55 protein-coding genes (2 of these 55 running past the window's edge) are annotated in these 55,941 nt (G+C 60.8%); 31 read left to right on the top strand and 24 right to left on the bottom strand.

Features of this window, described 5'->3' with window-relative positions; all coding sequences use genetic code 11:
• The 17 genes from JTY93_RS00545 to JTY93_RS00465 form a co-directional block, all read left to right on the top strand.
• Window positions 1-230, top strand: partial view of an NAD(P) transhydrogenase subunit alpha part 2 gene (locus tag JTY93_RS00545; protein WP_003233786.1) — the 3' portion only. 91 nt of this gene lie to the left of the window's left edge; the window shows 230 of its 321 coding nt (coding positions 92-321); the start codon falls outside the window, past its left edge; its stop codon occupies window positions 228-230.
• Window positions 230-1,666 (top strand): NAD(P)(+) transhydrogenase (Re/Si-specific) subunit beta, encoded by a 1,437-nt coding sequence (locus JTY93_RS00540; protein WP_205476089.1) that lies wholly within the window; start codon window positions 230-232, stop codon window positions 1,664-1,666. Before JTY93_RS00545 ends, JTY93_RS00540 begins: the two co-directional genes overlap by 1 nt.
• Before the next feature lie 180 nt (window positions 1,667-1,846).
• Complete coding sequence (gene scpC, locus JTY93_RS00535; protein ID WP_205476090.1) at window positions 1,847-3,340, top strand: succinyl-CoA:acetate CoA-transferase ScpC; 1,494 nt, start codon at window positions 1,847-1,849, stop codon at window positions 3,338-3,340.
• 318 nt (window positions 3,341-3,658) lie between these two features.
• On the top strand, window positions 3,659-3,874 hold the full coding sequence (locus JTY93_RS00530; protein WP_007911656.1) for a DUF1127 domain-containing protein: 216 nt from the start codon (window positions 3,659-3,661) through the stop codon (window positions 3,872-3,874).
• A 315-nt stretch (window positions 3,875-4,189) separates the two neighbouring features.
• Window positions 4,190-4,510 carry a DUF2388 domain-containing protein gene (locus JTY93_RS00525; protein ID WP_057442142.1) on the top strand — a complete coding sequence of 107 codons (321 nt, stop codon included), beginning with the start codon at window positions 4,190-4,192 and terminating at the stop codon, window positions 4,508-4,510.
• Between the two features lie 186 nt (window positions 4,511-4,696).
• Complete coding sequence (locus JTY93_RS00520; RefSeq protein WP_169991564.1) at window positions 4,697-5,005, top strand: DUF2388 domain-containing protein; 309 nt, start codon at window positions 4,697-4,699, stop codon at window positions 5,003-5,005.
• A gap of 26 nt (window positions 5,006-5,031) precedes the next feature.
• Entirely contained in the window at window positions 5,032-5,352 is a 321-nt protein-coding gene (locus tag JTY93_RS00515) for a DUF2388 domain-containing protein (RefSeq protein WP_029290409.1), read from the top strand.
• Window positions 5,349-7,310: a DUF7844 domain-containing protein gene (locus JTY93_RS00510; protein ID WP_205476092.1), complete on the top strand. Its 1,962-nt coding sequence runs from the start codon at window positions 5,349-5,351 to the stop codon at window positions 7,308-7,310. Before JTY93_RS00515 ends, JTY93_RS00510 begins: the two co-directional genes overlap by 4 nt.
• Before the next feature lie 376 nt (window positions 7,311-7,686).
• Complete coding sequence (locus JTY93_RS00505) at window positions 7,687-8,994, top strand: CitMHS family transporter (protein WP_205476093.1); 1,308 nt, start codon at window positions 7,687-7,689, stop codon at window positions 8,992-8,994.
• A 65-nt stretch (window positions 8,995-9,059) separates the two neighbouring features.
• Entirely contained in the window at window positions 9,060-9,827 is a 768-nt protein-coding gene (locus JTY93_RS00500; protein WP_205476094.1) for a TerC family protein, read from the top strand.
• 292 nt (window positions 9,828-10,119) lie between these two features.
• The gene (locus JTY93_RS00495) at window positions 10,120-11,778 is read left to right on the top strand and encodes a Na/Pi cotransporter family protein (protein ID WP_205476095.1); all 1,659 of its coding nucleotides are present in this window, start codon (window positions 10,120-10,122) and stop codon (window positions 11,776-11,778) included.
• Between the two features lie 177 nt (window positions 11,779-11,955).
• Entirely contained in the window at window positions 11,956-13,341 is a 1,386-nt protein-coding gene (locus JTY93_RS00490; protein WP_205476096.1) for a M16 family metallopeptidase, read from the top strand.
• Between the two features lie 69 nt (window positions 13,342-13,410).
• Window positions 13,411-14,442, top strand: coding sequence for a DUF5924 family protein (locus tag JTY93_RS00485; RefSeq protein WP_205476097.1), 1,032 nt, complete (start codon window positions 13,411-13,413; stop codon window positions 14,440-14,442).
• 55 nt (window positions 14,443-14,497) lie between these two features.
• On the top strand, window positions 14,498-15,646 hold the full coding sequence (locus tag JTY93_RS00480) for an ABC transporter permease (protein WP_205476098.1): 1,149 nt from the start codon (window positions 14,498-14,500) through the stop codon (window positions 15,644-15,646).
• Complete coding sequence (locus JTY93_RS00475; RefSeq protein ID WP_205476099.1) at window positions 15,643-16,446, top strand: ABC transporter ATP-binding protein; 804 nt, start codon at window positions 15,643-15,645, stop codon at window positions 16,444-16,446. The genes JTY93_RS00480 and JTY93_RS00475 overlap by 4 nt, the downstream gene beginning before the upstream one ends.
• A 1-nt stretch (window position 16,447) precedes the next feature.
• A complete protein-coding gene (locus tag JTY93_RS00470; RefSeq protein WP_205476100.1) occupies window positions 16,448-17,386 on the top strand; it encodes an MlaD family protein in 939 nt (312 codons plus the stop codon).
• Window positions 17,383-17,994 carry an ABC-type transport auxiliary lipoprotein family protein gene (locus JTY93_RS00465; protein WP_205476101.1) on the top strand — a complete coding sequence of 204 codons (612 nt, stop codon included), beginning with the start codon at window positions 17,383-17,385 and terminating at the stop codon, window positions 17,992-17,994. The genes JTY93_RS00470 and JTY93_RS00465 overlap by 4 nt, the downstream gene beginning before the upstream one ends.
• 92 nt (window positions 17,995-18,086) lie before the next feature.
• Here JTY93_RS00465 and JTY93_RS00460 read toward each other — a convergent pair whose 3' ends face one another.
• From JTY93_RS00460 to JTY93_RS00440, 5 genes are all read right to left on the bottom strand, one after another.
• Window positions 18,087-19,316 (bottom strand): spore maturation protein, encoded by a 1,230-nt coding sequence (locus tag JTY93_RS00460; protein ID WP_029290384.1) that lies wholly within the window; start codon window positions 19,314-19,316, stop codon window positions 18,087-18,089.
• Between the two features lie 95 nt (window positions 19,317-19,411).
• On the bottom strand, window positions 19,412-20,743 hold the full coding sequence (gene gltP, locus JTY93_RS00455) for a glutamate/aspartate:proton symporter GltP (protein WP_029290382.1): 1,332 nt from the start codon (window positions 20,741-20,743) through the stop codon (window positions 19,412-19,414).
• Window positions 20,744-21,451: 708 nt separating this feature from the next.
• Window positions 21,452-21,919 (bottom strand): inhibitor of vertebrate lysozyme family protein, encoded by a 468-nt coding sequence (locus JTY93_RS00450; RefSeq protein ID WP_205476102.1) that lies wholly within the window; start codon window positions 21,917-21,919, stop codon window positions 21,452-21,454.
• Between the two features lie 2 nt (window positions 21,920-21,921).
• On the bottom strand, window positions 21,922-22,086 hold the full coding sequence (locus JTY93_RS00445; RefSeq protein WP_003170804.1) for a DUF1328 domain-containing protein: 165 nt from the start codon (window positions 22,084-22,086) through the stop codon (window positions 21,922-21,924).
• A gap of 79 nt (window positions 22,087-22,165) precedes the next feature.
• The gene (locus tag JTY93_RS00440; protein WP_205476103.1) at window positions 22,166-22,450 is read right to left on the bottom strand and encodes a hypothetical protein; all 285 of its coding nucleotides are present in this window, start codon (window positions 22,448-22,450) and stop codon (window positions 22,166-22,168) included.
• 394 nt (window positions 22,451-22,844) lie between these two features.
• On the opposite strand from JTY93_RS00440, the gene algB reads away from it, so the two are divergent.
• Both algB and JTY93_RS00430 read left to right on the top strand, forming a co-directional pair.
• Complete coding sequence (algB, locus tag JTY93_RS00435; RefSeq protein ID WP_032862658.1) at window positions 22,845-24,191, top strand: sigma-54-dependent response regulator transcription factor AlgB; 1,347 nt, start codon at window positions 22,845-22,847, stop codon at window positions 24,189-24,191.
• Window positions 24,192-24,201: 10 nt separating this feature from the next.
• Window positions 24,202-25,989, top strand: coding sequence for a KinB sensor domain-containing domain (locus tag JTY93_RS00430; protein WP_205476104.1), 1,788 nt, complete (start codon window positions 24,202-24,204; stop codon window positions 25,987-25,989).
• A 183-nt stretch (window positions 25,990-26,172) separates the two neighbouring features.
• On the opposite strand, the gene JTY93_RS00425 is transcribed toward JTY93_RS00430, so the two are convergent.
• The 6 genes from JTY93_RS00425 to JTY93_RS00400 all read right to left on the bottom strand — a co-directional run bounded on the left by JTY93_RS00425 (window position 26,173) and on the right by JTY93_RS00400 (window position 31,780).
• Window positions 26,173-26,949, bottom strand: a complete 777-nt coding sequence (locus tag JTY93_RS00425) for an N-acetylmuramoyl-L-alanine amidase (RefSeq protein WP_205476105.1) — start codon at window positions 26,947-26,949, stop codon at window positions 26,173-26,175.
• A gap of 89 nt (window positions 26,950-27,038) precedes the next feature.
• The gene (locus JTY93_RS00420) at window positions 27,039-29,120 is read right to left on the bottom strand and encodes a GGDEF domain-containing protein (RefSeq protein WP_205476106.1); all 2,082 of its coding nucleotides are present in this window, start codon (window positions 29,118-29,120) and stop codon (window positions 27,039-27,041) included.
• Complete coding sequence (locus JTY93_RS00415; RefSeq protein WP_205476107.1) at window positions 29,117-29,995, bottom strand: endonuclease/exonuclease/phosphatase family protein; 879 nt, start codon at window positions 29,993-29,995, stop codon at window positions 29,117-29,119. Before JTY93_RS00415 ends, JTY93_RS00420 begins: the two co-directional genes overlap by 4 nt.
• A gap of 10 nt (window positions 29,996-30,005) precedes the next feature.
• A complete protein-coding gene (locus JTY93_RS00410) occupies window positions 30,006-30,641 on the bottom strand; it encodes a thiol:disulfide interchange protein DsbA/DsbL (protein WP_205476108.1) in 636 nt (211 codons plus the stop codon).
• Window positions 30,642-30,828: 187 nt separating this feature from the next.
• Window positions 30,829-31,443, bottom strand: a complete 615-nt coding sequence (locus tag JTY93_RS00405; RefSeq protein ID WP_205476109.1) for a c-type cytochrome — start codon at window positions 31,441-31,443, stop codon at window positions 30,829-30,831.
• A gap of 46 nt (window positions 31,444-31,489) precedes the next feature.
• Window positions 31,490-31,780, bottom strand: a complete 291-nt coding sequence (locus JTY93_RS00400; protein WP_205476110.1) for a c-type cytochrome — start codon at window positions 31,778-31,780, stop codon at window positions 31,490-31,492.
• 192 nt (window positions 31,781-31,972) lie between these two features.
• Between JTY93_RS00400 and yihA the strand changes: the two genes are divergently transcribed.
• Entirely contained in the window at window positions 31,973-32,614 is a 642-nt protein-coding gene (yihA, locus tag JTY93_RS00395; RefSeq protein ID WP_032862650.1) for a ribosome biogenesis GTP-binding protein YihA/YsxC, read from the top strand.
• Between the two features lie 269 nt (window positions 32,615-32,883).
• Here yihA and polA read toward each other — a convergent pair whose 3' ends face one another.
• Window positions 32,884-35,685 carry a DNA polymerase I gene (gene polA, locus JTY93_RS00390; protein WP_205476111.1) on the bottom strand — a complete coding sequence of 934 codons (2,802 nt, stop codon included), beginning with the start codon at window positions 35,683-35,685 and terminating at the stop codon, window positions 32,884-32,886.
• Between the two features lie 74 nt (window positions 35,686-35,759).
• On the opposite strand from polA, the gene JTY93_RS00385 reads away from it, so the two are divergent.
• Both JTY93_RS00385 and JTY93_RS00380 read left to right on the top strand, forming a co-directional pair.
• The gene (locus tag JTY93_RS00385; protein ID WP_205476112.1) at window positions 35,760-36,050 is read left to right on the top strand and encodes a DUF2782 domain-containing protein; all 291 of its coding nucleotides are present in this window, start codon (window positions 35,760-35,762) and stop codon (window positions 36,048-36,050) included.
• 56 nt (window positions 36,051-36,106) lie between these two features.
• Window positions 36,107-37,060, top strand: coding sequence for a homoserine kinase (locus JTY93_RS00380; RefSeq protein WP_205476113.1), 954 nt, complete (start codon window positions 36,107-36,109; stop codon window positions 37,058-37,060).
• A gap of 104 nt (window positions 37,061-37,164) precedes the next feature.
• On the opposite strand, the gene znuA is transcribed toward JTY93_RS00380, so the two are convergent.
• Window positions 37,165-38,094, bottom strand: coding sequence for a zinc ABC transporter substrate-binding protein ZnuA (gene znuA, locus JTY93_RS00375; protein ID WP_205476114.1), 930 nt, complete (start codon window positions 38,092-38,094; stop codon window positions 37,165-37,167).
• A 58-nt stretch (window positions 38,095-38,152) separates the two neighbouring features.
• On the opposite strand from znuA, the gene zur reads away from it, so the two are divergent.
• From zur to JTY93_RS00355, 4 genes are read left to right on the top strand one after another with little or no spacing between them, the layout of a single operon-like run.
• Window positions 38,153-38,635 carry a zinc uptake transcriptional repressor Zur gene (zur, locus tag JTY93_RS00370; protein WP_029290345.1) on the top strand — a complete coding sequence of 161 codons (483 nt, stop codon included), beginning with the start codon at window positions 38,153-38,155 and terminating at the stop codon, window positions 38,633-38,635.
• Window positions 38,635-39,417 carry a zinc ABC transporter ATP-binding protein ZnuC gene (gene znuC, locus JTY93_RS00365; RefSeq protein ID WP_205476115.1) on the top strand — a complete coding sequence of 261 codons (783 nt, stop codon included), beginning with the start codon at window positions 38,635-38,637 and terminating at the stop codon, window positions 39,415-39,417. Before zur ends, znuC begins: the two co-directional genes overlap by 1 nt.
• A complete protein-coding gene (znuB, locus tag JTY93_RS00360) occupies window positions 39,410-40,198 on the top strand; it encodes a zinc ABC transporter permease subunit ZnuB (protein ID WP_029290341.1) in 789 nt (262 codons plus the stop codon). The genes znuC and znuB overlap by 8 nt, the downstream gene beginning before the upstream one ends.
• Window positions 40,199-40,235: 37 nt before the next feature.
• A complete protein-coding gene (locus tag JTY93_RS00355; protein WP_205476116.1) occupies window positions 40,236-40,955 on the top strand; it encodes a PA5502 family lipoprotein in 720 nt (239 codons plus the stop codon).
• A 95-nt stretch (window positions 40,956-41,050) separates the two neighbouring features.
• On the opposite strand, the gene katE is transcribed toward JTY93_RS00355, so the two are convergent.
• Window positions 41,051-43,192, bottom strand: a complete 2,142-nt coding sequence (gene katE / locus JTY93_RS00350; RefSeq protein WP_205476117.1) for a catalase HPII — start codon at window positions 43,190-43,192, stop codon at window positions 41,051-41,053.
• Window positions 43,193-43,457: 265 nt separating this feature from the next.
• Here katE and JTY93_RS00345 point away from each other — a divergent pair, with 265 nt between their 5' ends.
• From JTY93_RS00345 to JTY93_RS00335, 3 genes are read left to right on the top strand one after another with little or no spacing between them, the layout of a single operon-like run.
• Window positions 43,458-44,465, top strand: a complete 1,008-nt coding sequence (locus tag JTY93_RS00345) for a methionine ABC transporter ATP-binding protein (protein WP_205476118.1) — start codon at window positions 43,458-43,460, stop codon at window positions 44,463-44,465.
• Window positions 44,465-45,139, top strand: coding sequence for a methionine ABC transporter permease (locus JTY93_RS00340; RefSeq protein WP_029290333.1), 675 nt, complete (start codon window positions 44,465-44,467; stop codon window positions 45,137-45,139). The genes JTY93_RS00345 and JTY93_RS00340 overlap by 1 nt, the downstream gene beginning before the upstream one ends.
• 49 nt (window positions 45,140-45,188) lie before the next feature.
• Window positions 45,189-45,962, top strand: a complete 774-nt coding sequence (locus JTY93_RS00335; protein ID WP_205476119.1) for a MetQ/NlpA family ABC transporter substrate-binding protein — start codon at window positions 45,189-45,191, stop codon at window positions 45,960-45,962.
• Window positions 45,963-46,119: 157 nt separating this feature from the next.
• Here JTY93_RS00335 and JTY93_RS00330 read toward each other — a convergent pair whose 3' ends face one another.
• Genes JTY93_RS00330 through JTY93_RS00310 form a run of 5 tightly spaced genes read right to left on the bottom strand, consistent with a single transcriptional unit; the run spans window position 46,120 to window position 50,028 of the window.
• Window positions 46,120-46,755: an SCO family protein gene (locus JTY93_RS00330; RefSeq protein WP_205476120.1), complete on the bottom strand. Its 636-nt coding sequence runs from the start codon at window positions 46,753-46,755 to the stop codon at window positions 46,120-46,122.
• Window positions 46,752-47,651: a heme o synthase gene (cyoE, locus tag JTY93_RS00325; RefSeq protein ID WP_205476121.1), complete on the bottom strand. Its 900-nt coding sequence runs from the start codon at window positions 47,649-47,651 to the stop codon at window positions 46,752-46,754. Before cyoE ends, JTY93_RS00330 begins: the two co-directional genes overlap by 4 nt.
• A complete protein-coding gene (locus tag JTY93_RS00320) occupies window positions 47,639-48,718 on the bottom strand; it encodes a COX15/CtaA family protein (RefSeq protein WP_169390081.1) in 1,080 nt (359 codons plus the stop codon). Before JTY93_RS00320 ends, cyoE begins: the two co-directional genes overlap by 13 nt.
• Window positions 48,719-48,728: 10 nt before the next feature.
• Window positions 48,729-49,322 (bottom strand): PA_0111/PP_0108 family redox-active disulfide protein, encoded by a 594-nt coding sequence (locus JTY93_RS00315; protein ID WP_205476122.1) that lies wholly within the window; start codon window positions 49,320-49,322, stop codon window positions 48,729-48,731.
• Entirely contained in the window at window positions 49,288-50,028 is a 741-nt protein-coding gene (locus tag JTY93_RS00310; protein WP_169990772.1) for an SURF1 family protein, read from the bottom strand. The genes JTY93_RS00315 and JTY93_RS00310 overlap by 35 nt, the downstream gene beginning before the upstream one ends.
• Before the next feature lie 84 nt (window positions 50,029-50,112).
• On the opposite strand from JTY93_RS00310, the gene JTY93_RS00305 reads away from it, so the two are divergent.
• Complete coding sequence (locus JTY93_RS00305) at window positions 50,113-50,316, top strand: twin transmembrane helix small protein (protein WP_017528731.1); 204 nt, start codon at window positions 50,113-50,115, stop codon at window positions 50,314-50,316.
• A gap of 4 nt (window positions 50,317-50,320) precedes the next feature.
• On the opposite strand, the gene JTY93_RS00300 is transcribed toward JTY93_RS00305, so the two are convergent.
• The 4 genes from JTY93_RS00300 to coxB form a co-directional block, all read right to left on the bottom strand.
• Window positions 50,321-51,208 carry a cytochrome c oxidase subunit 3 gene (locus JTY93_RS00300; RefSeq protein WP_169954106.1) on the bottom strand — a complete coding sequence of 296 codons (888 nt, stop codon included), beginning with the start codon at window positions 51,206-51,208 and terminating at the stop codon, window positions 50,321-50,323.
• 34 nt (window positions 51,209-51,242) lie between these two features.
• Window positions 51,243-51,794, bottom strand: coding sequence for a cytochrome c oxidase assembly protein (locus JTY93_RS00295; RefSeq protein WP_029290315.1), 552 nt, complete (start codon window positions 51,792-51,794; stop codon window positions 51,243-51,245).
• Window positions 51,795-51,929: 135 nt separating this feature from the next.
• A complete protein-coding gene (gene ctaD / locus JTY93_RS00290) occupies window positions 51,930-53,519 on the bottom strand; it encodes a cytochrome c oxidase subunit I (RefSeq protein ID WP_038444815.1) in 1,590 nt (529 codons plus the stop codon).
• 58 nt (window positions 53,520-53,577) lie between these two features.
• Window positions 53,578-54,705, bottom strand: a complete 1,128-nt coding sequence (coxB, locus tag JTY93_RS00285) for a cytochrome c oxidase subunit II (protein ID WP_205476123.1) — start codon at window positions 54,703-54,705, stop codon at window positions 53,578-53,580.
• Between the two features lie 366 nt (window positions 54,706-55,071).
• Between coxB and JTY93_RS00280 the strand changes: the two genes are divergently transcribed.
• Window positions 55,072-55,719 (top strand): hypothetical protein, encoded by a 648-nt coding sequence (locus JTY93_RS00280; protein WP_169888187.1) that lies wholly within the window; start codon window positions 55,072-55,074, stop codon window positions 55,717-55,719.
• Window positions 55,720-55,859: 140 nt separating this feature from the next.
• Here the strand turns inward: JTY93_RS00280 and JTY93_RS00275 are convergent, their stop codons facing one another.
• On the bottom strand, window positions 55,860-55,941 hold the final stretch of the coding sequence (locus JTY93_RS00275; RefSeq protein WP_205476124.1) for a SulP family inorganic anion transporter. 1,454 nt of this gene lie beyond the right edge of the window; only the last 82 of its 1,536 coding nucleotides appear in the window; its start codon lies beyond the right edge, outside the window; the stop codon is at window positions 55,860-55,862.

Raw genomic sequence — 55,941 nt, 5'->3', positions numbered from 1 at the left:
CCGCGCTGCATACGCCACTGATGGCAGTGACCAACGCGATCTCGGCGATTGTGATCGTCGGCGCCATGCTCGCGGCTGCACTCACCGTCACACCGCTGGGCAAGACCATGGGCACCCTGGCTGTGGCCCTGGCTGCCGTTAACGTGTTCGGCGGTTTCCTGGTTACCCGTAGGATGCTTGAGATGTTCAAGAAGAAAGCGCCCAAGGCTAAAGAAGAGGTGCAGAAGTAATGAGCATGAACCTCGTGACGACGCTCTACCTGATCGCGTCGATCTGCTTTATCCAGGCCCTTAAAGGCCTGTCGCACCCAACCACATCCCGACGCGGCAACCTGTTCGGCATGCTCGGCATGGCCCTGGCAGTGCTCACCACCGTTGGCCTGATCTATAAGCTCGGTGCAGAGCTTGCCACTGCCGGCATTGGCTATGTGATTGTCGGCCTGCTGATCGGCGGCACTGCCGGCTCGATCATGGCCAAGCGCGTAGAAATGACCAAGATGCCGGAACTGGTCGCCTTCATGCACAGCATGATCGGTCTGGCCGCGGTGTTCATTGCCATTGCCGCAGTGGTCGAGCCGCAATCGCTGGGCATCGTCAAGCAACTGGGCGACGCGATTCCTGCGGGCAACCGCCTGGAACTGTTCCTCGGCGCAGCCATCGGTGCCATTACCTTCTCCGGCTCGGTGATTGCCTTCGGCAAGCTGTCGGGCAAGTACAAGTTCCGTCTGTTCCAGGGCGCACCGGTACAGTTCAGTGGCCAGCACAAATTGAACCTGGTGTTGGGCCTGGCGACCCTGGGCCTTGGCCTGGTGTTTATGTTCACCGGCAACCTCAGCGCCTTCGCCCTGATGCTGGCCCTGGCCTTCGTGCTGGGCGTGCTGATCATCATCCCGATTGGCGGCGCAGACATGCCAGTGGTCGTCTCGATGCTCAACAGCTATTCCGGCTGGGCTGCAGCGGGGATCGGCTTCTCGCTGAACAACTCGATGCTGATCATCGCCGGCTCCCTGGTGGGCTCAAGCGGCGCGATCCTCTCGTACATCATGTGCAAGGCGATGAACCGTTCCTTCTTCAACGTACTGCTCGGCGGTTTCGGCAACGCGCCGGATGCGGCAGGGCCAGCGGGCTCGAAAGAAGCGCGCCCGGTGAAGTCCGGTTCGGCCGACGACGCCACCTTCCTGCTGACCAACGCCGACACCGTGATCATCGTGCCGGGCTATGGCTTGGCGGTAGCGCGGGCGCAACACGCCCTTAAAGAGCTGACCGAGAAGCTGACCCATCGCGGCGTCACCGTGAAGTACGCGATCCACCCGGTTGCCGGCCGCATGCCTGGTCACATGAACGTGCTGCTGGCCGAGGCAGAAGTGCCTTACGACCAAGTGTTCGAGATGGAAGACATCAACTCCGAGTTCGGCCAGGCCGACGTGGTGCTGGTGCTCGGCGCCAACGACGTGGTCAACCCGGCCGCCAAGAACGATCCGAAATCACCGATCGCCGGTATGCCGATTCTCGAAGCCTTCAAGGCCAAGACGATCATCGTCAACAAGCGCTCGATGGCCAGCGGTTACGCCGGCCTGGATAACGAATTGTTCTACCTGGACAAGACCATGATGGTCTTCGGCGATGCCAAGAAGGTCATCGAAGACATGGTCAAGGCCGTCGAATAAACACTGCTCCAGCGCAATACCCAAAACCCCGGCCTCCCGTAGGCTGGGGTTTTTTATTAACGGGAAAAACCCGACCAAAGGCTCTAAATCGCCACCTGGCATTCGACCATGGTAGCGGGACGAAAACCTTTGAAATCACTAGACTGCCCACCTTGCCTCCGTTGCCCGAGATAACAATCCATGTACCGTGATCGTATCCGCTTGCCTTCGCTGTTGAACAAGGTCATGAGCGCCGCCGATGCTGCCGCCCTGATCGAGGACGGCATGACCGTCGGCATGAGCGGCTTTACCCGCGCCGGTGAAGCCAAGGCTGTGCCCCACGCCCTGGCCGAACGCGCCAAGACCTCGCCCCTGAAAATCACCCTGATGACCGGCGCCAGCCTGGGCAACGACCTGGACAAACAACTGACCGAAGCAGGCGTGCTGTCGCGCCGCATGCCATTCCAGGTCGATAGCACCCTGCGCAAGGCCATCAATGCCGGCGAAGTCATGTTTATCGACCAGCATCTGTCGGAAACCGTCGAACAGTTGCGCAACAACCAGCTCAAGCTGCCGGACATCGCGGTGATTGAAGCCGTGGCCATCACCGAGCAAGGCCATATCGTGCCGACCACCTCTGTGGGCAACTCGGCCAGCTTCGCGATTTTTGCCAAGCAGGTGATCATCGAGATCAATCTGGCGCACAACCCGAACCTGGAAGGTCTGCACGACATCTATATCCCGACCTACCGCCCAACCCGCACGCCGATCCCGCTGGTCAAGGTAGATGATCGTATCGGCAGCACTGCGATCCCGATCCCGCCAGAGAAGATCGTCGCCATCGTCATCACCAACCAGGCTGATTCCGCCTCCACGGTGACGCCGCCTGACAGCGACACCCAGTCGATCGCCAATCACCTGATCAACTTCCTCAAGCAGGAAGTGGACGCCGGGCGCATGACCAACAAGCTCGGCCCGCTGCAGGCCGGTATTGGCAATATCGCCAACGCGGTGATGTGCGGCCTGATCGAGTCGCCCTTCGAAGACCTGACCATGTACTCCGAAGTGCTGCAGGATTCGACCTTCGACCTGATCGACGCCGGCAAGCTGAGCTTTGCCTCCGGCAGTTCGATCACCTTATCGCAGCGGCGCAATGCCGACGTGTTCGGCAACCTGGAGCGCTACAAGGACAAACTGGTGCTGCGCCCGCAGGAAATCTCCAATCACCCGGAAGTGGTGCGCCGCCTGGGCATCATTGGTATCAACACCGCGCTGGAATTCGACATCTACGGCAACGTCAACTCCACCCACGTCTGCGGTACGCGGATGATGAACGGCATCGGCGGCTCAGGGGACTTCGCCCGCAACGCGCACCTGGCGATCTTTGTCACCAAGTCCATTGCCAAAGGCGGGGCGATTTCCAGCGTGGTGCCGATGGTCAGCCATGTGGACCATACCGAGCATGACGTCGACATCCTTGTGACCGAGATCGGCCTGGCCGACCTGCGCGGCCTGGCGCCACGGGAACGGGCGCGGGTGATCATCGATAATTGCGTACACCCTGACTACCGTGACGCCCTCAACAACTACTACACCGCCGCCTGCGCCATCGGTGGGCACACTCCGCATATTCTGCGCGAAGCCCTGAGCTGGCACATCAACCTGGAAGAAACCGGGCATATGCTCAAAGGTTGATCAACACAGACCCGGGCGGATGCAAACACCGTTGCATTCGCCCGGATCTGCTTGTGGCTCTTATGAAAAAAACTGTACTGCTGTACCGGTCGCTTCCTACCGTAAAACCCTACAAATCCCTTCGACAACACCTAAAACGCACCAAATAAGTGCCGACAGGTACAGTTGCCCCATTTCCGTACAGTACAGCCCCTATAAACAGTTAACTGGCCCCTCACAATACAGGTGAACTGTATCTAGAGAGTCTTGCGCCGGAGGAGGATCATTGGCATCAGTTAAACCACTACCTAATCCCGCCACAAGCGGAAGGATGTCATCATGGAACGTACACTCAGTTCCGAACTGTTCTTCGAAGATAAAGCTGTCAACACCCAGGCTTCCCTGCCTCTGCGCGTTATCGCCAACCTGATGTTGTGGCAGCGCCGCATCTCCAGCCGCCATCAACTGGCTCGTCTGGACTCGCGTCTGCTGGCCGATGCCGGGATCAGCGAAGCTCAACGCTACGAAGAGCTGAGCAAGCCGTTCTGGCGCTGATTTAGCGCCCGCTGGCCCTGACCTACCGGGTCCACCGCCAGCACCCCGAATTGTTGTAGCAGAACCCGCCCCGGGTAACCGGAGGCGGGTTTTGTTGTTTCTGGGAGGACGAAAAAGTAGCGTGACCGTCTTCTTCATCACGCAAACCAGTACAGTTTAAATAGCATTAAAAGTAACCAGTACAATTAAGTGGCGATTGATTTTTACCGGTTGATTGAGTCTTTCCGGGCACCGACTTCCCACTGCGTACTACCCGAACAGATAGGCGCCAGCTACTATCGCGTCATCAGCTCGTCTCATTCACAGGAGTCACCCATGTCCCGTCTTCGTTTGCTAAGCGCTGCAGCCCTGCTTGCCGTTGCTGCCAATGCCAGCGCCACCAGCCTGATCGTGACCACCGACTCGATTGTGGGCGCGCTCAAAGCCACTTCCGACGCCAGCTCCGATGCCACATCCTCCCTGCGCGACAATAAAGTCGTGCGCGCTGCACGTGACGATGCCGCCAGCTTCGTCGCCAGCGAAGGCGCCATCCGTGGCGTGAAGCTGGAAAGCGCCTTGGCACAGATCCGCCAACAGGCGCCACAACTCAATGCCGCCACTGACGTTCAGTTGGCCCAGGCGATCCTCGCCATCTGACCTTGACTCACTGTAGAAGCGAGCTTGCTCGCGAAGATCGCGAACGATAACGCGGGGCTCACGGCTAAAACACTGCGCTCTCAGGTTGTTCGCGAGCAAGCTCGCTCCTACAGTAGCCTGCCTGTTCGCTGGCTCTCGCCCGGGCATTGCGCTAGCCTTGGCGCTCGTTTTCAGTTGTCGAGTCCCATGGCTTTTTCATACCGTTTATTGATTGCTCCTACAGTGCTTGCCATCTGCGGCGCCGCTCCGGCCCAGGCCTTTGATCTGTCCACCCAAGGCGTCGTCGCCAGCGCCTATGCCACCAGTAAAGTGACCTCGGCGCCGTTCGATCGTAAATTGATACTCGCAGCCCAGGATGACGCTGCTGTGTTTATTGCCACTGACGGCCAATGGCGGGGCGCCCGGCTGGAGAGCGCGCTGGATTACCTGCGTCGCACCGAGCCAAAACTTAAGTCCAGTGACCTTGAACTGGCCCAGGCAATTCTCGTCCAATAATCATCTTTACCTTTTGGAGTCATTCCATGCGTCGCCCGTTGATCGCAGCTGCTCTCGGCCTGTTCCTGCTGGCAGATATCGCCCAGGCACAAACCCTCGTGGCCACCAGTAACATCATTGTTCGTGCTTTCGGCCGCACCATTGATTTCACCTCGGACACCACCACCTCCATCCGTGACTCCAAAGTCGTGCGCGCCGCCCACGATGACGCGGCCAGCTTTGTCGCCAGCAATGGCGATATCCGCGGCGCGCAACTGGAAGCCGCCTTCGACACCCTGCGAACCCGCGTGCCAGAAGCCCGCGACGCCAGCGACCAGGTCCTCGCCGAAGCCATCCTCGCATTGTGAGGCGCGTCACCGCCTGGCTATTGGCGGCGACGGTACTGCTGGCTGCCAGCGCCGCCCAGGCCAGCCTGCAACTGCGGCTCAAGACCGACGGCTTGAGCCCGGCCCAACAGCAGGCCAGCCAGGCATTGCTGGATGAAGCGATGCAGGCACTGCCGCCACGCTTCGTCGAGCAACTGGACCGGCGCATCGACGTCGGCTGGACCGATGACATGCCCGCCAACGCCTATGGCCAAGCGTCGCTGGTCTCTGAACTGGACCTCAACCGCAAACTGCTGGCCAGTCTGACTGACGGCACCGCCGCCACCCAACAGACCCAGCGCCCCCACGGCACCGTGCGCCGAGAACTGCTCGCGACCGTTCTGCATGAACTGACCCATATCTATGATCGCGCGCGCCTGTGGCCCAAGGACCAGCGCTCGTTGATCCAGCGCTGCAGCCGCCAGAACAACATCACCGGCCTGGTTGGCCTGCCCGATCAATGCCGTGGCCAGAATGACCGGCGCTTCACCCTCAGCGACGATCCACGCTTGCTTGACCTGGCCGGCTGGCCGCAATACGTCGGCCGCCGTGGCGAGCGCGAGCAGCACAATCGGCAAGTGGCCCGCAGCCCGGACCTGTACGAAATCACCAACCCCAAGGAATTCGTCGCGGTCAACATGGAGTACTTCCTCCTTGACCCGAGCTACGCCTGCCGCCGTCCCGCGCTGTACCGTTACTACCAGCAACACTTCGGCTGGGCCCCGCCAGGCAAAGACGCTTGCGCCAACACCTTCGCCTTTCTCAATGCCGGTAACGATTTTGCCAAGACGCCCCTGGGCCAGGTCGACCCCGAGCGCGTATACGCCATCGACTACCTGCTGGCCGAAGCCAACCAGAACCTGGTGAGCCGCTGGGGCCACAGCATGCTGCGCCTGGTGATCTGTGCCCCAGGCCGCCCCCGCGGCCCTGATTGCCGCCTGGACCTGGACCAGCACCTGGTGTTGTCCTATCGCGCGTTCGTCGGCGACGTGCAGCTTTCAAGTTGGGACGGCCTGGTAGGCAAATACCCATCACGCCTGTTCGTACTGCCCCTGGCCCAGGTGATTGACGAATACACCAAGACCGAACTGCGCGGCCTGGCTTCAGTCCCCCTGATCCTCACGCGCCAAGAGATCAACGACACCGTCGAACACGCCGCCGAGATGCATTGGAGCTACGACGGCAATTACTATTTCCTCTCCAACAACTGCGCCGTCGAAGGCCTGAAACTGCTGCGCAGCGGCAGCGCCAACCCGCGGCTGACAGCCCTGGACAACATCACCCCCAACGGTTTGCTGGAAGTGCTCAAGGCCCGCGGGCTGGCCGACACCAGCGTGCTGGACGACCGCCGCGAAGCCTTGCGCCTGGGCTATCACTTCGACTCCTTCCGCGAGCGCTACCAGGCGATGTTCGAGGTGTTGAAGAAACATCTGCCGATCCCGCAGACCCAGGTCGAAGACTGGCTGACCTTGAGCGCCGAGCAACGCCGGGCGTGGTTCGACAAGGCCGACCTGCGTACCAGCGCCGCCTTGCTGCTCCTGGAACAGGCCAGCTTTCGCAAGCAACTGATGCTCGCCCAGGACGAGGTCAAGCAACGTTACCTCGGTGCCCGCGAACTGAAGAACGGCGGCATGGCCAAGGCCGATGCCACGTTGCAGCAGATCCTCGCCAACAGCGGCTTCCTCAGCCGTCCGGCGGAACTGCTCGGCAGCAGCGGTTATGGATTGCCCCAACCCAAGGAATGGCAGCGCCTGGAATCAGAAAGCGCCTTGCGCCAGAAGCAGCTGCAATCGTTGACCGGCGATCTGGATAAAGAGGTGAGGGCGCTGCTGGAGCCTTCGCGGGCTGCGGAAATTGCCGCCTGCGAGGCCAATCTCAAACAGGTCGGCGAACACCTGCGCGCCTTGCACAAGGCGGCCGGTGGGCTGCAATTGCCTTAAAACTGTAGGAGCGAGCTTGCTCGCGAAAAACCCGAGAGTGCCGCGCTTACCCCGCAAACGCGCCTTATCGCTCACGACCTTCGCGAGCAAGCTCGCTCCTACAGTGAACCTCATCCACCTGAGACCTGTTTTTGCAGCGAAAGCTGGCTGAAAGCTTTCGCGATTAGGATCGCCCTCACTACCGGCAATAGACCGGTTGGCTAACCTGAGCGTCTTTATGCCCAGGGGCCCAATTAACAACAACAATGGTGATGCTGATGTCCGCTCGTACCCGCCTGTTTTTCCCGACTCCTCCCGTACGCCTCGCGCTTTTCGTTCTGCGCTGACCCCAATCCGGTTCGCCATTCCCTAGCCGCGCTACGCCTGGAGTATTCCTATGCTGACTTTCCTTGGCTTTGCCATGGTCATCACGTTCATGTTCCTGATCATGACCAAGCGCCTGTCGGCGCTGATCGCCCTGATCATCGTGCCTATCCTGTTCGCGCTGTTCGGTGGCTTTGCGCCGAAGATCGGCCCGATGATGCTCGAAGGCATCACCAAGCTGGCGCCTACCGGCGTGATGCTGATGTTTGCCATCCTCTACTTTGCCTTGATGATCGATTCCGGCCTGTTTGACCCGACCGTGCGCAAGATCCTCAAGCTGGTCAAGGGCGACCCGCTGAAAGTGGCGGTCGGTACTGCCGTGCTGGCGCTGGTGGTGTCACTGGACGGTGACGGCGCCACCACCTACATGATCTGCGTGGCCGCCATGCTGCCGCTGTACAAGCGCATCGGCATGAGCCCGCGAATCATGGCCGGCCTGATCATCCTCGCCGGTGGCGTGATGAACATGACCCCCTGGGGCGGCCCGACCGCCCGCGCCGCCAGCGCCCTGCACGTGGACCCATCGGACATCTTCGTACCGATGATTCCCGCCATGGCCGCCGGCGTAGTGGCCATCCTGGTGATTGCCTATATGTACGGCCTGCGCGAGCGCGCCCGTCTTGGCGTACTGCACCTGCAAGGCGATGAAATCGACCATAGCGAAATCAGCGTCTCGCAGTTCCCGGATGCCCGCCGTCCGAAACTGATCTGGTTCAACGGTGCACTGACCCTGGCCCTGATGTGCACCCTGATCGCCGGCCTGTTGCCGCTGCCGGTGTTGTTCATGGTGGCCTTCAGTATCGCGATGATAGTCAACTACCCGTGCCTGCAGCAGCAGAAAGACCGCGTTGCCGCCCACTCGGGCAGCGTGCTGGCGGTGGTCGGCCTGATCTTCGCCGCCGGCATCTTCACCGGCATTCTGTCGGGCACCGGCATGGTCGACGCCATGTCCAAGAGCCTGCTGGCAGTCATCCCTGAAGCCCTTGGCCCGTACCTGGCGGTAATCACCGCGCTGGTGAGCATGCCGTTCACCTTCTTCATGTCCAACGATGCGTTCTACTACGGCGTGCTGCCGGTACTGGCCGAAGCCGCCAGCCACTACGGCATCACCGCCGCAGAAATGGGCCGTGCCTCGATTGTTGGCCAGCCGGTTCACCTGCTCAGCCCGCTGGTGCCGTCGACTTACCTGCTGGTAGCCCTGGCCGGTATCGAATTTGGCGATCACCAGCGCTTCACCCTGAAGTGGGCAGTGCTGGTGTGCCTGTGCATAATGGTCGCCGCATTGCTGCTGGGCACATTCCCACTGTTCAGCACTCTATAATCGTAACAACCCACTGCGCCGGCCCTCCTGCCGGCGCGGTCTAACACTCGCGCAAAGGAACACATATGGAATGGCTGACCAATCCGGAGATCTGGATTGCCTTCTTCACCTTGACGGCTCTCGAGATCGTCCTGGGTATCGATAACATCATCATGATTTCGATCCTGGTCAGCCGCATGCCCAAGCATATGCAGGCACGCACCCGGATCTTCGGCCTGGCCCTGGCCATGGTCACCCGGATCCTGTTGCTGCTGTCGATCACCTGGGTCATGCAACTGACCGCCGACCTGTTCGTGGTATTCGACCAGGGTATTTCCGGTCGCGACCTGATCCTGTTCTTCGGTGGCCTGTTCCTGCTATGGAAAAGCTCCCAGGAGATGTACCACGCCCTGGAAGGTGAAGACGAAACCCACGACGAGCCGACAGGCAAGGGTGGCAAGTTCATCTACACCATCATCCAGATCGCGATCATCGATATCGTGTTCTCCCTGGACTCGGTGATTACCGCCGTGGGCATGGTTTCCCACGTACCGGTCATGGTCGCCGCGATCGTCGTTGCGGTACTGGTGATGATGCTGGCTGCCGGCACCATCAGCGAATTCATCGACAAGCACCCGTCGCTGAAAATGCTCGCGCTGTCGTTCCTGCTGGTGGTGGGTACGGTGCTCATCGCCGAATCCTTCGGCGTGCATGTGCCAAAAGGCTACGTGTACTTCGCCATGGCATTCTCCCTGGCGGTAGAAGCGGTCAACATCAAGATGCGTACCTCCATCGCGAAGAAGAAAAAACAGCAGGATCCAGTGAAACTGCGCAAGGACATTCCGGGCCAATAACCCGCGGGCAATACCTGTAGGAGCGAGCTTGCTCGCGAAAAACGTCAACGGTAACGCGTGCTGCCTGATTTCACGCGCTGTCCTTGAGGTCTTCGCGAGCAAGCTCGCTCCTACAGTCGTTTCAGGCGCCCGCAAAAAGCTGATTTCATGACAGTTTTGTTTCAAAGCCGACTTTAGCTATGCGATGCTGGCGCACAGGCCGTTCGCCAACTACAGCTTAAGTACACAACACAAAACGGCACGCGGCACTTTTTGCTCCACTTGGAGCACGACTCAATACAGGGGGCCGAGCATGCTGACCCTGCTCAATCTACTTTCCGCCGTGACCCTGCTGATCTGGGGCACGCACATTGTCCGTACCGGCATCCTGCGGGTCTACGGCTCCAACCTGCGCCAGGTCATCGGGCAGAACATGGCCAGGCGCTGGCTGGCGTTCATTGCCGGGATCCTGGTCACCGCCATGGTGCAAAGCAGCAACGCCACGGCGATGCTGGTGACCTCGTTTGTCGGCCAGGGCCTGATGGGCCTGACGCCCGCCCTGGCGACCATGCTCGGCGCCGATGTCGGTACCGCACTGATGGCGCGGGTGCTGACCCTGGATCTGTCGTGGCTGTCGCCGCTGCTGATCTTTCTCGGGGTGATCTTCTTCCTGTCGCGCAAACAAACGCGCGCCGGGCAGATGGGCCGGGTCGGTATCGGCCTGGGCCTGATCATTCTCGCCCTGCAACTGATAGTCGAAGCCGCCGGGCCGATTACCCATGCCCAGGGCGTCAAAGTGCTGTTCGCCTCGCTGACCGGTGACATCCTGCTCGATGCCCTGGTCGGCGCGCTGTTTGCGATGATTTCCTACTCCAGCCTGGCCGCCGTACTGCTGACCGCGACCCTAGCCGGTGCCGGGGTGATTGGCCTGCATGTGGCCATCGGCCTGGTGATCGGGGCCAATATCGGCAGCGGCGTCCTGGCATTCCTCAGTACCAGCATGCAAAACGCCGCCGGCCGCCAAGTGGCCCTCGGCAGCCTGCTGTACAAGCTGATCGGCCTGCTGCTGATCATTCCCGTCCTTGACCCGCTGGTGCTGTGGATGGACACCCTGGACTACAGCGCCCAAGGCATGGTCATCACCTTTCACCTGCTCTACAACGTCACCCGCTGCCTGATCCTGCTGCCCACCATCGGCCCGATGGCGCGCCTGTGTGCCTGGCTGCTGCCGGAACGCCCGGAGGCCAACGGCCTGGCCAAGCCCCGTCATCTCGACCCGACGGCGCTGACCACCCCGAGCCTGGCCCTGGCCAACGCCGCGCGGGAAACCCTGCGCCTGGGGGACTTGATCGACAACATGCTGACCGCCATGCTGGAAGTGCTGCGCGGCAAACAAACCGCCATCAACCAGGAAATGCGCAGCCTCAGTGACGATGTTGAAGCGCTCTACAGCGCGATCAAGCTGTACCTGGCGCAAATGCCCCGTGAAGATCTCAGCGAACACGACAGCCGGCGCTGGGCCGAGATCATCGAGCTGTCGATCAACCTGAAGCTGGCCGGCGATTTGATCGAGCGTATGTTGCGTAAGGTTCAGCAGCAGAAAACCTCCCAGCGTCGCTCGTTTTCCGAAGTAGGGCTCGAAGAACTGGCTGGCCTGCATAGCCAGTTGATCGCCAACCTGCGCCTGGGCCTGTCGGTATTCCTCAGCGCCGACCCGGAAAGCGCCCGCCAATTGCTGCGCGAGAAGCGCCGCTTCCGCGCCCAGGAGCGGCGCCTGGCCCACGCCCATGTCAGCCGCCTGCAACGCAAGATCGTGCAAAGCATCGAGACCAGCTCCCTGCACCTGGAGCTGATTGCCGACATGAAACGCTTGAACTCGTTGTTTTGCAGCAGTGCTTATGTAGTGTTGGAAACCTCCGAGACCGGTGCGTTGGCGGTGGACAATATTGCCGACATCACCCATTCGCCCTGAACGACCACACGCCTGGGGAGTCAGTTAAAAATACCGCCGACCCAATGTAGGAGCGGGCTTGCCCGCGATTGCGGTGGGTCAGTTGATAAAAAAGTTGACTGACACTCCGCCATCGCGGGCAAGCCCGCTCCCACAAAAAGCCAGTTTCAGCCGTTATTACTCGCCAGGAACCCCGTTATGCGTCGCCTGTTATTCGCCTGCCTGCTCATAGGCTCGGCCCACGCCTTTGCCTTTGATCGCTTGCAGGTCGAAGGCTATATGTTGCCCAACGGCCTGCAATTGCTGCTCAAGCCGGGCACCGAGCGCGGGCACGTGGCGATCCGCCTGGTGGTCGGCGTAGGCCTGGATGACTTCAGTTGCGAAGACAAAGAACTGCCGCACCTGCTGGAACACCTGCTGTTCAGCGGCATCGATGGCGGCGGCGAAGGCGAGCTGGAAGAACAGATGCAGGCTCTGGGCGGGGAGTGGAACGCCTACACCAGCAATGCCGACACCACGTTCGTCATCGAGGCCCCGGCGCGCAACCAGCGCAAGGTGCTGGACCTGCTGAAGGCGATCCTGACCCGGACCGAACTGAGCGATGCAGCAATCAACGCCGCCAAGCAGGTGGTTGAGCGCGAAGATGGCGGTCACTATTCACACCTGCAACGCCTGCTGGATCGCCAGGACCTGGGCCATAACGCCAGCAACCAACTGGCGGTGGAACTGGGCCTCAAATGCGCCGAGCGCGCCGAAGTCGAGCACCTGACCCACGCCCAGCTGGAGAGCGTGCGCCAGGCCTGGTACGCCCCCAACAACATGACCCTGATCATCGTCGGCGACCTCGACAAACTGCTGCCGGCCTATCTGGAGCGCACCTATGGCCAACTCGAGCCGGTAGATCCCAGCGAACACCGAGCCTTGCCACAAACCCTTGGCGCCGCAGCGATCCATCGTGACCTGATCCGTGGCTGGGTCGGCGATGGCGCCAAGCTGCACTGGTTGTTCCCCGAGCCCATGCTGGACGAGCAGCACGATGCCACCTACGACCTGCTCAAGGACTACCTCGATTGGGCGTTGTATCGTCAGTTGCGCCTGCAGCATGGCCTGTCCTACGGCCCACGGAGCGAGCGCGAAGTGCTGGGCGGCGTGGGCTTCATGAGCCTCAACGCCGACCTCGACCGCGATAACCTGCCCGCGGCCGAACACGTCCTCGAAAGCCTCAAGACCAGGCTGCTTGAGGAGGGCCTCGACCCGGCGACCTTCAGCCGCCTGCAACAAGCCGCCATCGACCGCCAGGCCTGGGCCGTGCAGGGCAATAGCGCGCTGGCCGACTACTACTGGGGCGCCTTGGCCGACTACGCCGACGGGCGCCTCAGCGACCCGGCCAAGCGCATCAAGGCGGTGAGCCTGGCACAAGCCAACCAGGCCATGCGCCAGTTGCTCAACCAAACCAGCTACTGGCGCATCGAAAAACCGCTGCTCAGTTACGACGCCCTGGGTTGGATCGCCGTAGGCGCGCTGGGGCTGATCACCATTGTGCTGATTGGGCTGCGCCGTTATCGCAAAGCAATTGTGCAATGACACGCCTATCAACGGGCTAAGACGTTATTCTGTCTGGGATTTTTTCCTACAAAGACTGCGAACTGCCGAATGCCAAACCTGACCCATCTCATCCAGCGCGTCCTCGAACTGATGAAGCGCTACCCAGGGGTGATCGCACTCGGCGGTTTTATCTCGGGGGTGGGCAGTTTTATCCTGGTGGACCGCCAACAAGGCATGGCCAGTTGGATCGCGATCATCATGCTGGTGAGCTGGCTGTGGCTGATGCTGGAAAACAGCTTCACCCAGTTGTTCAGCAAGGTTTTCAAGCGGGAGATCCCCGAACCGCTGCTGCGCTACGCCACACAGATGATCCACCAGGAAAGCCTGTTTTTTGTCCTGCCGTTCTTTTTCGTCACCACCACCTGGAACAGCAGCCAGGCAGTCTTCACCGGCTTGCTGGGCGCCGCCGCACTGGTTTCGATCACCGACCCGCTGTACTACAAATGGCTGGCACCCAAGCGCTCGCTGTTTCTGGCACTGCACACCCTGACCCTATTTGCCGCCTTACTCACCGCGCTGCCGATCATCCTGCACCTGACCACCGCCGAGAGTTACAAGCTCGCGCTGGGGGTGGCGATGGCCTTGTCGATCCCCAGCCTGGCCGTGAGCCTGCCGCTGCGCAGCGTCAAGGGTTGGCTGATGCTGCTGGGCGTGACGGCGGCGATTGGCTGCGCGGGTTGGTTCCTGCGCAGCTGGGTGCCGCCGGCCACCCTGTGGATGACCGAAGTGGCAATCAGCACCCAATTGCAGGACCGCACCCCCGGCGATGACCTCAAAGAAGTCAGCGCCAACCAACTGCGCAGCAGCGGCCTGTACGCCTACACCGCAATCAACGCACCGCGCGGGCTGGACGAGCGCATCTACCATGTGTGGCAGTTCAACGGCAAAGAGGTCGACCGCATCGCCCTGGATATCCATGGCGGACGCAAGGAAGGCTACCGGGCCTGGACCCACAAGCAGAACTTCCCGGCGAATGCCGTGGGCCGCTGGCAAGTGCGGGTGCTGACCGAAGACGGCCAGGTGATCGGCGTGTTGCGCTTTAAAGTCACTGACGCCGCACAAACGGACACGCCAAAGTAGGACGGATCGTGCTATTACATAGCAATTGTGGAATAGCCAAACAAGCTCGGAGCTTATGACCAGTAGCACAGCGGCAGGCAATGCCCACCTGGACACGTCCACCCAACCGCCCCGATTGAAGGTCACCGGGGACTGGACGCTGGCCCACTACAGCGCCCTGAAAAAACTCTCGGCAAGCCTCGACGGCCAGTACGACGCCAGCGCCCACGTCGACCTCAACGGCCTGGGCGCACTGGACACTGCCGGCGCCTCGTTGCTGGTAGAGCTGCTGGGCCCGGAGCGCATTGAACATTCGGCCGAACAAACTGACTGCACTTTGCCCGCCGCCGACCGCGCACTGCTCAAGACCGTCTACCGCTCCCTGAATGATTTTTGTGTGCCGGTCAAAGAGCCGCAGCAAAACGCCGGCATCCAGCTTTTGGCACGCATCGGCCGCGCGGTGGATGTCGTCTGGCAGGACGCCATGACGCTGCTGGGCTTTATCGGCCTGATTCTCGAGACCTTCGCTCGCGGCGTATTCCGGCCCAAGCGCTGGCGCCTGACGCCGATGGTGGCGCATATCGAACAGACCGGGCTCGATGCCGCGCCCATCGTCGCCTTGCTGACCTTTCTGGTGGGCGCGGTGGTCGCGTTTCTCGGCGCCACGGTGCTGGAAAGTTTCGGCGCGAGCATTTTCACCGTGGATCTGGTGGCGTTTTCCTTCCTGCGGGAGTTCGGCGTCCTACTCACCGCGATCCTGATGGCCGGCCGTACCGCCAGTGCCTTCACCGCACAAATCGGCTCAATGAAGGCCAACGAAGAAATCGACGCCATCCGCACCATGGGCCTGGACCCCATGGAGTTGCTGGTGCTGCCGCGCGTCCTCGCGCTGCTGGTGGCGCTGCCGATGCTGACCTTTCTCGCCATGATTTCGGGGATTATCGGCGGCGGCGTGGTGTGCGCCGTGGCCCTGGATATCTCACCGGCGATGTTCCTCTCGCTGCTGCAATCGGACATTGGCGTCCAGCATCTGCTGGTGGGCCTGGTCAAAGCGCCGTTCTTCGCCTTCCTGATCGCGGCCATTGGCTGCCTGGAAGGCTTCAAGGTCAGCGGCAGCGCCGAATCGGTCGGCGCCCACACCACCTCCGCAGTGGTGCAATCGATTTTCGTGGTGATCGTGCTCGACGCGGTAGCCGCACTGTTCTTTATGGAGATGGGCTGGTGAGCCGTTTACAGCGAGCGCCCGGCGAGGCGGTGATCGAAGTCCGTGGCCTGTGCAACCGCTTTGGCCCGCAGAGCGTGCATGAAAACCTCGACCTGGATCTGTACAAGGGCGAGATTCTCGCCGTGGTTGGCGGCTCGGGCAGCGGCAAGTCGGTGCTGCTGCGCAGCATCATCGGCCTGCGTCAGCCCAGCGAAGGCCAAGTTCGGGTATTCGGGCAGAACCTGTCGAACCTGTCAGAACACGAACGCTCCCTGGTGGAACGGCGTTTCGGCGTGCTGTTCCAGAAAGGCGCGCTGTTTTCCTCACTGACGGTCACAGAAAACGTCGCCCTGCCACTGATCGAACACGCCGGCCTGAGCCGCGCCGATGCCGAGCATCTGGCGGCGGTAAAGCTTGCGCTGGCCGGGCTGCCGTTGTCGGCGGCCGACAAATACCCGTCTTCGCTGTCCGGCGGGATGATCAAACGTGCGGCCCTGGCCCGTGCCCTGGCCCTCGACCCGGATATTTTGTTTCTCGACGAACCGACCGCTGGCCTCGACCCTATCGGCGCGGCGGCATTCGACCAACTGATCCTGACCCTGCGTGATGCCTTGGGCCTGAGCGTGCTGCTGATCACCCACGACCTCGACACGCTCTACACCATCACCGATCGCGTGGCGGTGCTGGCGCAGAAAAAGGTGCTGGTGGCCGATGCCATCGATGTTGTCTCGCAAACCGATGACGCCTGGATTCACGAATACTTTCATGGCCCCCGGGGCCGCGCGGCATTGGATGCCGCTCAACAGCTCAACGAGGTATGACATGGAAACCCGAGCCCATCATGTGATGATCGGTCTGTTCAGCGTGATAGTCGTGGTCGGCGCCATGCTGTTCGGCCTGTGGCTGGCCAAATCCAGCGTCGACAGCGCGTTCCAGGATTACGAAGTGATCTTCAACGAAGCGGTCAGCGGCCTGTCCCAGGGCAGCGCGGTGCAGTACAGCGGGATCAAGGTCGGTGACGTCACCAGCCTGCGCCTGGACCCCAAGGACCCGCGCCGCGTACTGGCCCGTATCCGCCTGGCCGGCCAGACGCCGATCAAGGAAGACACCCAGGCCAAGCTGGCGCTGACCGGCATCACCGGGACGTCGATCATCCAGCTCAGCGGCGGCACCCCACAGAGCCCCGAGCTCAAGGGCAAGAACGGCAACCTGCCGCAGATCACCGCCTCGCCATCGCCCATTGCCCGGCTGTTGAACAACAGCAATGACCTGATGACCAGCATCAACCTGCTGCTGCACAACGCCAACCGCATGTTCTCGCCTGCGAACGTCGATCGCCTGAGCGGCACCCTGGCGCACCTGGAGCAAACCACCGGGGCCATCGCCGAGCAGCGCGGCGATATCAAGATGGTGATGCAGCAGTTGGCCCAGGTCAGCAAACAGGCCGGCGCCACGCTGGAACAGACCACCGCGTTGATGCGCAACGCCAATGGCCTGCTCAACGACCAGGGCAAGCAGATGTTCGGCAGCGCCGAAGGGGCCATGCGCTCCCTGGAACAAAGCACTGCGACCATCAACAGCTTGTTGAGCGACAACAAGGATTCCCTGAACAGCGGCATGCAAGGCCTCAACGAACTGGCGCCTGCCGTGCGCGAGCTGCGCGACACCCTCGGCTCCTTGCGCGCCATCTCCCGCCGCCTGGAAGCCAACCCCAGCGGGTACCTGCTGGGCAGTGACAAGAACAAGGAGTTCACGCCATGAAGCGTGCTTATAAAATGATCGTTCCGGTGGCCCTGGCGCTGGTCAGTGCCTGTTCGATCCTGCCCAAGGCCGACCCATCCAACGTCTATCGCCTGCCAACAGCCCAAGTAACGGCCCATGGCAACCCGGTTGCCTGGTCGTTGCGCCTGGCCAAACCGCAAGCCAGCGAATTCCTCGACAGCCCGCGCATTGCCGTGGTGCCTCAGGGCGATTTGATCAGCAGCTATGCCCAGTCACGCTGGAGCGATCCAGCCCCGGTACTGTTGCGCAACCGTCTGCTGGACGGCTTCCAGCGCGATGGCCGGGTGGCCTTGTTGAGCACCGATGACACCAATCTACAGGCGGACCTGGAGCTGGGCGGGCAGTTGCAGGCCTTCCAGAGCGAGTACCAGGGCAGTGCGGTGGAGGTGGTGATCCGGCTGGATGCGCGATTAGTGCGCGGCAGTGACCAACGGATCGTGGCTGCCAAGCGCTTTGAAGTGCGCCAGCCGGTGAGTGATACCCAAGTGCCGGCGGTGGTGGCCGGGTTTGGGTTGGCGGGGGATCAGTTGAACAAGCAGGTGGTGGATTGGGTGGTGGCGCAGGGCAATACAGCACCTAAACGCTGAGGGCCTCATCGCAGGCAAGCCAGCGCCCACATTTGACTGTGTTCACAAATCAAAATGTGGGAGCTGGCTTGCCTGCGATAGCGGTCTGAAGCTTAGCCAAAGAACCAGTAGCAAACGGCAATCGCCGCCACCACGCCAGCAAACTCCGCCAGCAGCGCACACCCCACCGCATGCCGTGCACGCTGGATGCCTACTGAGCCAAAGTACACCGCCAGCACATAGAAGGTGGTCTCGGTACTGCCCTGGATCGTCGCCGCCACCAGCGCCGGGAAGCTATCTACGCCTTGGGTCTGCATGGTCTCGATCAACATCGCCCGCGCCGCACTGCCGGAGAACGGCTTGACCATTGCCGTGGGCAAGGCGTCGACAAAGCGCGTGTCCAGGCCGGTCCAGGCCACCAGATGGCGAATGCCTTCCAGGCCAAACTCCAGTGCTCCAGAAGCGCGCAGCACGCCGACCGCACACAACATCGCCACCAGATACGGCAGCAGGTTCTTGGCGACGTCGAAGCCCTCTTTGGCGCCTTCGACAAACGCCTCGTAGACCTTGACCTTGCGCAACGCGCCGATCAGCAAGAACAGCATGATCAGGCCAAACAGCGTGAGGTTGCCGAGGATCGAGGACAAGCCCGCCAGGGCCGTGGCCGACATTGTCGCCAGCAAGGCCATGAAGCCGCCCAGCACCAACGCGCCGGGGATCAAGTACGCCAGCACCACCGGGTCCCACAGGCGCAGGCGCTGCATCAGCGCCACCGACAGCAGGCCCACCAGGGTCGAGGCGCTGGTGGCCAGCAGGATTGGCAGGAACACCAGGGTCGGGTCCGGCGCGCCTTGCTGGGCGCGGTACATGAAAATCGTCACCGGCAGCAGGGTCAGAGAGGACGCGTTAAGCACCAGGAACAGGATCTGCGCGTTGGTCGCGGTGTTGGGGATCGGGTTGAGCTCTTGCAGCGCCTTCATGGCCTTGAGGCCGATCGGCGTCGCCGCGTTATCCAGGCCCAGGCCGTTGGCGGCAAAGTTGAGGGTGATCAAACCGATGGCCGGGTGACCGGCCGGCACTTCCGGCATCAACCGCAGGAACAGCGGGCCCAGGGCCTTGGCCAGCCACTCGACGATCCCCGCCTTTTCGGCGATGCGCAGGAAGCCCAGCCACAATGTCAGGGTACCGAACAGCAGTACCATCACCTCCACCGACAGCTTGGCCATGGCGAAGATACTCTCCACCATCGCCGCAAAGATCCCGGCGTTACCGCCCACCAGCCATTGCACCAGCGCCGATACCATTGCCACGACAAAGAAGCCAAGCCACAGGCCATTGAGCATCAGTCACACCCCTTTAAATATGTGGCGAATGATAGCGGGGCTGGCAGAAACGACAAACCCCGGATTAACCGGGGTTTGTGCGATTCAAGCAGGGATCAGCCCTGGCTGGTCTCGCCAGCCGGCAGCGCGGTCTTGGTCCGCCAGTGTGGCAGGGAGTTCCAGTAGCGCTCGCCCTTGGCATCGTCGTACATGCCTTCCCAGCGCGAGATGACCAGCACGGCCAGGGCATTGCCGATCACGTTCAGGGCGGTACGCGCCATGTCCATGATGCGGTCGACACCGGCGATGAACGCCAGGCCTTCCAATGGGATGCCCACGCTGCCCAGGGTCGCCAGCAGTACCACGAAGGACACGCCCGGTACACCGGCGATACCTTTGGAGGTGACCATCAGGGTCAGTACCAGCATCAGTTGCTGGCCAACCGACAGGTCGATGCCATACAGCTGGGCAATAAAGATCGCTGCGATGCTCTGGTACAGGGTCGAACCGTCGAGGTTGAACGAGTAGCCGGTCGGCACCACGAAGCTGCAGATGGCTTTCGGCGCACCGTAGGCTTCCATCTTCTCGATCACGCGTGGCAGCACGGTCTCAGAGCTGGCGGTGGAGTAGGCCAGTACCAGCTCATCCTTGAAGATGCGCATCAGCTTGATCACCGAGAAGCCGAACAGGCGGGCGATCAGGCCAAGAATCACGAAGGCAAAGAACAGGATGGCGACGTAGACCAGGATCACCAGCTTGGCCAGAGGCAGCAGCGAGGCGAAGCCGAAGTTGGCAACGGTCACGGCGATCAGGGCAAATACACCGATAGGGGCGTATTTCATGATCATGTGGGTGACTTTGAACATGCTCTCGGACACGCCCTGGAACATGGTGACCAGGGGTTCGCGCAGGTCTGGCTTGAGGCTCGACAAGCCCAGGCCGAACAGCACGGAGAAGAAGATGATCGGCAGCATCTCGCCACGGGCCACGGCGGCAAAGATGTTCGATGGGATCAGGTTGAGGATGGTCTCGATGAACGCATGCTCATGCTGCACCTCGGCGGCGGTCGCCTGGTACTTGGAGATGTCCACCGTACCCAGGGTGCTCATGTCGATGCCGGCACCCGGGTGGAACAGGTTAGCCAACAGCAGGCCAACCACAATCGCAATGGTAGTGACCACTTCGAAGTAAACGATGGTCTTCACGCCGATCCGACCGAGCTTTTTCGCGTCCCCTACACCGGCGATTCCGACAATCAGCGACGAAATCACGATCGGGATCACGATCATCTTGATCAGGCGGATAAAGATATCGCCCGCCGGCTGCAACACGTTGCTGATCCACCAGGCTTTTTCGGCGCTGAAGTGGTTGAGTACAGCACCGATTGCAATCCCTAGCACCAGACCGATGAGGATCTGCCAGGCGAGGCTTAGTTTTGCCTTCTTCATGTCATTACCCTTGTTTCAAGTGGACTCAGGCAGATGCGCCAGCTGGAACGCCCGGGAGCGAAAAAGTGTGAGCATCAGCCTCCGTAGAAGGTCACCGCAGATGGCCGATATGGCTTACTGGCAAGCGAAAAAAGGCGCAACTATTCCCATGCGGGGGGGCATAGTCTAATGCCGTAAACGCCTACCCCATGCCGAATCGGCATGAGTTTTTGCAAATAAAACTGTCTGTTTGGTCAGTTCGAATGCGACATTTTGTCAGGCATACATGCCGTTAACCGGCAATTTCAGGCTCGCCTGGGGACGTTAGGCTTTTTTGTCGCGCGGAAAAAACTCGTGAAAATTCCTACGCATACCATCGAAAAACGCGTCTGGCCGAGGGCAAACTTTCTCGATAGATGGTCGCGATGTAACACCGCGAAACGGTTGTGGTGAAGCAGAAGGGAATTTTTCAGCTATGGGCGGCATAAGCGCCTAGTGAGCACTATCAAGCCCGCCGCAAGTCCGTCAGGCCATAACTGCCTGCGGACTTGCGTCGCAGCTTTTCTCCTGACCCGGCCCTTGCGCAGGCACTCCCTGTACCCGTAGGTCGCGCCGATCCACCTTGATCAGAGCAACCCAGCCCCCTGGTCATGCACCGTCATCAGGCGGCGGTGCAAACGGAAACAGGCAGTTGGCCTGGTTCCATGTTGGCGAGGCCCGCAGACGGGCCTAGTACCAATTCGGATCTTTCTTCAGTTGCTCCATCAGCAACTTCTGCATGCCTTCATCGGGCTTACCGATGAAGCGATAGTCCGCATGCCGTGTTGGCGACTTGTCCGCCGGAAGCCCGGCTGGAACTTCGACCAGCATCGCGTAGGCATCGTCCTTATCCATGCTGAACGCAACGATAAGACGTTTATTAAGGCAGGTGTCGGCCGTTTCACACAGCGGCCCTACCAAATACCCGTCACCGTCTTCCGTGACTGCGTTCATTTGCTCAGACGTGCCCGACAGGTTGATCACCCATTCAGGCAGACGCTCTTCCTTCTTGACCACGCCCTGCCAGGTTTCGCGATACTGCGGGTCGGAACTGAGCAGTTCACTGGCCCGCGCCTGGCCGTCATTGGCAGCCATGGCCAGGCTACTGCCGCCCAACAGCAGGGCGGCAGCAAGGGTTTTGAAAGACAAGTTGGCCATGTTCAGCCTCGACCGCGACGGCCAAAGAAGAAGGAAGCGATGAACATCACCAGGAAAACGACAAAGAGAATCTTGGCGATACCCGTAGCGGTGCCCGCGATACCACCGAAGCCCAGGACTGCAGCCACAATGGCAATGATCAGGAATGTGATTGCCCAACTCAACATGGTGATTCTCCTTTCGCGTCTATAGAAGTGACTGCTGTGTAGCCATCCTGTCGCACCCAACGGGGCGGCAGGTTCGTGCCTAGAACACCCAACGTTCCTGGACCGGTTCGTCATACAGGGCAATGTCCTGCTCAACCGCCATCATGCGTGGGGCTGTGACGTCAGCGCTGCTGCTGCCAACGGCACGGAAATGGGTCTGCGTCATGGGTGCGCGTTCGAACTGCGGGGCGGACTGCTGGCTCTCCTGCCAATGCTGCAATTGCTGACCACCGATCAACGTCACCATCAAGGCGAGGCTGGCGAACAGACCCTGTTGAAGGCGCAGTGGCGATACACGCAATGGCTTGAGGCTTTGGCGAGTCATCCTGAATATCTCCCGCAGGGTGTTTTGTTCGTTATCACGCTTGTAGGAGAGGTATTGCAGAGTGCATGCCAGTTTTTTAATCAGATAAAAATCAATAAAATCAGCTACTTAGAATATCCCCCAGTTTCTTCCCAGCAGCATCCTGCACGATGCGCCTATCCTCACCGTGCGAAATGCACGATGGTCATTGGTCGGATCGAGGGATCGGAGCGAGCTGTAGGACTGCCGAAGGGTCAAGAAGGGTCAAAACGCGCTGCCTAGGCATATAAGTAGGAAGGGTCTCAGATAGCTGCGCGATAGGGCTTTTAATCAATCAGAATAAACCATGCAACTTGCCCGATTATTCCGGGACTAACCAAGATCAATCATTCTTATTTTAAGGAGCGCGGGACAGATGGAATCAGCCAAGGAACTTCAAGGCCGCATTCTTTTAGTGGACGACGAGTCTGCAATCCTCCGCACCTTCCGTTACTGCCTGGAAGATGAAGGCTATACCGTGGCCACCGCCAACAGCGCGGCCCAGGCCGATGCACTGTTGCAACGCCAGGTGTTCGACCTGTGCTTCCTGGACCTGCGCCTGGGCGAAGACAATGGCCTGGATGTATTGGCGCAGATGCGTATCCAGGCTCCCTGGATGCGTGTGGTGATCGTCACCGCGCATTCGGCCGTCGATACGGCCGTGGATGCGATCCAGGCAGGCGCGGCCGATTACCTGGTCAAGCCTTGCAGCCCGGACCAATTACGCCTGGCCACCGCCAAGCAACTGGAGGTACGTCAACTGTCGGCGCGCCTGGAAGCGCTGGAAGGCGAAGTGCGCCAACCCAAGGATGGCCTCGACTCCCATAGCCCGTCGATGATGGTGGTGCTGGAGACCGCCCGCCAAGTGGCCGGCACCGACGCCAATATCCTGATCCTCGGCGAGTCCGGCACTGGTAAAGGTGAACTGGCCCGGGCTATTCATGGCTGGAGCAAAAGAGCGAAGAAGTCCTGCGTCACTATCAACTGCCCGTCCCTGACTGCCGAACTGATGGAAAGCGAACTGTTCGGCCACAGCCGCGGCGCCTTTACCGGCGCCAGCGAAAGCACCTTGGGCCGGGTCAACCAAGCCGATGGCGGCACCCTGTTTCTCGACGAGATCGGCGACTTTCCCCTGACGTTGCAACCCAAGTTGCTGCGTTTTATCCAGGACAAGGAATATGAACGGGTCGGCGACCCAGTCACCCGACGCGCCGATGTACGCATCCTGGCGGCGACCAACCTGAACCTGGAAGACATGGTGCGCGACGGGCGTTTTCGCGAAGACTTGCTGTATCGCCTCAACGTCATCACCTTGCACCTGCCGCCCCTGCGCGAACGCAGCGAAGATATCCTCGCCCTCGCCGACCGCTTCCTCGCGCGCTTCGTCAAAGAGTATGCGCGGCCGGCTCGCGGCTTTAGCGATGAGGCCCGTGAAGCCCTGCTGAACTACCGTTGGCCGGGCAATATCCGCGAACTGCGCAACGTCGTGGAACGGGCGAGCATCATCTGTGCCCAAGAGAAGGTCGAAATCAGCCATCTGGGAATGGCCGAGCAGCCGACCAATAATTCACCACGCATCGGTGCGGCGTTGAGCCTGGATGAACTGGAAAAGGCCCATATCGGCGCCGTTCTGGCCACCAGCGACACCCTGGACCAGGCGGCCAAAACCCTGGGCATCGATGCGTCGACGCTGTATCGCAAACGCAAGCAATACAACCTGTGAGCTGTACCTTATGAAGCTGGCGATGAAACTGCGCACGCGGCTGTTCCTGAGCATTTCTGCGCTGATCACCGTGGCGCTGCTCGGGTTGCTGCTGGGGCTGGTGAGTGTCATGCAAATGGCCAAGACCCAGGAGTCCTTGATCCGCAGCAACTTCATCACCTTGGACCTGGGGCTCAAGCTGCGCCAGAGCCTGGGTGACCAGCTGATTCTGATGCTCAACGACACCCCTGAGCCCGTGGCGCTGAACAAGGCCAAGCAACAGTACTTCAAGCTGTTGGACGAGGGCGTCGCCCACGAAATGAGTGTTTCCAGGGTCGGCGGCTTCTCTCAAGCCAAGGCCGATTACTTGACGTTCCTTGAGGCGTTCGAAGAAAACGAAAGTACGCCGCCGTCCCTGCGCAACAACGAAAAACTCACCACCAGCTTCAACGTCTTGCGCAATGGGCTGATCAGCGAACATAAAAGAGCACTGGAAAACATCAGCGACACCGAAAGCCAGTCTCGCGAACGCGCCCTGTGGATTGCCGGGCTGCTCGGGCTGGTGGGCCTGGCGATACTGATCATCGGCTTCATCACCGCCCATGGCATTGCCCGGCGCTTTGGCGGGCCCATCGAAGCCCTGGCCAAGGCGGCCGATAAAATTGGCCAGGGGAATTTTGATGTCACCTTGCCGATTTCTTCGGCGGCCGAAATGAACCAGCTGACCCGACGCTTTGGCATCATGGCCGAAGCCCTGCGTCAGCATCAGGCAACCAATGTCGACGAATTGCTCGCCGGCCAGCAACGCTTGCAGGCCGTACTCGACAGCATCGACGACGGTTTGCTGATGATCGACCGCCAAGGGCACCTGGAACACCTCAACCCGGTCGCTCAGCGCCAGTTGGGCTGGGACGAGAGCCGCCTGGGGCAGGGCCTGGGTGATGCGTTGCAACGCCCCGAACTGGATGAGCAACTGCATCTGGTGCTGCGTGGCGGCAACCTGGAACGCGCACCTGACGACCTGGAAGTGGAAGTCGAGGGCGAATCGCGCCTGTTGACCTACAGCATGACGCCCGTCAGCCACCACCAAGGGCATATTCTCGGCGCCGTGATGGTGCTGCACGACGTTACCGAGCAACGGGCCTTCGAACGGGTGCGCAGCGAATTTGTACTGCGCGCCTCCCATGAATTGCGTACGCCAGTCACCGGCATGCACATGGCGTTCGGCCTGTTCCAGGAACGGGCGAAATTCCCTCCTGAGTCTCGCGAAGCCGACCTGTTGAATACGGTCAACGAAGAAATGCAGCGCCTGATGCAGTTGATCAACGACCTGCTCAACTTTTCCCGCTATCAGAACGGCCTGCAAAAACTCACCCTGGCGCCTTGCGACATCAATGATCTGCTTGAACATGCCCGTACGCGTTTTGCCGAACTGGCGAATGCACAAAACATCGACCTGCTGGTAGAAGCGCAAGCGCAACTGCCCAGGTTGCATGCCGACCAAGCGCAATTGGAGCGGGTCCTGGACAACCTGCTCGGCAATGCTCTGCGCCATACCAGCGAAGGCGGGCAGATTCGCCTGCAGGCGCGGCGCCATGGCGAACGGCTGATCATCAGCGTCGAGGACAATGGCGAAGGCATCGCCTACGGCCAGCAGGGCAGGATTTTCGAGCCTTTTGTCCAGGTAGGTCGCAAGAAAGGCGGCGCCGGCCTGGGGCTGGCGCTGTGCAAGGAGATCGTGCAGTTGCACGGTGGCCGCATGGGGGTTTATTCCCGGCCAGGGCAGGGTACGCAGTTCTATATGGCGTTGCCGCTGTAACTAAGAGACTGTCGTGGCAAGCGGGCTTGTCCTAATGCCGTTCAGTTAAGCGAACGCAATGCCCAAAGCAGCGAAGATCAAATGTGGGAGCGGGCTTGCTCGCGAATACGGTGGATCAGTGATGGATATGTTGACTGATACACCGCATTCGCGAGCAAGCCCGCTCCCACAGGGGGTCTGCGCTTAGCGGTGATTCAACACCCGCAGGATCGCTGCGCTTTGCGCATCCGGCGTGCCGTCGTACAGAGCCGGCCGGAAGCGCATCTGGAACGCGGCCAGCACACGCCGCGTCACCACATCCAGCTCGCCGGTCTGCGGCGTGGAATACCCCAAGCGTGCCAACTCTTCCTGGAACCAGGTAATGCTTGGCAACTGCCTGGCGTACTCGACCTGATACCGCGCAACCGCCTGGGCCTCGGGCCAGATCCCCAAGCCTTCATCCGCCAGGCGCTTCCACGGGAACAAGGGGCCTGGATCGAGTTTGCGACCGGGAGCGATATCGCTATGACCGATAATGAACTTGGGGTTGATCCGGTTACGTTGGCTAATGTCCTTGAGCAAGGTCACCAGGGACTGAACCTGCGCTTCGGAGTACGGGTACCAGACCCGCCCGGTAGGTGTATCGCGGTAGCCCGGGTTGACGATCTCGATACCAATGGAGCTGGAGTTGAGCCAGGTACGCCCCATCCACTCACTTTCCCCGGCGTGCCAGGAACGCTTTTCTTCATCCACCAGCTTATAGATGGTCGCACGGGCATCGTCGCCAATCAGGTAGTGGCTGCTGACTTGGCCTTTGGTCAATAGCGCCAGCGAACCTTGAAGGCTGGTAGCGGTGTAGTGCAGGACGACGAACTGGATACGGTTATCGAAATTCACCGACGGGTGGCTGGTATCCAGGCGCGGGCCACTCGCACAGCCGGCGAGCGTAAGGAACAGCAGAGCAGCAACTAGAAATTTCATGGCAACAGGCAGTACGCTAAAGACAATAATGCAACAGTGTAACGTACCGTTTGCCGATCAGCGGCTGGCTTACAAAATGGAACAACTTTTCAGGCCGCCTGCACCTGATTGCGTCCCGCCGCCTTGGCCCGATACAACGCCTCGTCCGCGCGCTTGAGTGCCAGGTCGCTGCGCTCGCCGGGCTGGAACTGCGCCATACCGATGGACATGGTGATGGTCACCCGCTCGCCCTTGAAGTGAAACGGGCACGCCTCAATTGCTGCCCGCAGGCGTTCTCCGAGTTCCAGCGCATCGCCCAGCGCCGAATCCGGCATCAGCAAGACAAACTCCTCTCCGCCAAACCGCGCGATGAAATCCGTCGGCCGCAGGCGTTTGCTCAACACATTGGCGATGATCTTCAGCACCTTGTCGCCCGCCAGATGGCCGTAGCTGTCGTTAATGCGCTTGAAGTGGTCAAGGTCCAGCATCGCCAGTGACAGACTGTTGCCCTGTTGATGCCAGGTATTGACCTCGTACTCCAGGCGTTCGCTCCAGGCTGCCCGATTGGCCAAGCCGGTGAGCGGGTCGATCAGCGCTTTCTGGCGCTGGACCTCGAGGTGATCACGATAACCCTGGGCCTCCTGCTCCATGCTCGCCACCCGCTCGGCCAACCCCTGCAGCCGTGCGGCCACTTCATGTTCGCGCTGGTCACGCTGCTTTTGATGCTCATCCATGGCGCCCAACAGTCCCTCAAGATGACTCTCCAGCACTTGCTTGAGGTCATCGAGATCAGCCGCGTCCTGGACGCTGCTTTGCAAGCCGTCCATCTGCTCACGGATCTGCGTATCCATCTCGCGCGCGGCGCTGCGGCTGTCGGCGTGCCCGTCACTGGCCGCTTGCAGATTGCTCTGGAAGGTTTCCAGCCGTTCGTTGAGGCGCTTGAGGTAGGCTTCGAACTCATGCTGGCCGCTATCGGTAATGGCCAGCATCAATACCGCAAGGTCATCGAGGATCGGCAGCAGTTCGTACCAGTTCAACCCGTGAGCCAAGCGTTCGCGCATGGCTTCGGCCTGGGGTCGATGATGCTCGGGCAGGTCGAGGTCGCCCAACAGGCCGAGCAGGGTGTCTTCGATATGTTTGGCGACAGAACTGTAGGATGGCTCAGGCGAGTCGGGCAGGGCGTACAGCACCTCGGCATCCATCGCGTCAGGATCAATGTCTACCGATTCATCATCCAGCACCGGCGGTAGCGACAGGCTGCCGATCGCCGTCGGCTGCGGCGCCTCTGGCTCGGCCTGCGGCGCTGCTGCCACTGCAGGGGCAGGGTCAGGCTGCGGGGCAAGAATGACTTCGACAGGTTGGCGCTGCTCCAGTGTTTCGACGACCACGGCAGGCCTCTCAACGGGCAACAACCGGGCCGCGGCAGCCTGCGGCGCTGTTGCCACGCGCTCTTCGATATCGATCCCGGGCGCAACAGTCATCGCTACAGGCGTGACCTCCGGCACCGGGCGCTGCGGTGCCTGGGCTGGTGGCGCAAAGGCACGCAGCGCCTGTGCCAGTTCCGGAGCATCCTCAACCACCTGGGCGGCCGGGCTGGCTTCTACCGCAGGGTTTGGCCGGGCGGCCGGGGAAACAGCGGACTCAACCGGCTCAACCTCTGTACCTGTCTCCTTGCCACCAAACAGGCGCTGCAACAGGCCTGGGCGAGCAGGTTCGTCATCCGACTCAAGATTGCTCAGGGCCTGCCCTTGAAGCCCGCTCAACTCACTGAGCAGCAGGGGAATCTCGCGCGCCTGGCCGACGCGGCTGTCCAACTGCTTGGCGAAATTCTTCAGCGGGCGACTGACTTCCCGCGGCAAGGGCAGCGCCTGCAATTGCGTTACCAGCGCGGTCAGCGCCGTACTGATCTGATCAACCCGCGTTTCACGGCGCTGCTCGGAATCCAGCACGGCCTTTTCCAGGCGCGGCAACAGAGCGGCGAGCGCGGCGTCCATATCATCGCTGCGCACCACATCGCGCATCTCTTTCATACACTGGTCGACAGCCCGATCCGTGCCTTCGGCTGCCAGCGTGCTGCGCACCAGCCCACGGCGCAGCAAGTCGAGGCGCGCAGCCCAACGGCGCTCGAGCTTTTCTTGCTGCTCGATGCTTAACAGGTATTTCTCTTTCCAGCGCTGGGCTTCGTCGCTCATGCAAGGGATCCGCGAGGGCCAGGGCTCAACGCGGGTAATGCATCAGCCGTGAGCGAACCCGGCAGACGAATCTCTACCGCGACCGGCAGGTGATCGGAAATGGGTTGGGCCAGCACCTGCACGCTTTCCAGGGTCAGGGTCGGGCTTAACAGGATGTGGTCAAGACAGCGTTGCGGGCGCCAGCTGGGGAAAGTGGCTTCGACCTGCGGCGCCAGCAGCCCGAGGTCGCGCAACGGGGAATTCTCCAACAGGTCACTGGCGTGGGTGTTCATGTCCCCCATCAGCACCTGGTGTTTGTAACCGCCAATCAGCTCACGGATGTAGGCCAACTGCATGGTTCGGGTACGCGCCCCCAGCGCCAGGTGCATCATGACCACCACCAGCGCCTCGGGGCCTTCGCCAAAACGCACGAGAATTGCCCCACGCCCTTTGGGGCCGGGTAAGGGGTGGTCCTCAATCGCCCACGGTTTCAAGCGGCTGAGCACACCATTGCTGTGCTGGCCCAAACGGCCGAGGTTGCGATTGAGTTGCTGGTACCAATAGGGGAATGCACCAAGCTGGGCCAGATGCTCGACCTGATTGATGTAGCCCGAACGCAGGCTGCCACCATCGGCCTCCTGCAGGGCCACCAGGTCGAAGTCGCCCAGCAGGTCGCCAATCTTTTGCAGATTGCCGGCCCGCCCCGTGTGGGGCAGCAAATGCTGCCAGCCACGGGTCAGGTAGTGACGGTACTTTTCGGTACTGATGCCGACCTGGATATTGAAGCTCAGCAAGCGCAGCCGGCTGTCCGCCGGCAGGCCGGTGGACGCGAGATGGTGTTCGTTGACCTGCGGATCACGCAGGCCAACGACTCGTTCTGTACCCCAGCGACGCATGGCGAGCCCCTTACTTGGCTGCGCGCTCTTTGGCGATCAACTGGTCGGCAACGTTGAGAGTCTGTGCAGGACCGCCGGTGGAGCCCAGGTCGAAGCGGTATTTGCCGTTGACGATCAGGGTTGGAACACCTTGCACGCCGTATTTCTGCGCGAGTTCCTTGGCCTGCTTGATCTGGCCCTGGATAGCGAAGGAGTTGAACGTGGCGAGGAACTTGTCCTTGTCCACGCCCTGGGTGGCGAGGAAGTCGGCCATTTGATCAGGCTTGGTGAGCGGCTTGCGATCCTTCTGGATAGCTTCGAACACGGCATTGTGGACCTTGTGCTCCACACCCATGGCTTCCAGGGTCAGGAACATCTGGCCGTGGGCATCCCAAGGGCCGCCGAACATGGCTGGGATACGCTTGAAGTTCACATCCGACGGCAGCTTCTCGGCCCATGGATTGATGGTTGGCTCAAAGGAATAGCAATGCGGGCAGCCATACCAGAACAGCTCTACGACTTCGATCTTGCCCGGCACCGAAACGGCCACCGGACTGGCCAATTCAACATAGGTCTTACCCGCTTCAAGCGGCACGTCGGCGGCTTGCGCGGTGATGCCGAACAGGCTGGCAGTGACGAGAGCGGCGCTGAGGATCAGATTACGCATGCTTTACTCCTGGACAAATAAAGTCGCCTCGCGCGACCTTTTTTATGACAGGTCTACACGGGCATGAGTTCGTTAGTGTAACGGTAGCGGCCACAAAAAAGGGCGGCCTCAGCCACCCTTTTTATGCTTGCATCGACGGATTAATCGAGCGTTAACGTTGCACGGGCAACGTCAGGTCATCCGCGCCTTACTTATGCAGGCCCTGGATGTAGCTGGCTACCGCTGCAATGTCTTCATCGCTCAGTTTGCGGGCGATGGTGCGCATGGTCATGGCATCGCCATCGTTGGCACGGCCGGCTTCTTCCTTGCGGAAATCGGTCAATTGCTTGGCAATGTACTGGGCGTGCTGGCCACCCAGGTGCGGGAAGCCTGCTGCCGCGTTACCCGACCCATCCGGGGAGTGGCAGCCGGTACAGGCAGGCAGGCCTTTTTCCAGGTTGCCGCCACGGAAGAGTGCTTCGCCGCGCTCGACCAACGCTTTATCGGCAGCACCCACGCTGCCGGTCTGGCTGGCGAAATACGCCGCGATATCCGCCAGGTCCTGATCGCTGAGGTTGGTCAGCATGCCGGTCATTTCCAGGACTTGGCGCTTGCCGTCCTTGATGTCGTGCATCTGCTTGGTCAGGTAACGCTCACCCTGACCCGCCAGTTTTGGGAAGTTGGGTGCCGGGCTGTTGCCGTCCGGTCCATGGCAGGCACCACATACGGCGGCCTTTGTCTGGCCAGCAGTAGCGTCACCTGCAGCATGGGCAACACCAGTGATGCCCAAGGTCAACAGCAGACTCACGATCAATTTGTTCATCAGCTAATCCAATTACGGCTAAAGGTTATAGAGTTATGAACCGGGTCTACTCGCTCATCAAAAGAATGATGGCCTGGTAATCCTCGGCACGGCATTCCATGCATAAACCACGCGGCGGCATCGCCTTGAAACCCTGGGTCACGTGCTGCACCAGCGTATCCATACCTTGCGCCAGTCTCGGCGCCCACGCTGCCTGGTCACCCCGCCTGGGGGCCGTTGGCAGCTGTCCGGCATGGCATGCCGCGCAAACGCGGTTGTACATAGCTTCCGGATCCTGTGTAGCCTGCGCACTGTAAAGTGGTACCAGGACACCGACAGCTAGCAGCCACTTGGTCATACGTCGACCTTTTCAGGGTTTGGAAGCGTTTTGCGTTCTAATGCGCAATAAAGGTCTATCGCTCCCGTGAACTTCATCCTTCGCTGGGACAAAGCACACACAAAATCTGCGGCATTATATACTGGCGCTACTGAAACGGGAACGACACTACTTGCCGCACCCATTCCCGGCACCGCCCACATCGGAAATCCCATGCAACTCAAGAACCCCATCCTCGGTCTGTGCCAACAGTCCACCTTCATGCTCAGCGCCGCCAAAGTCGACCAATGCCCCGACGACGAAGGCTTTGAAGTGGCCTTCGCCGGGCGCTCCAACGCCGGTAAATCCAGCGCGCTCAACACCCTGACCCATGCCAGCCTGGCCCGCACCTCGAAAACCCCAGGTCGCACACAGCTGCTCAACTTCTTCAAGCTAGACGATGATCGGCGTCTGGTCGACCTCCCGGGCTACGGTTACGCAAAAGTACCTATCCCACTGAAGCTGCACTGGCAGCGTCACCTGGAAGCCTATCTGGGTGGCCGCGAGAGTCTGAAAGGTCTGATTCTGATGATGGACATCCGTCATCCAATGACCGATTTCGACCTGTTGATGCTCGATTGGGCGGTTGCCAGCGGCATGCCGATGCACATTTTGCTGACCAAGGCCGACAAGCTGACCTACGGCGCCGCCAAGAACACCTTGCTCAAAGTGCAGGCCGAAATCCGTAAGGGTTGGGGTGATGCGATCACCATCCAGCTGTTCTCGGCGCCCAAGCGCATGGGCCTGGAAGACGCCTATACCGTGCTGGCAGGCTGGATGGAGTTGGCGGACAAGGGTGCAGAAATCGCCGAGTGACGTTGTTGCGGGCAAAAAAAATCCCGAACTTCGTATGGGGAGAGGAAGTTCGGGATCTAAGTACTCCGGACCGCTAGGGCGGGGTCCAGATATCTGCCAACACTTAACACAACATAGGAGCATTGAAGGGCTTCACCACCCATTCAGTAACTCTGAGTGACTTTTCATGGGTTAAGTTCCGGCGCCCGCGAAAACTATTGGAAATAACCGTCAGCGATTTCCGACCTATAGGCGTCGCTGCGACTTGATGCCGCAGCAACGCCGTATGATCAGTGCGCTTCGTCCCAGTTATCACCCACCCCAACTTCAACCAGCAGCGGTACGTCCAGTTTCGCAGCACCGCTCATGTGCTCTCGAATCTTCTCGCTGACTTGCGCCACCAGGTCTTCACGGACCTCGACCACCAGTTCGTCGTGCACCTGCAGGATGACCTTGGCGTCCAGCCCTGACTCTGTCAGCCAGTTGTCGACCTTGACCATCGCCTTCTTGATGATATCGGCGGCCGTGCCCTGCATCGGCGCGTTGATCGCGGTACGTTCGGCGCCCGCGCGCTCCTGGGGTTTGTTGGAGTGGATGTCCGGCAGGTACAGCCGGCGCCCGAACAGGGTTTCTACATAACCTTGATCCGAAGCCTGGGCACGGGTGCGCTCCATGTATTCGCGCACCCCTGGGTAACGGGCGAAGTACACATCGATATAAGCCTTGGCGGTCTTGGTATCGACACCGATATCCTTGCCCAGCTTCTGCGCGCCCATACCGTAGATCAGGCCGAAGTTGATCGCCTTGGCGCTGCGGCGCTGATCGGACGTGACCTCGCCCAACTCGACCTTGAACACCTCGGCCGCCGTGGCCGTGTGCACATCGAGGTTGTCGCGGAACGCGTTCAGCAAGCCCTCGTCCTTGGACAGGTGCGCCATGATCCGCAGCTCGATCTGCGAATAGTCCGCCGCCAGCAGCTTGTAACCTTTGGGCGCGACGAACGCCTGGCGGATCCGCCTGCCTTCGGCGGTCCGCACCGGGATGTTCTGCAGGTTCGGATCACTGGACGACAGGCGCCCAGTGGCCGCCACAGCCTGGTGGTAAGAGGTATGGATCCGCCCGGTACGCGGGTTGATCTGCTCTGGCAAGCGGTCGGTGTAGGTGCTCTTGAGCTTGCTCATGCTGCGGTACTGCATCAATACCTTAGGCAGCGGGAAGTCATCTTCGGCCAACTTGGCCAAGACTTCTTCGGCGGTCGAGGCCTGGCCCTTGCCGGTTTTCTTCAATACCGGCAGGCCGAGCTTTTCGTAGAGGATCGCCCCCAATTGCTTGGGCGAGCCGAGGTTGAACTCCTCTCCGGCGATCTCATACGCCTGGCGCTCCAGTTCCACCATCTTGTTGCCCAGCTCGATGCTCTGCACGCCCAACAGTGCGGCATCCACCAAAGCGCCCTGACGCTCGATGCGTGCCAGCACCGGCACCAATGGCATCTCGATATCCGTCAGCACACTGGCCAGGCTCGGCAGTGCCGCGAGTTGTGCGTGCAGTGCCAGGTGCAGGCGCAGGGTCACATCGGCGTCTTCGGCGGCGTAAGGGCCGGCCTGCTCCAACGGAATCTGGTCGAAGGTCAGTTGCTTGGCGCCTTTGCCGGCAATGTCCTGGAAACTGACGGTGTCATGCTCCAGATACTTTTTGGCCAGGCTGTCCATGTCGTGGCGGGTCGCGGTGGAATTCAGCACGTAGGATTCAAGCATGGTGTCGAATGCGATGCCGCGCACGGTGATGCCGTGTGCCGGGTCGCCGCCGATGGCGCAATTGGCCAGGATATTCATGTCGAACTTGGCGTGCTGGCCGACCTTGAGCTTTTGCGGGTCTTCCAGCAGCGGCTTCAAGGCCAGCAGGACTGTATCGCGGTCCAGTTGCTCGGGCACGCCGATGTAGGAATGGGTCAGCGGGATGTAGGCCGCTTCATTGGCCTGTACGGCAAACGAAACCCCTACCAGTTGCGCCTGCTGGGCATCGACGCCAGTAGTTTCGGTATCGAAGGCAATCAACTTCGCGTCATTGAGCTTTTTCAGCCAGACGTCAAAACGGGCCTGGTCGAGGATGGTTTCGTACTGTGCTTGGACCGGCGCCAGCGTCTCTGCGGCCTCAGGCTCAGCCGAAGACTGCACCGGTGCTACGTCGGCAGCAGCCTTAAGCTCGACCCGCTTGGCATCGCGCTGAATCTCATCGATCCAACTCTTGAACTCCAGCAGGGTGTACAGCTCCAGCAGCTTCTCGCGGTCCGGTTCGATCAGGTGCAAATCTTCCAGCCCGACATCCAGTGGCACGTCGACCTTGATGGTCGCCAACTGGTAGGACAGGAATGCCATCTCTTTATGTTCTTCCAACTTGGCCGGCAGGGTCTTGGCCCCACGAATCGGCAAGGTCGGAACAATATCGAGCTGCTCGTAAAGCTCTTTAAGGCCGCCGTTCACACCTACCAGCAAGCCCGAAGCAGTCTTAGGACCAATCCCCGGAACGCCTGGGATGTTGTCGGAGGAATCGCCCATCAGTGCCAGGTAGTCGATGATCTGCTCGGGAGCGACGCCGAATTTCTCCTTAACGCCGTCGATGTCCATCGCACTACCGGTCATGGTGTTGACCAAGGTAATGTGCCCGTCGACCAGTTGCGCCATGTCCTTGTCACCGGTAGAAATCACCACCGGTCGGTCAGCGGCTGCGCTGCTGCGGGCCAGGGTGCCGATCACGTCGTCCGCCTCAACGCCTTCGACACACAGCAGCGGGAAGCCCAAGGCAATCACGCTCTGGTGCAGCGGCTCGATCTGCACGCGCATGTCATCGGGCATGCTCGGGCGGTTGGCCTTGTATTCGGCGTACATGTCATCGCGAAATGTCCCGCCCTTGGCGTCGAACACCACCGCGAACGGGCTGTCCGGGTACTGCTTGCGCAGGCTTTTGAGCATGTTCAACACGCCCTTGACCGCACCGGTCGGCAGGCCTTTGGACGTGGTCAACGGCGGCAGCGCGTGGAAGGCGCGATACAGATATGAAGAACCGTCCACCAGGACGAGGGGGGCTTGGCTCATGAGCAGGATCAACCTTTTCGGCGGGTCAGGCGCTAGAATAGCCGGACCAATGACAACAAAGGGACAAGGTTATCATGCGCACATTCAATCGCCTGCTGTTGACCGGCTTGATTGCACTCGCTCCGATGGCTGCCATGGCGGCAGACGATGCTCCCTCGGGTGCTCCGGAAGTCACCATTCGCACGGAAGGCGATAAAACCATCCAGGAGTACCGCCAAAATGGTTTCCTGTATGCGATCAAGATCACCCCGAAAGGCGCGCCCCCGTATTTCCTGGTGCGCGCGGACGGAACCGATGCCAACTTCATCCGCTCGGACCAGCCGGATATGCTGATCCCGTCATGGAAGATCTTCGAATGGAAATGATTTCTTAATTTCAATCGGCGCTGCGGCCCGCGGCGCCCGTACTGGCAGTTTTAACCATGTCTGTGTTCACCCCCCTGGCTCGGCCCGAGCTGGAAACCTTTCTCGCCCCTTATGGGCTCGGCCGCCTGCTCGATTTCCAGGGGATTGCCGCTGGTAGCGAAAACACCAACTTCTTTATCAGCCTGGAACAGGGCGAATTTGTCCTGACCCTGGTTGAACGCGGCCCAGTGGACGAAATGCCGTTCTTCATCAAACTGCTGGACGTACTCCACGACGCCGACCTGCCCGTGCCCTATGCCCTGCGCACCACCGAAGGCGTGGCCCTGCGCGAATTGGCAGGCAAGCCGGCGCTGCTGCAACCGCGCCTGGCGGGCAAGCACATCAAGGACGCCAACGCCCAGCACTGCGTGCAAGTGGGTGAATTGCTCGCTCACCTGCACCTGGCCACCCAGGGCGACAAGGTGCTGGAGCGCAAGACCGATCGCGGGCTGGATTGGATGCTCGACGAAGGCGCGCAACTGATCTCGCACCTCGATGCTGAGCAACAGAGCCTGCTGCAAGCGGCCTTGGATGAAATCCAGCAGCACAAGGCCCACATCCTCACACTGCCCCGGGCCAACATCCACGCCGACCTGTTTCGCGACAACGCGATGTTCGAAGGCACCCATCTGACCGGGTTGATCGACTTCTACAACGCCTGCTCCGGCCCGATGCTGTACGACGTGGCGATTGCCCTGAATGACTGGTGCTCGGACGACGCTGGGGTGATTGACGGCCACCGCGCCCGGGCGCTGCTGGGGGCCTACGCGGCATTGCGGCCGTTCAGCACCGGGGAAGCCGAACTGTGGCCGACTATGTTGCGCGTAGCTTGTGTGCGGTTCTGGCTGTCACGCCTGATTGCCGCAGAGACGTTTGCCGGGCAGGACGTGTTGATTCACGATCCGGTGGAGTTCCAGCAGCGGCTGGAGCAGCGCCAGCAGGTCACTCTCCAACTGCCGCTCGCCCTCTAAATGTGGGAGCGGGCTTGCTCGCGAATGCGGTGTGTCAGCCAAGTAGCGGGTGACTGACACACCGCATTCGCGAGCAAGCCCCCCACATTGGTTTGGCGCTGTGCCTACAGTGACTCCAGGCACCCAACCAAATCATTACCCAGCTTCTCCAGCAACTGCTCGTAGCCTTGAGCGGTTGCCGGGGTGTAGCCGCCCAGGGCATCCAATTCCGCCAGTTTCACCGGCAGGCCCGCCACCAGGGTTTCGGCCAGGCGCGGGCGCAATGGCGGCTCGCTGAACACACAGGTCTTGCCCACTTCCTGCAAGCGCGTGCGCATCGCCGCCACATGCTGGGCGCCGGGTTGCACTTCGGCGGCCACGCTGAATACGCCGGTATGCTTGAGGCCATAGGCATCTTCAAAGTAGTCGAAGGCTTCGTGGAACACGAAGTAAGGTTTGCCGGCGATACCCGCCAGGCGCGCCTTGAGGCGCACATCCAAGGCATCCAGTCGGCCATCAAACCCTTGCAGGTTGCTCTGGTAGCGCGCTGCGTTGGCCGGATCGGCCGCGCTCAAGTCCGCCGCCATTTTTGTAGCAATCACCCGCGCATTGACCGGCGACAACCACAGGTGAGCATCCAGGCTTCCCGGACGATGATCGTGATCATGGTCGTCGGCTTCTTCGCCATGGGAGTGGTTATCTTCGCCGAAATGACGCAGTTTGAGCCCCGGCAACTCCTGCACCGCGACTGTCGGCAAACTACGCCCCTTAAGCACCCTTGGCAGGAAGCCTTCCATGTCCGGGCCGATCCAATACAGCAGATCCGCCGATTGCACACGCCGTACGTCGGATGGTCGCAATGCATAGTTATGGGGCGAGGCTCCCGGCGGCAATAACACCTCTGGAACCGCCACCCCGTCCTGCACCGCGGCGGCAATCAGCTGCAAGGGTTTGATGCTGGTCAGCACCCGAACCTCGGCCTGGGCAGCCCCGGCAATCCATAAACTGGTGACAAATACGACAAAAACGGCAAAAAGTCGGGACACGATGAGCACTCAAGGCGACAGGAACGGGTAACATAATAACGTCTCTCACAAATATCTGTCGCCGCTCATGCCTAAAACACCGCTTGCCAGCCGTCCCCACGACCACTCTCACTGCGTCCACAACGCACTGTCAGAGGCCGACGCCCTGTGCGCACGCCAAGGCCTGCGCCTGACCGCCCTGCGCCGGCGGGTGCTGGAACTGGTGTGGCAGAGCCACAAACCCCTGGGTGCCTACGACATTCTCGGCGTACTCAGCGAGCAGGACGGCCGCCGCGCCGCGCCGCCAACGGTATACCGTGCGCTGGACTTCTTGCTGGAAAATGGTCTGGTGCACCGCATCGCCTCGTTGAACGCCTTTGTCGGCTGCAACCACCCGGAACACGCGCACCAGGGCCAGTTCCTGATCTGCCGCGAATGCCACGCCGCCATCGAGCTTGAACAAAAAAGCATCAGCGACGCGATCATCAAGAGTGCCGGCGATGTGGGCTTCCGAGTCGAAGGGCAGACCGTCGAAGTGGTAGGCATCTGTTCGGGCTGCCAGGGGGCTTGATGAGCACTGCGCTAATCCGCCTGGAGCAGGTCGGCGTCACGTTCGCCGGCCAGAACGTGCTGGACAACATTCACCTGAGCGTCGAACCGGGGCAAATCGTTACCCTGATCGGCCCCAACGGCGCCGGCAAGACCACCCTGGTGCGTGCGGTATTGGGCCTGCTCAAGCCCGACAGCGGCAGTGTCTGGCGCAAGCCCAAGCTGCGCATCGGCTATATGCCGCAGAAACTGCATGTCGATCCGACCTTGCCGCTTTCGGTGCTGCGCTTTTTGCGCCTGGTGCCCGGCGTGGACCGCACCCGCGCCCTGGCTGCGCTCAAGGAAGTCGGGGCCGAGCAGGTCATCGACAGCCCGGTACAAAGCATCTCCGGTGGCGAAATGCAGCGCGTCCTGCTGGCCCGTGCCCTGTTGCGCGAACCCGAACTGCTGGTGCTCGATGAGCCGGTACAGGGCGTCGACGTCGCCGGCCAAGCCGAGCTCTACAGCCTGATTACCCGCCTGCGCGACCGTCACGGCTGCGGCGTGCTGATGGTCTCCCACGACCTGCACCTGGTAATGAGCACCACCGATCAGGTGGTATGCCTCAACCGCCACGTCTGCTGCTCCGGTCATCCGGAGCAGGTCAGCGGCGACCCGGCTTTCGTCGAGCTGTTCGGCAAGAATGCCCAGAGCCTGGCGATCTACCACCACCATCACGACCACGCCCATGACCTGCATGGCGCCGTGGTTGCCGATCCGGCCCCCCATACCCACGTCCACGGAGATAGCTGCAAGCATGGCTGATTTTCTGCTCTACGCCCTGCTTGCAGGCTTGGCTTTGGCGCTGGTGGCGGGCCCGCTGGGTTCGTTCGTGGTCTGGCGGCGCATGGCCTATTTTGGCGACACCTTGTCCCACGCGGCCCTGCTCGGCGTAGCCCTGGGCTTTTTGCTGGACGTCAGCCCGACCATCGCCGTGACCGTTGGCTGCCTGCTGCTCGCCGTGCTGCTGGTGACCCTGCAACAGCGCCAGCCCCTGGCTTCGGACACGCTGCTGGGGATCCTCGCACCCAGCACCCTGTCCCTGGGCCTGGTGGTCCTGAGCTTTATGCATGAAGTGCGTATCGACCTCATGGCCTACCTGTTCGGCGACCTGCTGGCGATCAGCCCCACGGACCTGGCCTGGATTCTCGGCGGCAGCGCGGCGGTATTGATCCTGCTGGTGGCCCTGTGGCGACCGCTGCTGGCAATTACCGTCCACGAACAGTTGGCCACCGTCGAAGGGTTGCCCGTGCCGGCGCTGCGCATGACCCTGATGTTGCTGATCGCCGTGGTGATTGCTGTCGCAATGAAGATTGTCGGCGTATTGTTGATCACGTCGCTGTTGATCATCCCCGCCGCCGCCGCCCAGCGTCATGCACGTTCGCCGGAACAGATGGCGGTCGGCGCCAGTCTGCTGGGGATGCTTGCCGTGTGTGGTGGCCTGGCGCTGTCCTGGTTCAAGGACACCCCGGCCGGGCCGTCGATTGTAGTCACGGCCGCCGCACTGTTTCTGCTGAGTTTTGTCCTGCCCCGTCGAGGGGTGTAGACTTGCTCGCTTTTTGCGCAATTAGAGAGTCGCAGGAATGAAGCCGTTCACCTCCCGTTATCTGCTCCTTGCCGCATTTTCCCTGCTGCTGGGCGCCTGCCAAAGCACCCCGCCCGTCGCCCCCAAGGTTCCGGACGCGCGCGCTGCGGCCATTGCACAGCTGGAACAAAACCTGGCCAGCAGCGAGCTGGCCACCGCCGAAGACCAACTCGCCGCCCTGCAGGCCCAGTCGCCCGACGACCCGGCGCTGGAGCCTTATCAACGCCAACTGGCTGAAGCCTATCTGCAGCGCAGCCAGATCGTCCTGCAAAAAGGGGATGTCAACGCCGCCGCCACTGCCTTGAGCCGTGCCCGTTCCTTGATGCCCAAGGCTCCGGCGCTGACTGGCGGGGTCAACAGCGCCATTGCTCACGCACGCAAAGCCGAGCTGGATAAAGCCGAAGCCGCTCTCAAAGCCGCCGAAGCCAAGCCACCGGCCAAGGTGATCGATCCAACCGCCGAAAGCACCACGGTTGCGCTGAACCTCACGGATATCCAGCAATTGCGCCATCAACTGGATGCCATCGCCACCGACGTGGTGAATTACCAGTGTGATGTGAGCATCCAGGTGCCGCGCACCGAGGATTATCCGTGGCTGAACACATTGCTGAGCAAACGAGTGAAGCGGATTGATTCAGGGTACGACCTGAAGATTCACCGGCAGATCCTCAAGCATATTCCGGCGCAGGTTGTGTTGATTCCGCGTAAAGCGCACTAACCCCAATCGCGGGCAAGCCCGCTCCCACATTGGAATACATTTCAAATGTGGGAGCGGGCTTGCCCGCGATGGCGCCCTATCAAACAACCAAAAACTTAAGCTGGAACCGCCTTGGCCCGAGGCTCGCGCTCCCAAACCCGATGTTGGGCAATCGCCGCAATAAACGCCTTCAACGCCTTGGCATCCCCGCCAACAATCAACCCCGCATCCGCCTCCAGCTTCAACACCTCCAGCAACTGCTTGGCCTCACCAGCCAACGCAATCGCCTTCAAATGCTTGTAGGCCTCCAGCAGGTAATGCAACGCCACGCCATCGCCGCTCAATGCCTGGATCGACTTCGCCCCACCCGGCACAAACACCGCGTCGAACGCCACTGACGGCAAGCCTTCCATCGAGGCATCCACCGCCAGGCTCTTGCCATCGGCCGTGGTTACCGGCGCCGAGGTCGGCCCAAGCAATTTGGCATGGGCACCTTCTGCGGCCAGCGCCTTTTTCAACGCCGCGATGGCTGCACCATCAACACCATTGGCCGCCAGGATCGCCACCTTGCGCGTCTTGATCCCCCCTGGCAGCAGGTTGGCCTGGCTCAAGGCCGGCGAGCGCTCTGGCGCGGTCTTGCGCACTGGCACGGTGCCTTTTTTCGGCACCGGCAGGCCCAGGTTCTGCGCCACGCGCTTGGCCAGCTCCAGATCGATGTTGGCCAGGATCTCGTTGACCTGGCGCGCCCGGATAAACTCACGCTCGACCTTGCCCAGCTCAAAGCTGTAGGCCGCGATGATGTGCTCCTGCTCGTGCTTGCTCATGCTGTTGAAAAACAGGCGCGCCTGGGAAAAGTGATCGCCGAATGACTCACTGCGCTCGCGGATTTTGTGCGCGTCGATGCGCTCTGGGTAAGACTCGAAACCGCCGTCCTGCGCCGCCGGTGGCGTTTCTTTCGGCCAGCCGCCGTCAATGGAGTTCGGCTCATAAGCTGCACGGCCTTTGTCGATGGTGCTGCGGTGCATGGCATCGCGCTGGTTGTTATGCAGTGGCGTTACTGGTTGGTTGATCGGCAACTGGTGAAAGTTGGGCCCACCTAGACGGCTGATCTGCGTATCGGTGTAGGAAAACAATCGACCTTGCAGCAGCGGGTCATTGGAGAAGTCGATACCCGGCACGATATGGCCTGGGCAGAAGGCGACCTGCTCGACTTCCGCAAAGAAGTTATCCGGATTGCGATTGAGCACCATCTTGCCCAGCGGGGTGATGGGCACCAATTCTTCGGGAATCAGCTTGGTCGGGTCGAGGATATCGAAGTCGAAGGCATGCTCCTTATCCTCGGGGATAATCTGCACCCCCAGTTCCCACTCCGGGTAATCGCCCATCTCGATGGCGTCCCACAGGTCTCGACGATGGAAATCGGTATCTTTACCGGCCAGCTTCTGCGCCTCATCCCACACCAGGGAGCAGGTACCCGCCGTCGGCCGCCAGTGGAATTTGACGAAGTTGGATTGACCCTCGGCATTGACCAGGCGGAACGTATGCACGCCAAAACCCTGCATGCTGCGCAGGCTTTTAGGAATGGCGCGGTCGGACATCGCCCAAATGACCATGTGCGCCGATTCCGGCTGCAGCGAGACAAAATCCCAGAACGTGTCGTGGGCCGAGCCGCCGGTAGGAATTTCGTTGTGCGGCTCAGGTTTTACCGCATGTACGAAGTCAGGAAACTTGATCGCGTCCTGGATGAAAAATACCGGCATGTTGTTGCCCACCAAGTCGAAGTTGCCTTCGTCGGTGAAGAACTTCACGGCAAAACCGCGCACGTCACGTACCGTATCGCCCGAGCCACGCGGGCCCTGCACCGTGGAAAAACGCGTGAACACCGGGGTTTTATGGCCAGGGTCACGCAAAAAACCCGCCTTGGTCAGCGCCGAATGGTTTTCATAAGTCTGGAAGTAGCCATGGGCGCCAGTGCCGCGGGCGTGCACGATGCGCTCCGGAATACGCTCATGGTCAAAGTGCGTGATCTTTTCACGCATGATGAAATCTTCCAGCAGCGAAGGCCCGCGAGCACCGGCTTTCAGGGTGTTCTGGTTATCGGAGATTTTCACCCCCTGATTGGTACGCAGCGCCTGGCCCGTGGCATCGGAGCGGGATTTTTCCAGGCTTTGCAGCTTGGCATTGGTGTTGCCACGGTCCAGGGTATCGGTGCCAGCAAGCTCGCTCTTGGGCGCCATGGCGGGTTTCTTGGTACTCATCAGACAAAACTCCTCGTTTGCATAGGCCAGAGCGGTCCCTGGCTCGTTTGAGCAAAACCCCGGGCACGGCACCCGGGAAATCGAGTTGCTTAAGTAGTGACTGACGGGATTTTTTACCGTTCCTTTTTTATGACCTTTGATCGCGTTATTGCCAAATCGCTGGTTGAATACGAAATAAATGCTAAGAAACACTAGATGGACAGGCTAAAATGCGCGCCCGGCTAACCGCTGATCCCTTTTCAATGCGCCCCACAAGGTTCGCTACGTGATCGAGTTTCATAACGTCCATAAAACCTACCGGGTCGCCGGCAAGGAAATCCCCGCACTGCATCCCACCAGCCTGCGCGTCGAGAACGGCCAGGTGTTTGGCCTGATTGGCCATTCCGGCGCGGGAAAAAGTACCCTGCTGCGCCTGATCAATCGCCTGGAAGAGCCTTCGGGCGGCCAGATCAACGTCGACGGCGAAGAAGTCACCGCCCTGGATGCCAACGGCCTGCGTCGTTTCCGGCAACAGGTCGGGATGATCTTCCAGCACTTCAACCTGCTGGCCTCCAAGACCGTCGCCGATAACGTGGCGCTGCCGCTGACCCTGGCGGGCGAACTGTCGCGCCGCGAGATTGATGCGCGCGTGGCGGAACTGCTGGACCGGGTTGGCCTGTCCGACCATGCCAAGAAGTACCCGGCGCAGTTGTCCGGCGGCCAGAAGCAGCGCGTCGGCATCGCCCGCGCCCTGGCCACCAAGCCAAAGATCCTGCTGTGCGATGAAGCCACCAGCGCCCTTGACCCGCAGACCACTGCCTCGGTCCTGCAACTGCTGGCCGAGATCAACCGCGAGCTGAACCTGACCATCGTGCTGATCACCCATGAAATGGACGTGATCCGCCGTGTCTGCGACCAGGTCGCAGTAATGGATGCCGGCGTGATTGTCGAGCAAGGTCCGGTCGCCCAGGTGTTCCTGCACCCCACGCACCCGACCACCAAGCGCTTTGTGCAGGAAGCCGAGCAGGTCGATGAAGGCGAGCAGCGCGATGTGTTCGCCCATGTGCCGGGCCGCATCGTGCGCCTGACGTTCCAGGGCGAAGCGACCTACGCGCCACTGCTGGGTACCGTCGCCCGCGAAACGGGTGTGGACTACAGCATCCTTGCCGGTCGCATCGACCACATCAAAGATACCCCTTACGGGCAACTGACCCTGGCCATCACCGGCGGTGACATGGAAGCGGCGTTCGCGCGCTTCACCGCAGCCGATGTGCACATGGAGGTCCTGCGTTAATGGACGTGTTACTGCATTATTTCGACAACGTCGACTGGGCTGATATCTGGGTGGCCACCAGCGACACCATGCTGATGCTCAGCACTTCGCTGTTTTTCACCGTACTGGTGGGCCTGCCGCTGGGCATCCTGCTGTTTCTGTTCAGCCCACGGCAATTGCTGGAGCAGAAGACCACCTATGCCGCCCTGGCCTTCGTGGTCAACGCCATCCGTTCCTTGCCGTTTATCATTCTGCTGATTGTGATGATCCCGACCACGGTGTTCCTCACGGGCACGTCGCTTGGTGTGGCCGGTGCGATTCCGCCGCTGGTGGTAGGCGCCTCGACGTTCTTCGCCCGGCTGGTGGAAACCGCCCTGCGCGAGGTCGATCGCGGCATCATCGAGGCGACCCAGGCCATGGGCGCGACCACCCGGCAGATCATCACCAAGGCGCTGCTGCCGGAGGCAAAGCCCGGCATCATTGCGGCAATCACCGTGACCGCCATTGCCCTGGTGGGCTACACCGCCATGGCCGGTGTGGTGGGTGCCGGCGGCCTGGGCGACCTGGCGATCCGTTATGGATACCAGCGTTTCCAGGATGACGTGATGGTCGTCACCGTGGTGATGTTGATTGTGCTGGTACAGATTCTGCAAACCATCGGCGATAAGCTGGTGACACACTACTCTCGAAAATAACGGCCATTGCCGGCCCCGCCGGCAGATGCCCGAACAAGGAGCTTGTTGGATGAAAAAACTACTGGTTGCTTTCGCCGCGGTTGCCGCGTTTTCCGCCCATGCCGCCGAGACCCTGACGGTCGCCGCCACGCCGGTGCCCCACGCTGAGATCCTTGAGTTCGTGAAGCCGGCCCTGGCCGCGCAAGGCGTGGACTTGAAGGTCAAGGTGTTCACCGACTACGTGCAGCCGAACGTACAAGTGGCCGAGAAGCGCCTGGACGCCAACTTCTTCCAACACCAGCCGTACCTGGATGAGTTCAACAAGGCCAAGGGCACTCACCTTGTGAGCGTGGCCGGCGTGCACCTGGAGCCGCTGGGCGCATACTCCAGCAAGTACAAGACCCTGGCCGACCTGCCGAACGGTGCCAACGTGGTCATCCCCAACGACGCCACCAACGGCGGCCGCGCGCTGTTGCTGCTGGCCAACAAGGGCCTGATCACCTTGAAGAACCCGACCGATATCCTGTCGACCATCAAGGACATCACCGCCAACGAAAAAGGCCTGAAGTTCCGCGAACTGGAGGCCGCCACCCTGCCGCGTGTGCTGACCCAAGTCGACCTGGCGCTGATCAACACCAACTACGCCCTGGAAGCCAAGCTGGACCCTTCCAAGGATGCCCTGGCGATTGAAGGCAACGACTCGCCTTACGTCAACATCCTGGTGACCCGCGAGGACAACAAGGATTCGGACGCTGTGCAGAAGCTGGTCAAAGCCCTGCACACCCCAGAAGTGAAGGCATTCATCAACGAGAAGTACAAAGGCGCGATTCTGCCGGCGTTCTGATCGAGCACTATCTCCAAAACACTGGAGATCGAATGTGGGAGCTGGCTTGCCTGCGATAGCGGTGGATCAGCGACCAAAAGGCTGGCCGACCTGACGCTATCGCAGGCAAGCCAGCTCCCACAGTTGATCTGGGTTGTCGGCTGGATTTGCTCCAGAACTAGTTACGCTGCAACAACCCCGGCAACTGCGCCACCAGCTTCTGGTTGTTCAACGGCGCACGGATAAACCCACGCTGTGTACCATCCGGGCCAATCAAGGCCAGGTTGCCGCTGTGGTCGACCGTGTAGTTCGGCTTGCTGGTATCAGCCGGGATGAACGGAATGCTCACGGCATTCGACACCTTCTGCACATCCTCCACATTCGCCCCGGTAAGCCCTGCAAATTGCGGATCGAAGTAGCCCAAGTATTGCTTGAGCTGGGTCGGGGTATCGCGATGGGGGTCAACGCTGACCAGGATCACCTGCAACTTATCCACCACGTCCTTGGGCAGCTCGCTCTTGATCTGGCGCAGTTGGGCGAGGGTGGTCGGGCAGATGTCCGGGCAGAAGGTGTAGCCGAAGAACAGCACGCTCCACTTGCCCTTCAACTTATTGACCAGCACTGGCTGACCGTCCTGGTTGGTCATGGTCACAGGCGGCAGTTGGCGGCTTTGCGGCAGCAGGATAATGCCCGCGTCGATCAACGCCGTTGGGTCGCCCTGGCCCTTGCCGGACAAAACTTTATTGACGGTCAGGCCCATGACCAACGCCACGATGGCCACCAGGATAAAGACAGTTTTTTGAGTTCGAGTCATAGGTTCAACAATAAGTAGTGGTCTACGAGCAGGGCGATAAATAGCAGGAACAGGTACCAGATAGAGTACTTGAAGGTATTGATCGCCGCGTGCGGCCGACTGCCACGGTACAGCACACAGGCCCATTGCAGAAAGCGTGCGCCCAGAACCAGCGCACAGCCCAGGTACAACAGCCCGCTCATGTGGATCACATAGGGCATCAGGCTCACCGCCAGCAGCGCGAAGGTATAGAGCAGGATATGCACCTTGGTGTAGTGCTCGCCGTGGGTCACCGGCAGCATCGGGATATCGGCCTTGGCGTATTCCTCCTTGCGATGAATGGCCAGGGCCCAGAAGTGTGGCGGGGTCCAGGCGAAGATGATCAGCACCAGCAGCAGTGGCTCGGCGCTCACATGGCCGGTGACCGCCACCCAACCAAGCAACGGCGGCGCCGCACCGGCCAGGCCGCCGATCACGATATTCTGCGGCGTCGCGCGCTTGAGAAAGCCGGTGTAGATCACCGCATAGCCCAACAACGAGGCCAATGTCAGCCAGGCCGCCAATGGGTTGGTAAACGCCAGCAACAAGCCCAGCCCGGCCACCGCCAGCGCCAGGGCAAATGTCAGCGCGGCGACCGGGGACACCCGGCCTTCGGCCAGCGGGCGCTTGTGAGTACGCGCCATCAGCGCATCAATACGCCGGTCCACCACATGGTTCACCGCCGCTGCGCCGCCAGCGCACAGGGCAATCCCCAGATTGCCGAAGATCAGTACGGCCCACGGCACCCCGGCGCGGGTGGCGAGAAACATGCCCACCAGCGAGGTGATCAGCATCAGCACCACCACCTTGGGCTTGGTCAGCTCCAGGTAGTCGCGCCAGATAGCCTGGCCGGGACGCTCGCCAATCAAGGTCGCCATGGCATCTCTCCTTTAAGGGTGATCAGGCCCGAAACGTGTTTACGCGGGCTGAAGCGCCAACCGAACGGCACTTGATGGCGAACCCGCACCAGGCTGGTACGGGCGTGGTAATTGACCAGCACCAGGGTCAGCAACAGCGCTGCACCGCCGGCGTTATGGGCGACCGCCACCGGCAGCGGCAAATGAAAGTACACATTGCTCAGGCCCAGGCCGATCTGCACGGCGAGCGCCACCAGCAGCAACCCGGCGAGGCGCGTCATGCCCACCGCCTTGAGCTGCCAGGCCAGCCCCAGCAGCACCACGGTAACCGCCAGCGCGCCCATGCGATGGGTCAGGTGAATCGCCGTGCGCGCGTCACTGTCCAGTTGCCCGCCCAGATAGTTGGGGCCGATATGCTGGGTCAGGTGAAAGCCATTGGCAAAGTCCGCCGCCGGCCACCACTCCCCATGGCACGTCGGCAAGTCGATACAGGCCACCGCCGCATAGTTGGAGCTGACCCAACCACCCAGCGCCACCTGCCCGATCACCAACACCAGGCCCGCCGTGGCCCAGTACTGCAAGCGCCTGGGCACGATCAGCGCCGGCAACACCCCGGACAAACGCAAGGTCAGCAAAAACAGCAGGCTCAACGTCGCAAACCCGCCGAGCAAATGCCCGGTGACCACCTGCGGCCAGAGCTTGAGGGTCACCGTCCACATACCAAAGGCGGCCTGGGCGAAGACCACCGCCAGCAGGAACAGCGGCAGCTTCAAGGGTTGCCCCGGATGCCGGCGATGGGTCCAGGCGCGAGCGGCCAGCAACGTGATCAGCAGCCCCAGGGTGCCCGCGGCGTAGCGGTGGATCATCTCGTTCCAACCTTTGTCGGCCTCCACCGGCGTATCCGGGAAATGCAGCTCGGCATGGGCCAACTGGGCCTCGCTTTTAGGCACGCTGATAAAGCCGTAGCAACCCGGCCAGTCCGGGCAACCGAGGCCGGCATGGGTCAGGCGGGTATAGGCGCCGAGCAGCACGACAATCAGCGCCAGCAGGGTGGCAAACAGCGCGAGGCGAAATCCAGGTTTGGCCATGACGATGCCCTTATCCGATATTCGACAGTTTCAGCAGGTGGCGCAGGTCGTTAAGCAGATCCTTACCCTTGACCTGCGCTTCATAGCGCAGCACCAGGTTGCCGTGAGGGTCGACGATCCATAGCTGTGCATCGCCGGGCGCGGCAGCGTTTTGCTTGAACGTCGGCAGGTCCAGGGGGAAACGCTGCAACTGCGGATACTCGGCTTTGAGCTTGGCCTCATACTCGGCGCTGACCGGCTGCGCACTGGCCAGGGCGTGGCTGGCGCGGGACGCATCACGCCCCAGACCGATCTGCAGTTGGCGCGCGAGGTAGACCAATTGCTGGCAATCAGCGGCGCAGGCTGCGGGCGCGGTCACCAGCAATTGCCAGCGCTGCTCGTCGGCCTGCACGCCGATATCGGCGCGGGTCTGGCCATTGCCGATCATCTCGCCATGATCACTGCGGTTGTCCGGCACCCAGAACTGCAACTTGTACATCAGGGTCGCCAGCACCATCGGGCCGATCACCATCAGCAGGATCAAGATCAGTTGCCAGCGCCCCTTGCGCCGATCGGGTGCCGCTGGCGTATCAGACATGTTGAGTGGATTCATGGCCGCTCCCATGGTGCTTCTCCCTTGCGTTGTGCCAGCCGAGGTAGAGGTAAAGGCCCAGCAGCGCCAGCGCCATGGCGAACCACTGCACGGCATACCCCAGGTGTTTTTCCGGCCCCATGGCCACTACCGGCCACTGGGTTTCATAGGTTGCAGGCCCGGCTTCGGCCCGCAGCTCAAAGGCAAACCCGCTGCGGTCCAACTCGGCCCACAGTGCCTGTGGATGCAGCGCCGTCAGCAAACGCGGCCATTGCGCGGCTGCCGGGTCGGCATGCAGCTGGAACGTCTCGCCCGGCGCGACATACACCCAGGCATTGATATTCAAAGGCTGGTCAGGCGTGGTGAAGGCCGGCGGCGTTCGCCGATCCGGCCACGCCAGCCAGCCGCGATTGAGCAACAGCCACTGGCCGCTGGCCTGGTCATGAAAGGGTTGCAGCAACTCGACGCCGGCCTTGCCGTCACGCATGCGGTTATCCAGCAACACGCTGTGCCCGGCATCGAACTGCCCGCGCAACTGCACCCGGCGAAAAGCCGGATCAGCCAACACATCCAACTGATCAACACTGATAGGCGGCGCCGCCCGGCGCTCGGCGTAACTCTGCAGCAGCGCCTGTTTTTCCTGGCCACGGGACAATTGCCAAAAGCCCAGGAACACCATCAGCGGTAGCAGCACCAACACCACCAGGGTCGGCGCAATCCCGGGGCGAAAGCGTTTCATGGCGTTACCGCGAAGGTGGGTGCTGCGCTGGCTATACTGAATCTCATTGCCCGCCCCTCAAAAAAAGAGTCCTGGAGCCTGACCATGCTCAAAGCCGCTATTGCCCTGATGCTGATCGCTACCGTTGTGAGCCTGTTCAGTGGCTTGTTCTTTCTGGTCAAGGACGAGGGCCACTCCAATCGCCTCGTCACAGCCTTGACCGTGCGTGTGGTGCTGGCCGTGATCACCCTGGCGCTGATCACCTGGGGATTCTTCAGCGGCCAACTGGTTTCCCACGCCCCCTGGTAAGTCGCTACAGCACGTAAACGAAGAAAAACAAACCGATCCACACCACATCCACGAAGTGCCAGTACCAACTGGCCGCTTCGAAACCGAACTGATGCTCGGCATTGAAGTGCCCCTTGAGGATGCGCATCAGCATCACGAACAAAATGATCGTGCCGATGGTCACGTGGGCGCCGTGAAAGCCGGTCAACATGAAGAAGGTCGCGCCATACACCCCGGAGCCCAGCGTCAGGCCCAGCTCTTTATAGGCGTGGATATATTCCTCAGCCTGGAAGCCGAGAAACGCCAACCCCAGCAACACGGTGATAGCCAGCCAGATTTTCAGCGCGCCGCGATGGCCCTTGCGCAGGGCGTGGTGGGCGATGGTGATGGTCACGCTGGAGCTCACCAGCAAGATGGTGTTGACCAACGGCAGGCCCCACGGGCTGATGGTGCCCTCAGGCGCCGGGAACAGCTTGGGGTCAGGGTTGTTGAGCAGCGGCCAGGCGAATTCGAAATTCGGCCACAGCATGTGCGCAATGCCCTTGGAGCCTTCGCCGGCCAGCCACGGCGCCGACATATGCCGCACATAGAACAGCGCGCCAAAGAACGCGATGAAAAACATCACCTCGGAAAAGATGAACCACGTCATGCCCCAGCGAAACGAGCGGTCCATCTGCGCGCTGTACAACCCGGCACGGCTTTCCTTGATCACCGCGCCAAACCAGCCAAACATCATGTAGGCCAGCAGCAGGCTGCCGACGAAAAAGATCAACGGGCCGTGGGATTCCGGGCGGGCCGCCTTGAGGTCGTTGAACCACACACCCAGGCCATACACGGTGATCAACAGCCCAAACGTGGCAATTATTGGCCATTTGCTTTGCGCTGGTACGTAGTACGTATCATGAGTCGACATGTATCCGTTCTCCTAATCGAGCCCGCAGGCACGCCTAGCCGCCGGTATGGACAGCCACGGGCGGTTGGCGCGCAGTGATATCGAACAGCGTGTACGCCAGGGTCAAATGCTTCACATCCTTGGGCATGTCGCGGTCGACAATGAAGCGCACCGGCATCTCGATGCGCTCTCCCGGCTGCAGCACTTGCTGGGTGAAGCAAAAACACTCGGTCTTGTGGAAGTACATCGCCGCTTCGGCCGGGGAAATGCTCGGGATCGCCTGGGCCGTCATCGGCTTGTCGCTGGGGTTGAAGGCCACGAACACCATCTCGTTGACCGCGCCGGGGTTGACCACGATTTCGTCGGCCTTGGAGTGAAATTCCCAGACCATATCGATGGCATTGGTCGACAGAAACTGCACCCGCACCTGGCGCGATGGGTCCACCACCTGCGAGCCTTCGTACTGCCCGGCAGTCTTGCCGTTGATACCGAAGGCCTTGCACATCACGTCGTAGATCGGCACCAGGGCGAAGCCAAAGGCGAACATCGCCAGCACCAGGATCAACAGGCGCGTGACCAGGCGGTTGAGGGGCACGGAATCAGCCATGACGCCCACCCCCTCTTGACGGTTCTGTAGGAGCGAGCTTGCTCGCGAAAAACCAGAGCGCGCCGCGTTTATTCAGGCAACCCGCGTTATCGTTTACGCCCTTCGCGAGCAAGCTCGCTCCTACAGACCCGCTGTTCATTTGACCTCCGGCGGCGTGGTGAAGGTGTGGTACGGCGCTGGCGAAGGAATGCTCCACTCCAGACCTTCGGCACCATCCCACGGCTTGGCCGGCGCCGGCTTGCCGCCACGGATGCACTTGATCACGATAAACAGGAAGAAAATCTGCGTGGCACCGAACATAAAGGCGCCAATCGACGACACCATATTGAAGTCGGCGAACTGCAGGTTGTAGTCCGGCACCCGGCGCGGCATGCCGGCCAGTCCCACGAAGTGCATCGGGAAGAACGCCATGTTCATCCCCACGAACGACAGCCAGAAATGCAGCTTGCCCAGGGTTTCGTCGTACATATGGCCGGTCCATTTCGGCAACCAGTAGTAGGCCGAAGCGAAGATCCCGAAGATCGCCCCAGGCACCAGCACGTAATGGAAATGCGCCACCACAAAGTAGGTGTCGTGGTACTGGAAATCCGCCGGGGCAATGGCCAGCATCAGCCCGGAAAAGCCGCCGATGGTGAACAGGATCACAAAGGCCACGGCAAACAGCATCGGCGTCTCGAAGGTCAGCGAGCCTTGCCACATGGTGCTGACCCAGTTGAACACCTTGACCCCGGTGGGCACGGCGATCAGCAGGGTGGCGTACATGAAGAACAACTCGCCCACCAACGGAATGCCTACCACGAACATGTGGTGCGCCCACACGATAAACGACAGGAACGCGATGCTCGCCGTGGCGTAGACCATCGAGGTGTAGCCGAACAGCGGCTTGCGCGAGAAGGTCGGGATGATCGAGCTGACGGCACCAAAGGCCGGCAGGATCATGATGTACACCTCGGGATGGCCGAAGAACCAGAACACATGCTGGAACAACACCGGGTCACCGCCACCGGCAGCGCTGAAGAAGCTGGTGCCGAAGTGGATATCCATCAGCATCATGGTCACGCAACCGGCCAGGACCGGCATTACCGCGATCAGCAGGAAGGCGGTGATCAGCCAGGTCCAGACGAACAGCGGCATCTTCATCAGGGTCATGCCCGGGGCACGCAGGTTGAGGATGGTGGCGACCACGTTGATCGCGCCCATGATCGAACTGATCCCCATCAGGTGGATGGCGAAGATAAAGAACGTCACGCTTTCCGGGGCGTAGGTGGTGGAGAGCGGGGCGTAGAAGGTCCAGCCAAAGTTCGGCCCGCCCCCCGGGGTGAACAAGGTCGAGACCAGCAACAGGAACGCCGCCGGCAGCAGCCAGAAGCTGAAGTTGTTCATGCGTGGCAGGGCCATGTCCGGCGCGCCGATCATCAGTGGGATCATCCAGTTGGCCAAGCCGACAAATGCCGGCATCACCGCGCCAAACACCATGATCAGGCCATGCATGGTGGTCATCTGGTTGAAAAACGCCGGCTCGACGATTTGCAGCCCCGGCTGGAACAGCTCGGCACGAATCACCATGGCGAACGAGCCGCCGAGCAGGAACATGGCGAAGCTGAACCACAGGTACATGGTCCCGATATCTTTGTGGTTGGTCGTCAGCACCCAGCGCATCAGGCCCTTGGCGGGTCCGTGGGCGTGGTCAGCGGCATGACCGTGGTCGTCGATCACAGTGCTCATGGCCGTTCTCCTGCAAGCGGATGGGCGGGGCGGTTCAGGGCATACGCAATGAAGAGGTTCATTTGCTTTCCGCCTGTTTGATGGCCAGCACGTCTTTAGGCGTGACCATGTCGCCTTTGTTGTTGCCCCAGGCGTTACGTTCGTAGGTCACGACCGCCGCAATATCGACTTCCGACAGTTGCTTGCCGAAGGCCGCCATCGCCGTACCAGGCTTGCCGTGGTAAACGATGCTCAGGTGATCTGCCGCAGGGCCGGTGGCGATTTTCGAGCCCTTGAGCGCCGGGAACATCGGCGGCAGGCCCTGGCCTTCGGCCTGGTGACAGGCCACGCAAGTGGTGTGGTAGACCTTGTCGCCACGGGCCACCAGCTCTTGAAGTGTCCACTCTTTGGAGGTCAGCTCCTTGAGCTTGGCAGCTTCTTCCTTGCGCTCACCGAGCCAGGTTTCGTAGTCGGCCTTGGACTTGACCTCGACCACGATGGGCATGAACCCGTGGTCCTTGCCGCACAGTTCTGCGCACTGGCCACGGTAGATGCCGGGCTTCTCGACCCGGGTCCAGGCCTCGTTGACGAAACCGGGGATGGCATCGCGCTTGACCGCAAACGCCGGTACCCACCAGGAGTGGATCACGTCGGCGGCGGTCACCAAAAAGCGCACCTTGGCGCCCACCGGCAGCACCAGCGGCTGATCGACTTCCAGCAGGTAGTGTTCGCCCTTGGTGGCCTTGTTCTGGATCTGTTCGGCGGGGGTGGCCAGGTTGCTGAAGAACTCGACGTCCTGGCCCAGGTATTTGTAGTGCCACTTCCACTGATAGCCAGTGACCTGGATATCGATATCCGACTCACTGCTGTCGTAGATGTTGATCAGGGTCTTGGTCGCCGGAATGGCCATGGCGACGAGGATCAGCAGGGGTACTACGGTCCAGAGAATCTCGACCGTCGTACTTTCGTGGAACTTGGCCGCCACCTGGCCCGTGGAGCGCCGATGCACAATCATCGACCAGAACATGGCGCCAAACACGATGATGCCGATCACCACACAGATCCAGAAAATGGTCATGTGCAGGTCGAACACAGCGTGACTGACTTCGGTGGCCCCTGGTGCCATATTCACTGTCCAGGCGGCTTGCGCCTGGTTGAATACTGACCACAAGAGTAAGCCCATCCAAACATGTGGATGTCGCGTCATTGCGGGTTCCCCTTATCGTTCTTGTTATCCCGCCGGTTTGCACCTGCGGCCAAGGGGGCGGCTTCCAAACTGCTTACATCCGCCAAGCCTTGCCTGCCTAATGCAGTCGGGCGTCATCAGCTAATTGCGTACAAACCCGAGTATAGACAGCGACTGCGACCCCGCAATGTGTGGGGGCAAATCAGTAAAAAGAGACGAACGGCGCTGGCCGGCCAGGAGATTAGAGGCCTATCCGACGAACGATGGCATTTCGATATAACAGCGGCGCATAACCATGAAATAATTATGACAAATGCGTCTTAGGAGCTCGTATAAACGAGCTACCTTATGCAATCCCTTTCCTACGCCCGTATTCCTGGAGCTTTCATGAACACCGCCGCATTGCGCGAGCAGATTTCCCGTGCCCATCAACACGAAGCGTCCACCGGCCATTTGGCTAAACAGCTGGACGCACAGTTACCGCACCTGCACTCGGCCATTTCCCTGGCCGAGGGTGATCGTAATGCCGTGATGACACGTTTCGTCACCGCCTACATCGATCAGGTTCCAGACCTGCTGGACGCCGCCAACGACGTGGCCCGGGAAGCAGGAATTGAAAGCCAGATCAAGCCGGTGCTGAAAATCGCCGAGCATTTCTTTCTCCAGCCACCGGCCATCCTGGCCGCCCATGAAGGCCTGAACGGCCTGCTGGACGAGGCCTACCTGGCCCACCGGCTGGTGGAAGAAGTGAACGATTTGTATATCAAGCACTTCGGCCAACCGTTGATTCCGGCGGACACCACCGTTGCCAATGTGATTGCCCACCAGTTGATCGGCGAAGATTTCGCCAATCAGTTGGATGAAGCCGTGCACCTGGCGGTGGATGAGATGCTCAACGAGGAGAGCTTTGCCCTGGAGTCCGTCGAGGCCTATCGCGAGCAGCTCAAGAGCCCAGCGACGGAAGCCGCGTGGAAGCGCTGGCCATGCCTGTCGCGCCAGCTGGGTGTGGAGTTGGAGCTGGATCAGCCGGCCTAGATTGGCCTTCTGTAGGAGCGAGCTTGCTCGCGAAAAACGTCAACGATAACGCGTGTTTACTGAATGAATGCGGCGCCTGTAAGTTTTTCGCGAGCAAGCTCGCTCCTACACAAGCCCCTCCCACTTTCTATTCGGTTTCGTCAGACCACTGACGGGGCAGAGCCGATCCGGGTCGTGGTGCGTATCCGCCCTTCCAACCGACGCTTCAACCCGCGCGCCTCG

Origin of the sequence: Pseudomonas hygromyciniae (genome assembly GCF_016925675.1) — a bacterium.
Lineage (GTDB): Bacteria > Pseudomonadota > Gammaproteobacteria > Pseudomonadales > Pseudomonadaceae > Aquipseudomonas > Aquipseudomonas hygromyciniae.
Note: the sequence above shows the minus strand (reverse complement) of the source record. Positions and strands in the feature narration are given on the sequence as shown.

Excerpts from the sequence above, each read along its gene's own strand:
- JTY93_RS00540 (WP_205476089.1), top strand. The coding sequence starts at position 230 with ATGAGCATGAACCTCGTGACGACGCTCTACCTGATCGCGTCGATCTGC.
- scpC (WP_205476090.1), top strand. The coding sequence starts at position 1,847 with ATGTACCGTGATCGTATCCGCTTGCCTTCGCTGTTGAACAAGGTCATG.
- JTY93_RS00530 (WP_007911656.1), top strand. The coding sequence starts at position 3,659 with ATGGAACGTACACTCAGTTCCGAACTGTTCTTCGAAGATAAAGCTGTC.
- JTY93_RS00525 (WP_057442142.1), top strand. The coding sequence starts at position 4,190 with ATGTCCCGTCTTCGTTTGCTAAGCGCTGCAGCCCTGCTTGCCGTTGCT.
- JTY93_RS00520 (WP_169991564.1), top strand. The coding sequence starts at position 4,697 with ATGGCTTTTTCATACCGTTTATTGATTGCTCCTACAGTGCTTGCCATC.
- JTY93_RS00515 (WP_029290409.1), top strand. The coding sequence starts at position 5,032 with ATGCGTCGCCCGTTGATCGCAGCTGCTCTCGGCCTGTTCCTGCTGGCA.
- JTY93_RS00505 (WP_205476093.1), top strand. The coding sequence starts at position 7,687 with ATGCTGACTTTCCTTGGCTTTGCCATGGTCATCACGTTCATGTTCCTG.
- JTY93_RS00500 (WP_205476094.1), top strand. The coding sequence starts at position 9,060 with ATGGAATGGCTGACCAATCCGGAGATCTGGATTGCCTTCTTCACCTTG.
- JTY93_RS00495 (WP_205476095.1), top strand. The coding sequence starts at position 10,120 with ATGCTGACCCTGCTCAATCTACTTTCCGCCGTGACCCTGCTGATCTGG.
- JTY93_RS00490 (WP_205476096.1), top strand. The coding sequence starts at position 11,956 with ATGCGTCGCCTGTTATTCGCCTGCCTGCTCATAGGCTCGGCCCACGCC.
- JTY93_RS00485 (WP_205476097.1), top strand. The coding sequence starts at position 13,411 with ATGCCAAACCTGACCCATCTCATCCAGCGCGTCCTCGAACTGATGAAG.
- JTY93_RS00480 (WP_205476098.1), top strand. The coding sequence starts at position 14,498 with ATGACCAGTAGCACAGCGGCAGGCAATGCCCACCTGGACACGTCCACC.
- JTY93_RS00470 (WP_205476100.1), top strand. The coding sequence starts at position 16,448 with ATGGAAACCCGAGCCCATCATGTGATGATCGGTCTGTTCAGCGTGATA.
- JTY93_RS00465 (WP_205476101.1), top strand. The coding sequence starts at position 17,383 with ATGAAGCGTGCTTATAAAATGATCGTTCCGGTGGCCCTGGCGCTGGTC.
- JTY93_RS00460 (WP_029290384.1), bottom strand. The coding sequence starts at position 19,316 with ATGCTCAATGGCCTGTGGCTTGGCTTCTTTGTCGTGGCAATGGTATCG.
- gltP (WP_029290382.1), bottom strand. The coding sequence starts at position 20,743 with ATGAAGAAGGCAAAACTAAGCCTCGCCTGGCAGATCCTCATCGGTCTG.
- JTY93_RS00450 (WP_205476102.1), bottom strand. The coding sequence starts at position 21,919 with ATGGCCAACTTGTCTTTCAAAACCCTTGCTGCCGCCCTGCTGTTGGGC.
- JTY93_RS00445 (WP_003170804.1), bottom strand. The coding sequence starts at position 22,086 with ATGTTGAGTTGGGCAATCACATTCCTGATCATTGCCATTGTGGCTGCA.
- JTY93_RS00440 (WP_205476103.1), bottom strand. The coding sequence starts at position 22,450 with ATGACTCGCCAAAGCCTCAAGCCATTGCGTGTATCGCCACTGCGCCTT.
- algB (WP_032862658.1), top strand. The coding sequence starts at position 22,845 with ATGGAATCAGCCAAGGAACTTCAAGGCCGCATTCTTTTAGTGGACGAC.
- JTY93_RS00430 (WP_205476104.1), top strand. The coding sequence starts at position 24,202 with ATGAAGCTGGCGATGAAACTGCGCACGCGGCTGTTCCTGAGCATTTCT.
- JTY93_RS00425 (WP_205476105.1), bottom strand. The coding sequence starts at position 26,949 with ATGAAATTTCTAGTTGCTGCTCTGCTGTTCCTTACGCTCGCCGGCTGT.
- JTY93_RS00420 (WP_205476106.1), bottom strand. The coding sequence starts at position 29,120 with ATGAGCGACGAAGCCCAGCGCTGGAAAGAGAAATACCTGTTAAGCATC.
- JTY93_RS00415 (WP_205476107.1), bottom strand. The coding sequence starts at position 29,995 with ATGCGTCGCTGGGGTACAGAACGAGTCGTTGGCCTGCGTGATCCGCAG.
- JTY93_RS00410 (WP_205476108.1), bottom strand. The coding sequence starts at position 30,641 with ATGCGTAATCTGATCCTCAGCGCCGCTCTCGTCACTGCCAGCCTGTTC.
- JTY93_RS00405 (WP_205476109.1), bottom strand. The coding sequence starts at position 31,443 with ATGAACAAATTGATCGTGAGTCTGCTGTTGACCTTGGGCATCACTGGT.
- JTY93_RS00400 (WP_205476110.1), bottom strand. The coding sequence starts at position 31,780 with ATGACCAAGTGGCTGCTAGCTGTCGGTGTCCTGGTACCACTTTACAGT.
- yihA (WP_032862650.1), top strand. The coding sequence starts at position 31,973 with ATGCAACTCAAGAACCCCATCCTCGGTCTGTGCCAACAGTCCACCTTC.
- polA (WP_205476111.1), bottom strand. The coding sequence starts at position 35,685 with ATGAGCCAAGCCCCCCTCGTCCTGGTGGACGGTTCTTCATATCTGTAT.
- JTY93_RS00385 (WP_205476112.1), top strand. The coding sequence starts at position 35,760 with ATGCGCACATTCAATCGCCTGCTGTTGACCGGCTTGATTGCACTCGCT.
- JTY93_RS00380 (WP_205476113.1), top strand. The coding sequence starts at position 36,107 with ATGTCTGTGTTCACCCCCCTGGCTCGGCCCGAGCTGGAAACCTTTCTC.
- zur (WP_029290345.1), top strand. The coding sequence starts at position 38,153 with ATGCCTAAAACACCGCTTGCCAGCCGTCCCCACGACCACTCTCACTGC.
- znuC (WP_205476115.1), top strand. The coding sequence starts at position 38,635 with ATGAGCACTGCGCTAATCCGCCTGGAGCAGGTCGGCGTCACGTTCGCC.
- znuB (WP_029290341.1), top strand. The coding sequence starts at position 39,410 with ATGGCTGATTTTCTGCTCTACGCCCTGCTTGCAGGCTTGGCTTTGGCG.
- JTY93_RS00355 (WP_205476116.1), top strand. The coding sequence starts at position 40,236 with ATGAAGCCGTTCACCTCCCGTTATCTGCTCCTTGCCGCATTTTCCCTG.
- katE (WP_205476117.1), bottom strand. The coding sequence starts at position 43,192 with ATGAGTACCAAGAAACCCGCCATGGCGCCCAAGAGCGAGCTTGCTGGC.
- JTY93_RS00340 (WP_029290333.1), top strand. The coding sequence starts at position 44,465 with ATGGACGTGTTACTGCATTATTTCGACAACGTCGACTGGGCTGATATC.
- JTY93_RS00335 (WP_205476119.1), top strand. The coding sequence starts at position 45,189 with ATGAAAAAACTACTGGTTGCTTTCGCCGCGGTTGCCGCGTTTTCCGCC.
- JTY93_RS00330 (WP_205476120.1), bottom strand. The coding sequence starts at position 46,755 with ATGACTCGAACTCAAAAAACTGTCTTTATCCTGGTGGCCATCGTGGCG.
- cyoE (WP_205476121.1), bottom strand. The coding sequence starts at position 47,651 with ATGGCGACCTTGATTGGCGAGCGTCCCGGCCAGGCTATCTGGCGCGAC.
- JTY93_RS00320 (WP_169390081.1), bottom strand. The coding sequence starts at position 48,718 with ATGGCCAAACCTGGATTTCGCCTCGCGCTGTTTGCCACCCTGCTGGCG.
- JTY93_RS00315 (WP_205476122.1), bottom strand. The coding sequence starts at position 49,322 with ATGGGAGCGGCCATGAATCCACTCAACATGTCTGATACGCCAGCGGCA.
- JTY93_RS00310 (WP_169990772.1), bottom strand. The coding sequence starts at position 50,028 with ATGAAACGCTTTCGCCCCGGGATTGCGCCGACCCTGGTGGTGTTGGTG.
- JTY93_RS00305 (WP_017528731.1), top strand. The coding sequence starts at position 50,113 with ATGCTCAAAGCCGCTATTGCCCTGATGCTGATCGCTACCGTTGTGAGC.
- JTY93_RS00300 (WP_169954106.1), bottom strand. The coding sequence starts at position 51,208 with ATGTCGACTCATGATACGTACTACGTACCAGCGCAAAGCAAATGGCCA.
- JTY93_RS00295 (WP_029290315.1), bottom strand. The coding sequence starts at position 51,794 with ATGGCTGATTCCGTGCCCCTCAACCGCCTGGTCACGCGCCTGTTGATC.
- ctaD (WP_038444815.1), bottom strand. The coding sequence starts at position 53,519 with ATGAGCACTGTGATCGACGACCACGGTCATGCCGCTGACCACGCCCAC.
- coxB (WP_205476123.1), bottom strand. The coding sequence starts at position 54,705 with ATGACGCGACATCCACATGTTTGGATGGGCTTACTCTTGTGGTCAGTA.
- JTY93_RS00280 (WP_169888187.1), top strand. The coding sequence starts at position 55,072 with ATGAACACCGCCGCATTGCGCGAGCAGATTTCCCGTGCCCATCAACAC.